General features: G+C 62.7%; 41 protein-coding genes and 5 tRNA genes. 23 read left to right on the top strand and 23 right to left on the bottom strand.

What is annotated here, in order from left to right:
* Positions 1-348 precede the first annotated feature (348 nt).
* From lon to FCK22_RS01715, 7 genes are all read left to right on the top strand, one after another.
* Positions 349-2,760: an endopeptidase La gene (gene lon / locus FCK22_RS01745; protein WP_067265032.1), complete on the top strand. Its 2,412-nt coding sequence runs from the start codon at positions 349-351 to the stop codon at positions 2,758-2,760.
* A 152-nt stretch (positions 2,761-2,912) separates the two neighbouring features.
* Positions 2,913-2,987 (top strand) — tRNA-Val (locus FCK22_RS01740).
* Positions 2,988-3,119: 132 nt separating this feature from the next.
* Positions 3,120-3,701, top strand: coding sequence for a histidine phosphatase family protein (locus FCK22_RS01735; RefSeq protein WP_067265035.1), 582 nt, complete (start codon positions 3,120-3,122; stop codon positions 3,699-3,701).
* Positions 3,698-4,267 carry a histidine phosphatase family protein gene (locus FCK22_RS01730; protein ID WP_136720159.1) on the top strand — a complete coding sequence of 190 codons (570 nt, stop codon included), beginning with the start codon at positions 3,698-3,700 and terminating at the stop codon, positions 4,265-4,267. Before FCK22_RS01735 ends, FCK22_RS01730 begins: the two co-directional genes overlap by 4 nt.
* Before the next feature lie 41 nt (positions 4,268-4,308).
* Positions 4,309-4,384 (top strand) — tRNA-Val (locus FCK22_RS01725).
* Positions 4,385-4,776: 392 nt separating this feature from the next.
* A tRNA-Asp gene (locus FCK22_RS01720) sits at positions 4,777-4,853 on the top strand.
* 151 nt (positions 4,854-5,004) lie between these two features.
* A tRNA-Asp gene (locus tag FCK22_RS01715) sits at positions 5,005-5,081 on the top strand.
* Between the two features lie 126 nt (positions 5,082-5,207).
* Here FCK22_RS01715 and FCK22_RS01710 read toward each other — a convergent pair.
* Together FCK22_RS01710 and FCK22_RS01705 are read right to left on the bottom strand one after the other, a co-directional pair.
* Entirely contained in the window at positions 5,208-6,578 is a 1,371-nt protein-coding gene (locus FCK22_RS01710; protein WP_067265040.1) for a M20/M25/M40 family metallo-hydrolase, read from the bottom strand.
* An 81-nt stretch (positions 6,579-6,659) separates the two neighbouring features.
* Positions 6,660-7,736 (bottom strand): histidine kinase dimerization/phosphoacceptor domain -containing protein, encoded by a 1,077-nt coding sequence (locus FCK22_RS01705; RefSeq protein ID WP_067265042.1) that lies wholly within the window; start codon positions 7,734-7,736, stop codon positions 6,660-6,662.
* 222 nt (positions 7,737-7,958) lie between these two features.
* On the opposite strand from FCK22_RS01705, the gene hemA reads away from it, so the two are divergent.
* From hemA to ispG, 3 genes are all read left to right on the top strand, one after another.
* On the top strand, positions 7,959-9,182 hold the full coding sequence (gene hemA, locus FCK22_RS01700; protein ID WP_067265045.1) for a 5-aminolevulinate synthase: 1,224 nt from the start codon (positions 7,959-7,961) through the stop codon (positions 9,180-9,182).
* A 120-nt stretch (positions 9,183-9,302) separates the two neighbouring features.
* Entirely contained in the window at positions 9,303-10,604 is a 1,302-nt protein-coding gene (locus FCK22_RS01695; protein ID WP_067265048.1) for a RodZ domain-containing protein, read from the top strand.
* Positions 10,605-10,691: 87 nt separating this feature from the next.
* The gene (gene ispG / locus FCK22_RS01690; protein ID WP_067265051.1) at positions 10,692-11,816 is read left to right on the top strand and encodes a flavodoxin-dependent (E)-4-hydroxy-3-methylbut-2-enyl-diphosphate synthase; all 1,125 of its coding nucleotides are present in this window, start codon (positions 10,692-10,694) and stop codon (positions 11,814-11,816) included.
* A 257-nt stretch (positions 11,817-12,073) separates the two neighbouring features.
* Here ispG and FCK22_RS01685 read toward each other — a convergent pair whose 3' ends face one another.
* Both FCK22_RS01685 and FCK22_RS01680 read right to left on the bottom strand, forming a co-directional pair.
* Positions 12,074-12,439: a hypothetical protein gene (locus tag FCK22_RS01685; RefSeq protein ID WP_136720157.1), complete on the bottom strand. Its 366-nt coding sequence runs from the start codon at positions 12,437-12,439 to the stop codon at positions 12,074-12,076.
* A 2-nt stretch (positions 12,440-12,441) separates the two neighbouring features.
* A complete protein-coding gene (locus FCK22_RS01680) occupies positions 12,442-13,191 on the bottom strand; it encodes a DsbA family protein (RefSeq protein WP_067268652.1) in 750 nt (249 codons plus the stop codon).
* 96 nt (positions 13,192-13,287) lie between these two features.
* Here FCK22_RS01680 and FCK22_RS01675 point away from each other — a divergent pair, with 96 nt between their 5' ends.
* The 5 genes from FCK22_RS01675 to FCK22_RS01655 all read left to right on the top strand — a co-directional run bounded on the left by FCK22_RS01675 (position 13,288) and on the right by FCK22_RS01655 (position 21,102).
* A complete protein-coding gene (locus FCK22_RS01675; RefSeq protein WP_067268653.1) occupies positions 13,288-14,430 on the top strand; it encodes an aminotransferase class I/II-fold pyridoxal phosphate-dependent enzyme in 1,143 nt (380 codons plus the stop codon).
* 59 nt (positions 14,431-14,489) lie between these two features.
* Positions 14,490-15,710 carry an N-acetylmuramoyl-L-alanine amidase gene (locus FCK22_RS01670; protein WP_067268655.1) on the top strand — a complete coding sequence of 407 codons (1,221 nt, stop codon included), beginning with the start codon at positions 14,490-14,492 and terminating at the stop codon, positions 15,708-15,710.
* Between the two features lie 128 nt (positions 15,711-15,838).
* Positions 15,839-18,394: a penicillin-binding protein 1A gene (locus FCK22_RS01665; RefSeq protein WP_067268680.1), complete on the top strand. Its 2,556-nt coding sequence runs from the start codon at positions 15,839-15,841 to the stop codon at positions 18,392-18,394.
* Positions 18,395-18,519: 125 nt separating this feature from the next.
* Positions 18,520-19,644 carry a peptide chain release factor 2 gene (prfB, locus tag FCK22_RS01660; RefSeq protein ID WP_067268656.1) on the top strand — a complete coding sequence of 375 codons (1,125 nt, stop codon included), beginning with the start codon at positions 18,520-18,522 and terminating at the stop codon, positions 19,642-19,644.
* A 48-nt stretch (positions 19,645-19,692) separates the two neighbouring features.
* Positions 19,693-21,102 carry an amidase gene (locus FCK22_RS01655; RefSeq protein WP_067268682.1) on the top strand — a complete coding sequence of 470 codons (1,410 nt, stop codon included), beginning with the start codon at positions 19,693-19,695 and terminating at the stop codon, positions 21,100-21,102.
* 6 nt (positions 21,103-21,108) lie between these two features.
* Here FCK22_RS01655 and FCK22_RS01650 read toward each other — a convergent pair whose 3' ends face one another.
* Positions 21,109-21,906, bottom strand: coding sequence for a helix-turn-helix transcriptional regulator (locus tag FCK22_RS01650; protein WP_169306045.1), 798 nt, complete (start codon positions 21,904-21,906; stop codon positions 21,109-21,111).
* Between the two features lie 217 nt (positions 21,907-22,123).
* Here FCK22_RS01650 and FCK22_RS01645 point away from each other — a divergent pair, with 217 nt between their 5' ends.
* On the top strand, positions 22,124-22,483 hold the full coding sequence (locus FCK22_RS01645) for a hypothetical protein (RefSeq protein WP_067268660.1): 360 nt from the start codon (positions 22,124-22,126) through the stop codon (positions 22,481-22,483).
* Between the two features lie 12 nt (positions 22,484-22,495).
* Here the strand turns inward: FCK22_RS01645 and ilvN are convergent, their stop codons facing one another.
* From ilvN to FCK22_RS01615, 6 genes are all read right to left on the bottom strand, one after another.
* The gene (gene ilvN, locus FCK22_RS01640) at positions 22,496-22,984 is read right to left on the bottom strand and encodes an acetolactate synthase small subunit (RefSeq protein ID WP_248646408.1); all 489 of its coding nucleotides are present in this window, start codon (positions 22,982-22,984) and stop codon (positions 22,496-22,498) included.
* Positions 22,985-23,128: 144 nt separating this feature from the next.
* Entirely contained in the window at positions 23,129-24,883 is a 1,755-nt protein-coding gene (locus tag FCK22_RS01635; RefSeq protein WP_067268663.1) for an acetolactate synthase 3 large subunit, read from the bottom strand.
* Positions 24,884-25,271: 388 nt separating this feature from the next.
* Positions 25,272-26,090: an arginyltransferase gene (locus FCK22_RS01630; RefSeq protein ID WP_067268665.1), complete on the bottom strand. Its 819-nt coding sequence runs from the start codon at positions 26,088-26,090 to the stop codon at positions 25,272-25,274.
* Positions 26,091-26,162: 72 nt separating this feature from the next.
* Entirely contained in the window at positions 26,163-26,600 is a 438-nt protein-coding gene (locus FCK22_RS01625; protein WP_067268666.1) for an RDD family protein, read from the bottom strand.
* A gap of 59 nt (positions 26,601-26,659) precedes the next feature.
* Positions 26,660-27,067 (bottom strand): DUF2852 domain-containing protein, encoded by a 408-nt coding sequence (locus tag FCK22_RS01620; RefSeq protein ID WP_067268668.1) that lies wholly within the window; start codon positions 27,065-27,067, stop codon positions 26,660-26,662.
* Between the two features lie 133 nt (positions 27,068-27,200).
* Complete coding sequence (locus FCK22_RS01615) at positions 27,201-27,674, bottom strand: YbaK/EbsC family protein (protein ID WP_067268669.1); 474 nt, start codon at positions 27,672-27,674, stop codon at positions 27,201-27,203.
* 95 nt (positions 27,675-27,769) lie between these two features.
* Between FCK22_RS01615 and FCK22_RS01610 the strand changes: the two genes are divergently transcribed.
* From FCK22_RS01610 to FCK22_RS01595, 4 genes are all read left to right on the top strand, one after another.
* The gene (locus tag FCK22_RS01610) at positions 27,770-30,571 is read left to right on the top strand and encodes a glutamine-synthetase adenylyltransferase (protein ID WP_067268670.1); all 2,802 of its coding nucleotides are present in this window, start codon (positions 27,770-27,772) and stop codon (positions 30,569-30,571) included.
* Positions 30,568-30,831, top strand: a complete 264-nt coding sequence (locus FCK22_RS01605; protein WP_067268671.1) for a hypothetical protein — start codon at positions 30,568-30,570, stop codon at positions 30,829-30,831. Before FCK22_RS01610 ends, FCK22_RS01605 begins: the two co-directional genes overlap by 4 nt.
* 62 nt (positions 30,832-30,893) lie before the next feature.
* Positions 30,894-32,120 (top strand): class I SAM-dependent rRNA methyltransferase, encoded by a 1,227-nt coding sequence (locus FCK22_RS01600; protein WP_067268673.1) that lies wholly within the window; start codon positions 30,894-30,896, stop codon positions 32,118-32,120.
* Positions 32,120-32,671 (top strand): PIN domain-containing protein, encoded by a 552-nt coding sequence (locus tag FCK22_RS01595; RefSeq protein WP_067268675.1) that lies wholly within the window; start codon positions 32,120-32,122, stop codon positions 32,669-32,671. The genes FCK22_RS01600 and FCK22_RS01595 overlap by 1 nt, the downstream gene beginning before the upstream one ends.
* Before the next feature lies 1 nt (position 32,672).
* Here the strand turns inward: FCK22_RS01595 and FCK22_RS01590 are convergent, their stop codons facing one another.
* From FCK22_RS01590 to FCK22_RS01565, 6 genes are all read right to left on the bottom strand, one after another.
* A complete protein-coding gene (locus FCK22_RS01590) occupies positions 32,673-33,356 on the bottom strand; it encodes a M48 family metalloprotease (protein ID WP_067268677.1) in 684 nt (227 codons plus the stop codon).
* Positions 33,357-33,428: 72 nt separating this feature from the next.
* A complete protein-coding gene (locus tag FCK22_RS01585; RefSeq protein ID WP_067268678.1) occupies positions 33,429-33,860 on the bottom strand; it encodes an OsmC family protein in 432 nt (143 codons plus the stop codon).
* A 71-nt stretch (positions 33,861-33,931) separates the two neighbouring features.
* Positions 33,932-35,119 carry a VWA domain-containing protein gene (locus tag FCK22_RS01580; RefSeq protein WP_136720155.1) on the bottom strand — a complete coding sequence of 396 codons (1,188 nt, stop codon included), beginning with the start codon at positions 35,117-35,119 and terminating at the stop codon, positions 33,932-33,934.
* Positions 35,119-35,289 (bottom strand): apolipoprotein acyltransferase, encoded by a 171-nt coding sequence (locus FCK22_RS01575; RefSeq protein ID WP_067262001.1) that lies wholly within the window; start codon positions 35,287-35,289, stop codon positions 35,119-35,121. Before FCK22_RS01575 ends, FCK22_RS01580 begins: the two co-directional genes overlap by 1 nt.
* 27 nt (positions 35,290-35,316) lie before the next feature.
* A complete protein-coding gene (locus FCK22_RS01570; protein ID WP_067262019.1) occupies positions 35,317-36,687 on the bottom strand; it encodes a DUF2927 domain-containing protein in 1,371 nt (456 codons plus the stop codon).
* 223 nt (positions 36,688-36,910) lie between these two features.
* Positions 36,911-37,750: a MoxR family ATPase gene (locus FCK22_RS01565; RefSeq protein ID WP_067262003.1), complete on the bottom strand. Its 840-nt coding sequence runs from the start codon at positions 37,748-37,750 to the stop codon at positions 36,911-36,913.
* A gap of 169 nt (positions 37,751-37,919) precedes the next feature.
* Between FCK22_RS01565 and dksA the strand changes: the two genes are divergently transcribed.
* Complete coding sequence (gene dksA / locus FCK22_RS01560; protein WP_067262021.1) at positions 37,920-38,342, top strand: RNA polymerase-binding protein DksA; 423 nt, start codon at positions 37,920-37,922, stop codon at positions 38,340-38,342.
* 59 nt (positions 38,343-38,401) lie between these two features.
* Entirely contained in the window at positions 38,402-39,568 is a 1,167-nt protein-coding gene (locus FCK22_RS01555) for an FAD-dependent monooxygenase (RefSeq protein ID WP_067262005.1), read from the top strand.
* 33 nt (positions 39,569-39,601) lie between these two features.
* Here FCK22_RS01555 and FCK22_RS01550 read toward each other — a convergent pair whose 3' ends face one another.
* The 4 genes from FCK22_RS01550 to FCK22_RS01535 all read right to left on the bottom strand — a co-directional run bounded on the left by FCK22_RS01550 (position 39,602) and on the right by FCK22_RS01535 (position 42,764).
* On the bottom strand, positions 39,602-40,651 hold the full coding sequence (locus tag FCK22_RS01550; protein ID WP_067262008.1) for an ornithine cyclodeaminase: 1,050 nt from the start codon (positions 40,649-40,651) through the stop codon (positions 39,602-39,604).
* A 14-nt stretch (positions 40,652-40,665) separates the two neighbouring features.
* A complete protein-coding gene (gene rocF / locus FCK22_RS01545; protein WP_067262009.1) occupies positions 40,666-41,589 on the bottom strand; it encodes an arginase in 924 nt (307 codons plus the stop codon).
* Between the two features lie 132 nt (positions 41,590-41,721).
* The gene (locus FCK22_RS01540; protein WP_067262011.1) at positions 41,722-42,189 is read right to left on the bottom strand and encodes a disulfide bond formation protein B; all 468 of its coding nucleotides are present in this window, start codon (positions 42,187-42,189) and stop codon (positions 41,722-41,724) included.
* Positions 42,186-42,764, bottom strand: a complete 579-nt coding sequence (locus FCK22_RS01535; RefSeq protein WP_067262013.1) for a YqaA family protein — start codon at positions 42,762-42,764, stop codon at positions 42,186-42,188. Before FCK22_RS01535 ends, FCK22_RS01540 begins: the two co-directional genes overlap by 4 nt.
* A gap of 126 nt (positions 42,765-42,890) precedes the next feature.
* On the opposite strand from FCK22_RS01535, the gene FCK22_RS01530 reads away from it, so the two are divergent.
* Positions 42,891-42,974 (top strand) — tRNA-Leu (locus FCK22_RS01530).
* A gap of 121 nt (positions 42,975-43,095) precedes the next feature.
* On the opposite strand, the gene FCK22_RS01525 is transcribed toward FCK22_RS01530, so the two are convergent.
* Positions 43,096-44,106, bottom strand: coding sequence for a tyrosine-type recombinase/integrase (locus FCK22_RS01525; protein WP_136720154.1), 1,011 nt, complete (start codon positions 44,104-44,106; stop codon positions 43,096-43,098).
* Between the two features lie 32 nt (positions 44,107-44,138).
* Positions 44,139-44,297, bottom strand: a complete 159-nt coding sequence (locus FCK22_RS18820; protein WP_169306044.1) for a hypothetical protein — start codon at positions 44,295-44,297, stop codon at positions 44,139-44,141.
* Positions 44,298-44,446 lie beyond the last annotated feature (149 nt).

The raw sequence follows: 44,446 nt of genomic DNA, 5'->3' as shown, positions 1-44,446 counted from the left end.
TCTGCCGCGCCGCTGGCAGATGAACGGGTCGCTGAACGAGGGCGATACCGATACCTACTATGGCGGTGGGCGTGAAGGCTTTACCGATTACCCGACGCTGGAACAGGCCGAAGCCTGACCGATCAGGCGCCCGTGCGGCGCCCCTGTCTTACGACGCGTGCAATTGGGGCGAATTCACCCCATCGCGCGCTTGCCTCCACCCCGCCGAAGCGCGATGATGGCGGCCGAATAGCCCGCAAGGGATTGAAACAGGCGGACGGGATGCACACATGTCCTGTCCAGAAGAGGGGATGTCAGAGGCCGCCTATGACAGGGGCCCGGATGTCTTGCTAAGATAAGGAATTGAGCATGTTAGAGCCACTGAACGCATCCTACCCGGTGCTTCCGCTGCGCGACATCGTCGTGTTTCCCCACATGATCGTGCCGCTTTTCGTTGGCCGCGAGAAATCCGTCCGCGCCCTTGAAGAGGTGATGGCGGACGATAAACAAATCCTGCTGTCGAGCCAGATCGACCCCGCCGAGGATGATCCCGACACATCCGGCATCTACAAGGCCGGTGTGCTGGCCAATGTGCTGCAACTGCTGAAACTGCCCGACGGTACCGTGAAAGTGCTGGTCGAAGGGCAGGCGCGGGTGCGCATCACCGAATACCTCGAGAACGACAACTTCTTTGAGGCCCGCGCCGAGTATCTGACCGAGATGCCGGGTGACGCGGCTACCACGCAAGCGCTGCTGCGCACCGTGGCCGATGAGTTCGAGCGCTACGCCAAGGTCAAGAAGAACGTCCCCGAGGAAGCGCTTGCCGCCGTTGGCGAAAGCGCCGAGCCCGCGCGTCTGGCCGATCTCGTGGCCGGTCACCTCGGTATCGAGGTCGAGCAGAAGCAGGACTTGCTGGAAACGCTGAGCATCTCCGAGCGGCTTGAGAAGGTTTACGGCCTGATGCAGGGCGAGATGTCCGTGCTGCAGGTCGAGAAGAAGATCAAGACCCGCGTGAAGTCCCAGATGGAGCGGACGCAGCGCGAATACTATTTGAACGAACAGATGAAGGCGATCCAGCAGGAGTTGGGCGACGGCGAAGACGGCAAGAACGAGGTTGCCGAGCTCGAAGCCAAGATCGCCGAAACCAAGTTGAGCAAGGAAGCCCGCGAAAAGGCCGAGGCCGAGCTGAAGAAGCTCAAGAACATGTCGCCCATGTCGGCCGAAGCCACCGTGGTGCGCAACTACCTCGACTGGATGCTGTCGATCCCGTGGGGCGTGAAATCCCGCGTGAAGAAAGACTTGGGCCGCGCGCAAAAGGTGCTGGATGACGATCACTATGGCCTCGAAAAGGTCAAGGAACGCATCGTCGAGTATCTCGCCGTGCAGCAACGCTCGACCAAGATGAAAGGCCCGATCATGTGCCTCGTCGGCCCTCCGGGCGTCGGCAAGACCTCACTTGGCAAATCGGTCGCCAAGGCTACGGGGCGCGAGTTCATCCGCATCTCGCTCGGCGGCGTGCGCGACGAATCCGAGATCCGCGGCCACCGTCGGACCTACATCGGCTCCATGCCCGGCAAGATCATCCAGGCGCTGAAGAAGGCCAAGACCACGAACCCGCTTATCCTGCTCGATGAAATCGACAAGATGGGTCAGGACTTCCGCGGCGACCCGGCTTCGGCCATGCTCGAAGTGCTCGACCCGGAACAGAACGGCACCTTCGTGGACCACTATCTCGAAGTGGAATACGACCTGTCGAACGTGATGTTCCTGACCACCTCGAACAGCTACAACATGCCCGGGCCGCTTCTGGACCGGATGGAGATCATTCCGCTCTCGGGCTACACCGAGGACGAAAAGCGCGAGATCGCCAAGCAGCATCTGGTGCAGAAGCAGATCAAGAACCACGGACTGAAGAAGAACGAGTTCGAGATCGAGGATTCGGCCCTCACCGGCATGATCCGCTACTACACCCGCGAGGCCGGCGTGCGGAATCTTGAGCGTGAGATCGCTAAGGTGGCGCGTAAGTCGCTGACCAAGATCGTCAAGAAGGAGGCTGAGAGCGTCACTGTCACTGGCGACAACCTCGAAGAGTTCCTCGGCGTGCGCAAGCACCGCTTCGGCTTGGCCGAGGAGAAGGACCAGATCGGCGTTGTGACCGGGCTGGCCTATACCTCCGTCGGCGGTGAGCTTCTGAGCATCGAAGCGCTGCGCCTGCCGGGCAAGGGCCGGATGAAGACCACCGGCAAGCTCGGCGACGTGATGAAGGAAAGCATCGACGCGGCGAGTTCCTACGTCCGGTCGATCTCTCCGCAGATCGGGATCAAACCGCCGAAGTTCGACACGTTGGACATCCACGTGCACGTGCCGGACGGCGCTACGCCAAAGGACGGCCCCTCGGCCGGTCTGGCGATGGTGACCTCGATCGTCTCGGTGCTGACGCAGATCCCGGTGCGGCGTGACATCGCCATGACCGGCGAGGTCAGCTTGCGCGGTAACGCCATGCCGATCGGCGGATTGAAGGAGAAACTTCTCGCGGCCCTGCGCGGCGGCATCACCACGGTGCTGATCCCCAAGGAGAACGAGAAGGACCTGCCGGACATCCCCGACAACGTCAAAGAGGGGCTGACCATCATCCCGGTGGGCCATGTCTCGGAAGTCTTGGAGCATGCGCTGGTGAGCAAGCCGAAGGCGATCGATTGGGACGAAGCCGCCCAAGAGGCCGCCGAAGCCGCCGCGATGAAGGCCCGTGCCGCAGGCGTGGACGCCACGACCACGCATTAAGGCGAGCAGCCTGTCAAAATGTCATGAACGCGCGCCTTCCGGGGCGCGCGTTTTTCGTATCCACTGTGGGGCAGGGCCCGCCGCATCTCGCGACAGTTTTTGCGCCGAACCCTCTTGCAAGCCGCGCCGCAATTGGCTACTTCGCCCCGCAAGGGTGATTAGCTCAGTGGTAGAGCGCTTCGTTCACATCGAAGATGTCAGGAGTTCAAATCTCTTATCACCCACCATTTTCCCCTAATTCGCGTTAGATGAGTTGGCTGCCTCGAGCCTGCGCTCATGTCCCATGGCTTGCCTTCTCTGCGTCGGAGTGATCCTTATCCCCATCGGCCCATACCACGGGCACCACGGGCGGAGAGAACATGTCGGCACATCCTAAAATCTGGTTCCTACGCCACGGGCAGACCGAGTGGAATCGCGCGTTTCGTCTGCAAGGGCATCTCGATTCACCGCTGACCGATCAGGGCATCGCCGAGGCCGAGCGGCAAGCGCAGATCATGCCCTCGATCCTTGCACAAAAGCCGGATATCCTCGTCTCTCCGCTTGGCCGGGCGCAACAGACGGCGCGGACTGCGTTGAATGGGGCCGCTTTCCAGACGGATGCGCGATTGATGGAGATACACGCGGGCGATTGGCAGGGGGCAACCCGGGATGAGATATTCGCCGCGTACCCCGACCTCGCGGCCCGCGACCCGGCCCCCTTGGAGATCTACGCCGCCGCGCCGGGCGGGGAGGGGCTGGCGGCCTTTCGCGCGCGGATTCGGGCGGTGCTCGACAGTTTGATCGCGCCCACGGTGCTGGTCGCCCACAGGCTCTGGGGGCAGGTGCTTCGGGCAGAGGTCTGCGGCGTCGCTCCGGCAGAGGCCGGTCGGCTCAGCAACCGGCAAGGCTGCGTCTATCTGTTGGAGAACGGAAGCGAGCGCATCTTGGAAGCCCCCGCATGAGTCGTTACCCGACGCTCTATATCCTGCGCCATGGGGAGACGGAGTGGAACCTCGCCAATCGGCTCCAAGGGCATTTCGATTCCCCGCTGACCGAGCGGGGGCGGGAACAGGCCGCGGCGCAGAATGCGATTCTGAAACGCTGCGATCTGACGGGGTTCTCGGCGCTCAGCAGCCCGCAGGGGCGAGCGGTGGTCACAGCCGAAATCGCGCTGGCGGGGACGGGGCTAAAGGCTGCGCCTGATCCCCGTTTGGGGGAGATCGGCATCGGCGCTTGGGCCGGAATGTCGCGCGAGACGTTGCTGCGCCAAACCCCCGCCGCGCGTGATTCCTACGATCTTTACGAACACGCCCCCGAGGGCGAGGGATTCGCGGCGCTGCACAAGCGCTGCCAGCGCTTTCTGGACGGCCTGACCGGCCCCCATGTGCTGATCACCCACGGCATCACATCGCGCATGTTGCGCCTTATTTTACTGGGTCGCACGCCCGCCGCGCTGCGGGAGATGCAAGGCGGGCAGGGGGTGGTTTTCCGTCTTAAGAACGGCCAGCAAGAAAGGCTGACATTATAGGCTTGAAGCCCGCCCCCACCTTGGGCTATCAGGTCCAAGTCGGGTCGTTAGCTCAGTTGGTAGAGCGCTTCGTTTACACCGAAGATGTCGGGAGTTCGAGCCTCTCACGACCCACCATCCCTCCAACCTATTTATTTGGATCAACCGGCTGCCCCAGTGGTGAGCCCGACCGACGCCCGTCCGCTGCGCGGTCAGTCTGGGTCGGGAGTTCGAGGCTGTCGCGACCGTCCCGTTTAGAGATTGATATTGGGCCATCTCCCGGATTTCCCACGCAGCGTCACAGTATTCCAGACTGCGGCCTTCGTCAGTCCCGACCATGGGGCGGCCAAGTAGAAGCGGCCCGATCCCTCCGGGAAAACCACCCGATTTTCGGCCTCAAACCCAGCCCATCAAGCGCCCCCAGAACAACTTACAAAAATCTCACATTTTCGCGCAAACCGCGCTTGACGGCGGCGCGCCCTCACCATAGAACACGCAAACGCTCCGGGGCGACCTGGAGAGTGCAGCGGGCGGTTGTAGCTCAGTTGGTTAGAGTACCGGCCTGTCACGCCGGGGGTCGCGGGTTCGAGCCCCGTCAACCGCGCCACCGCTGCCTGAAAAGGGGACCTCTCTGAGGTCCCTTTTTTCATTTCCAATCCCCTTAAAATGCCGCGCAAAAACTTCTTTTGAGAAAGCGCATTTTCTCGCGCGAATGCGCTTGACGCCCCGCGCCCCGTGGCCTATTCCGCCCACATCGCGCGGTTGTAGCTCAGTTGGTTAGAGTACCGGCCTGTCACGCCGGGGGTCGCGGGTTCGAGCCCCGTCAACCGCGCCACTTTCCCCCTCTATTTCGTAACGTGCAGGCGCTAAGCCCTAGTTCGCGCAGGCTTATTCAGCCCTGCCTCTTGAGGCTCAACCAATGGAATAGGTGGCGACCGGGCAGGCCCGATCGCCAATCTGCTCAGGTCAGCGCATCAATGATGCGCGCCCAGGAGCGGATGCCTTTGTGAAAACTCTCCATGTCGTATTTCTCGTTCGGGGAGTGGATTTGATCGTCATCCTTGCCGAAACCGATCAGCATCGGCTCGGTCCCGAGAATCTTCTGAAAATGCCCGGCAATCGGAATCGAGCCACCACAGCCGATATAGGCCGCAGGCACCTGCCATTCGTCGCTCAGCGCTTGGCGGGCGGGTTCGAACATCGCATGGCCAATGTCCACCCCCGAGGCTTGGCTGGCGCCGTGGCCTGAGAATTCGACCGTGCAGTCTTCGGGCAGCATCTCAGCCACCATCTTGCGGAAGTTCTCACGGATGGCGAGCGGGTCCTGCGTGCCGACGAGGCGGAAGCTGATCTTGGCATGCGCCTCGGAGGGCAGCACCGTTTTAAAGCCATCGCCGGTATAGCCGCCCCAGATGCCGTTGACCTCACAAGTCGGGCGCGACCAGATCATCTCAAGCGGGGTGCGGTCCTGCTCGCCCGCCGGTTTGCTGAGACCCACGTCGCCGAGGAAGGCGCTATGGTCAAAGGCGAGGCCCTGCCACTGCGCTTCCAGATCCTCGGGCAGGTCCGGCACGCCGTCATAGAAGTCGGGGATGGTGATGCGGCCTTCGTCGTCATGCAGCGCGGCGATCACCTTGCTTAGCGCGCGGATCGGGTTCATCGAAATGCCGCCATACATGCCCGAATGCAGGTCTTTCGACGGCGCAGTGACGGTCAGCTCTTCGCCCAAAAGCCCACGCAGCATGGTGACGATGGCGGGGGTCTTGCTTTCGAACAGCCCGGTGTCGCAGATCATCGCCACATCGGCTTTCAATTCCTCCGCGTTCTCCTCCATAAATGGGACGAGGGAGGGGGAGCCGGATTCCTCTTCGCCTTCGAGGAAGAAGGTGATGCGGCAGGGCCAATCGCCTTTCACCTCTTTCCACGCGCGCAGGGCTTCGATGATGGTCATCAACTGGCCCTTGTCGTCGGCGGCCCCGCGGCCCCGGATCACGCGGCCCTTCTCCGTCTCCTCAACCGCCGGATCGAAGGGATCGCGGTCCCAAAGGTTCAGCGGGTCGACCGGCTGCACGTCATAGTGGCCATAGAACAGCAGATGCGGCTTGCCTTCGCCCACATGGCCCACGACCATCGGATGCCCCGGTGTGGCGCGTTTTTCGGCGTCGACGCCCATGGATGTAAGGTCGGCCACCAGCCAATCGGCGGCGCGGTCGCAATCGGCCTTATAGGCCGGATCGGTCGAGATTGACGGGATGCGCAGCAGGTCCAACAGACGGTCGGTGGCGGCGGGCAGATCGTTGTCGATCCGGGCGAGAACATCGTCGAGGGACATGGGTATAATTCCTTGCGCTTGTGAATTTGGCGCGAAGGTATCAGGCGGGGAGGGCGTGTCCAGTGGCCGCAGGTCCAGCGTTCAGAAGGTAAGCGAGAGGCGGCTGCCCTCGGGGGTAAGCTGGCTGTCGACCTGCGCATTCAACTGCGACGCCGCCGCCGCCATCAAGGTCTGCCCAATGCTGTCGGCCCGCCCTTTGCCCTCGTTCGCGGCCCCGATGCCATCGTCTTTGCACTCAAGGTGGAAATGCCCGTCCCGCAGGCTGAGGTCGATTTCGATATGGCCGGGCGTGCCATCCGGGAAGGCGTGTTTGATGGAATTGGCGGCAAACTCGCTAATGATCAGCCCCAAGGACGAAGCCGTGCTGGATCGTAGGGTCACAGGGTCCGACCGGTAGCTGATTTTGACATGCCCCGGTGCGGTTTCCTGCAAAAGCTCCAGGACCCTGTCGAGGTATTTGCCCGCATCGACCTCATCGCGCCCCTGTCCGGTTTGCAGCTCCCCATGCAGGGTTGCCATGGCGTTGACCCGGCGCTGAATGCCGTTCAGCACATTGACCGTGGTCGTGTCCTCCAATTGCCGGGTGTGCAGCCGAACCATGGCCGACAGTGTCTGGAGCGAATTTTTGACCCGGTGGTCGGCCTCGCTCATCAGAACGGCTTGGCTGCGCAGGGAAAGGCGCAGGTCGAGCTGTTTCATCACCTGACGGGATAAGACAGAGATCGCCTTACGTTGCAGCGCGGTCAGCCTGCGGGGTTTGGTGTCGAGGATGCACAGCGTGCCAAGCGGCAGCCCGTTGGACGCAATCAGCAGGGCACCTGCATAAAACCGCAGCCCGTCGCCTGCGGTGCAGAGCGGGTTGTCGGCCATGCGCGGGTCTTTCAGCGTGTCGGGAATTTCGACAAAGAGCTCTTCCAGAATCGCATGAGAGCAGAGCGAGGTTTCGAGCGGCGTCTCTCGCGCACCCAGACCCACTTCGGCCTTGAACCACTGGCGGTCCTTGTCGATCAGGTTGATCACTGAAATCGGCGCGTCACAGATCTCAGCCGCAAGCTCGACGATCTCGTCGAACTCCTCCTCGCGCGGGGTGTCGAGAATCTCGTAATTATACAGCGTCCGCAGGCGCTGGTCCTGCTGGGGATGTGGATTGGCGCGCAAAACAAACTGCCCTTTCTGGGTTGGTCCTTTGGAAACATGAAAGCGGCTGGCAATACAAGCGAACAATCTTAAATCGAGCGTAGAACGCGCAGCGCCTGCGACAGTTCGCCCCGCAAAGGGGCCGGGATAAGAGATTGAAGCTTCGGCTTTGGATCTGTAATCATTCTAAAAGCTGAATATGGAGGGGCCTCCTCCTGTTCGCGCCAAAAGATGGAGACGCGCATGGACTATAACGAGAAGCTCGACGCGGCGATTGCGCGCCTGCATGACGAAGGACGCTACCGGACCTTCATCGACATCGAGCGTCGCAATGGTCAGTTCCCCCATGCCGTCTGGACCAAACCCGACGGGTCGCAGCAGGATATCACCGTTTGGTGCGGCAACGACTATCTGGGCATGGGGCAGAACCCCGTGGTGATCGAAGCCATGGAAGAAGCGCTGCGCGCCACTGGCGCAGGCTCTGGCGGGACGCGCAACATCTCGGGCACGACGGTCTATCACAAGCAGCTAGAGGCCGAACTGGCCGATTTGCATGGCAAGGAAGCGGCGCTGCTGTTCACCTCGGCCTATATCGCCAATGATGCCACGCTCTCGACCCTGCCCAAGCTGTTTCCGGGGCTGATCATCTATTCCGACGCGCTGAACCATGCCTCCATGATCGAAGGCGTGCGCCGCAATGGCGGGGCCAAGCGTATTTTCCGCCACAACGATGTCGCCCATCTGCGCGAATTGATGGAAGCGGATGACCCTGCCGCGCCCAAGCTGATCGCCTTTGAATCGATCTATTCGATGGACGGCGATTTCGGCCCCATCGAAGAGATCTGCGATCTGGCGGATGAATTCGGCGCGCTCACCTATATCGACGAGGTGCACGCGGTTGGCATGTACGGCCCGCGCGGGGCAGGGGTCGCCGAGCGTGACCGGCTGATGCACCGGCTCGACATCATCAACGGCACGCTGGCCAAAGCCTACGGCGTGATGGGCGGCTATATCGCCGCCTCGGCCAAGATGTGCGACGCGATCCGCTCCTATGCGCCGGGGTTCATCTTTACCACCTCGCTGCCGCCTGCCGTGGCTGCCGGGGCTGCGGCCTCGGTCGCCTATCTCAAACGCGCGCCCGAGCTGCGAGAGAAACACCAGCAGCAGGCCAAGGCGTTGAAGCTGCGGCTGAAGGGGCTGGGCCTGCCGATCATCGATCATGGCAGCCACATCGTGCCCGTCATGGTGGGCAACCCGGTGCACACCAAGCTTCTGTCGGACATGCTGCTCGAAGATCACGGCATCTATGTTCAGCCCATCAACTTCCCCACCGTGCCGCGCGGCACGGAGCGGTTGCGCTTCACGCCTTCGCCAGTCCATGGGCCCAAAGAGATGGACGCGCTTGTCCGGGGGATGGACGTGCTTTGGTCGCATTGTGCGCTGAATCGTGCCGAAGCTGCGGGCTAACGCAGCGCTATTCGTGTTTTCCGTTGTCTTGTGGTAGCCTTTTGTCAAGAAAAGGCTACATCCGAATCGTTGGGGCGTGTTTGGATCAAAGCTACAGGCTAACAGGGACAGGGCATATTGATGATCGGGCGATGGGCCTCCAGAACCGCTGAGGACGAAACAGTCGAACCCAAAGGGTTCGATGCATTCGAATTGCGGTTGGGGGATGTCATGCGCGGCGAACGGGCCACGCTTGGTAAATCCCTGCTCGACGTGCAGCGCGAATTGCGCATCAAAGCCTCCTATATCGCCGCTATCGAAAACTGTGATCCCGGCGCATTTGACACCCCCGGCTTCATCGCGGGCTATGTGCGCTCCTACGCGCGCTACCTCAATATGGACCCCGATCAGGCCTTTGCCGCCTTCTGCAAGGAATCCGGTTTCGCCGTGGCCCATGGCATGTCCGCCGAAGCCTCCGTCGTCAAAAAGCCGAGCTTTGAGGAACGCCGCAAGTCCCCGAAGGAAGACGATCTTTTCGCCCGGCCCAACACGCCCTTCGTGCCCACGGGAGACGGGTTGCTCAGCCGGATTGAGCCGGGGGCGGTTGGCTCTTCGCTGGTGCTGATCGCGTTGATCTCGGCCATTGGTTTTGGCGGCTGGACCGTGCTGAAAGAGGTGCAGCGCGTGCAGGTGGCCCCGGTGGATCAGACCCCGATCGTGCTTTCCGATCTCGATCCGCTGGATGGGGCGCTGGCCAGCGCGCCTGACGCAGAAGACGATTCCGCCGCGCCGAAAAGCGTGGAAAGCCCCCGGGCCGAGGCGCTGGACCGGCTTTATCGCCCACAAGCGCTTGACGTGCCGGTGCTGGTGGCGCGTGACGCGCCGATTGCTTCCATCGACCCGCGCTCTGTCAGCAATTTCCCGACGCCGGACCGCCCCGATACCGCCGCGCAAGGCACCGTGGTCGCCGAGGCGGCGGAGGGTGATGACAGCATCACCAGCGCCATCGACGAGGCGGTGATGCTCGCCAATGCCGATACGGACTTGCCCAAACCACAGGTTGTGGAGCCTTTGGGAGAGAAAGTGCGCATGGTCGCCGCTTACCCCTCATGGGTGCGGGTGCGGGCGGCTGACGGTACAGTGATTTTCGAAGGCGTGATGAACAAGGGCGACACATGGGATGTCCCCGTTACCGAAGAGCCGCCCTCCCTTCGGACGGGCGAATCCGGTGCGCTTTATTTCGCCATGGCGGATGGCTGTTTCGGCCCCGTGGGGCCGCGTGGGGCGGTGACCTCCAACGTGCCGCTCCACGCGCAGGCGCTGGCCGAGCTTTATGAGCCGGTCGATCCGACGGCGGAGCAATCGCTCAGCCGGATGTTTGCCGATCTCGAAGACTCGCTCGACCCCTCCGCTCTGGCGGCGATGCCCTGTCAGGGCAGCTAAACCCGCGGGCCGCCGCTTCCCATTGCACATGAGGCCCCGGCTGAATAGGTAGGGGCCATAGCCCCTGATCCCGCGAAAGGTGTCTTCATGTCGCTTCATTCCATTCGCCCTTGGCGCGATATTCCGCGTCGCAAGTCCCGGCAGATCATGGTGGGCAATGTGCCGGTGGGCGGTGATGCGCCGATCACCGTGCAGACCATGACGAATACGCTGACCACCGATGTCGCCGCCACCATCGCACAGGTCCAAGCCGCCGCCGACGCGGGCGCCGATATCGTGCGCGTCTCGGTCCCGGATGAGGACTCCTCCAAAGCCCTGCGTGAGATCGTTCCCGAAGTATCGGTGCCCATCGTTGCGGACATCCACTTTCACTACAAGCGCGGGATTGAAGCCGCCGAGGCCGGTGCCGCTTGTCTGCGCATCAACCCGGGCAACATCGGCGATGAAAAGCGGGTGCGCGAGGTCATCAAAGCCGCCCGGGACCACAATTGCTCAATCCGCATCGGCGTGAACGCGGGCTCGCTGGAGCGGCATTTGCTGGAGAAATACGGCGAGCCATGCCCCGATGCGATGGTCGAAAGCGGGCTGGATCACATCAAAATCCTGCAAGACAACGATTTCCACGAGTTCAAGATTTCCTGCAAAGCCTCGGACGTCTTCATGGCCGCGGCGGCCTACCAACAGCTCGCCGATGCCACCGACGCGCCCATCCACCTTGGCATCACCGAGGCGGGCGGGCTGATGTCGGGCACGATCAAATCGGCCATCGGTCTGGGCAACCTTTTGTGGAGCGGTATCGGTGATACGATCCGCGTTTCCCTCTCCGCCGATCCGGTGGAAGAGGTGAAGGTCGGTTATGAGATTCTCAAATCCCTCGGGCTGCGGCACCGTGGGGTGAACATCATCTCCTGCCCCTCCTGCGCACGGCAGGGGTTCGACGTGATCAAAACCGTTGAGACCTTGGAGAAACGGCTGGAGCATATCAAGACGCCGATGAGCCTGTCGATCATCGGCTGCGTGGTGAACGGCCCCGGCGAGGCGCTGATGACCGATGTGGGCTTTACCGGTGGCGGGGCCGGGTCTGGCATGGTCTATCTGGCGGGCAAACAAAGCCATAAGCTCGGCAATGAAGGTATGATTGATCATATTGTCGAGCAGGTTGAGGAACGCGCGGCGCAGATTGAGGCTGAGGCGGTGAAGGCGGCTGAGTAGGTTGGGGGCTGGTCCGCTTGGGCTGCGTTGGTTGAGAGGCTGCGCAGAGGTATTTTTAAAAGGATGAAGATGAGGGGGAAGCGCGTGAGCCGGGAGGTTGGCGCGCTTTGTCTTTTGGAGGAAGTTTTTATTAATCAGTGGGTTGGGGGGGGGCGTCTTCACCTTGTTTGGGGTGAGATGTTTTTCGAGGACGATGGGGGGCATGTGGCCGTTGAGGATCATTTCGGGCAGCACGTAGAAGGGGGCGTCGGTGAGCCCTAGGGCGGCGGCCAGCGGGCGGGCTGGGGGTGGCTGAGATCGTGTTGGATGAAGGTGATGTCGTAACGCTTTGTGATTGCGGTCAATTCTTTGGCGGCGGCAGCGCAGGTCTCGCAGTCTACTGCGGTGGAAAGCGCGATGGGGTGGCCTGCCAGAAGGTCAGGAGCGAGCTGTTCGAGCAGAGACAGGTCGTTTTGGATATGCCGTTGCATCTGCGTTGGGCCGGCCAGCGCTTTGGCGATGACATCGCCATTGGCGACGATCGCGGCGCGGAGTTCGGTTTCAAACGCATCACGCGCGGTCGGTTCATCGGCCCCGGCGGGCTGGGCCAGCGCGAGCGCGGCCAAGACTGCCGGGGCGCGCATTTTTAGCCGCGCTTTTCTTCCACCAGTGCCATCATTTGATCATAGGGCAGGTAGCCGCGCAGCATTTCGTCTTGCATGACGAAGGTGGGGGTGCCGGTGATTTGCAGCTTTTGGGCCAGCGCGCGGGTTTGGGCGATCTCTTGCGTGACCGCGTCGCTGTCCATCTCGGCCTCGATCGCTGCGACATCCAGATCGAAGCTTTCGCCCAAGCGGCGCAGGGCGGGGAGGGTGACCGCTCCGTTGAAGGCCATCAGCGCATCGTTCAGTTGTTTGTAAGCGTCATCGCCCGCGACCTGTTTGGTCGCCACGGCAAAGCGCGAGGCCAGCAGCGATTGCTCGCCAAGGATCGGGAACTCTTTGACGATCAGTTTGATGTTGCCGTCCGTTTCCAGCAGTTTGGCCACTTCGCCATGGGCGCGTTTGCAGTAGCCGCAGCGGTAGTCGAGGAATTCGACCAGCGTGATGTCCCCCTCCGGGTTGCCGCCGACCCAAGAGTAGCCATCGTCGAAAATCTCATCGGCATTGGCCGAGACCAGATCGAAATCCGCCTGCATCTGCGCTTGGGCCTGACGGTTTTGCATCTGCTCCACCGCTTGCAGGATGACTTCGGGGTTTTCCATCAGATAGGCGCGGACCTCGGCCCGGAACTGCGCGCGTTCGGCGTCCGTAAGCTCGGTCAGGTCCATCGCCCCGGCGGGAGCGGCAAGGGTGACTGCGCTGGCAAGGGCGGGGGCGAGGAGGCGGGCGAACATGGGCGGTCCTTTCGGTAAAGCTGCGAAATAGGGGCCAAGGGTTGACGCCCGGCATCAGGCGCGGTGAAAGCACATGCCGACAGTAGGAGCAAGCCCATGCGCAATTCAACCAGGTCCGCCGTTGATCCCTTTATCGTGATGGACGTGATGCAGGCCGCCAGCGCCGCCGAGGAGGCGGGCCGTCACATCATTCATATGGAAGTTGGCCAGCCCGGCACAGGCGCGCCGAAGGGGGCGGCTCAGGCGCTGACCAAGGCGATGAGTGAGGGGGCTTTGGGCTATACCGTGGCGCTTGGCCTGCCTGCTTTGCGCGCGCGGATCGCGCAGATGTATGGCGAATGGTATAACGTCGATCTCGATCCGGCGCGGGTGGTGATTACCCCCGGATCCTCGGGCGGGTTTTTGCTGGCTTTTACTGCGCTCTTCGATTCCGGGGATCGGGTGGGCATCGGGGCGCCGGGCTATCCCAGCTACCGTCAGATCCTGCGCGCCTTGGGGATGCAGCCCGTCGATCTGCCCGCCGCGCCGGAGAACAGATATCAGCCAGTCGCGGCGGATTTCGCAGGGCAAGACCTGCGCGGTTTGCTCGTGGCCTCCCCTGCCAATCCTTCGGGCACGATGCTCGACCGACCCGCCTTGACGGCGCTGACGGAGGCTTGTGCGGCCAATGACATGTCCTTCATTTCGGATGAGATTTATCACGGCATCGAATATGACAAGAAGGCCGTAACCGCGCTGGAGGTCACCGATGACTGCTATGTGATCAACTCCTTCTCGAAGTATTTCTCGATGACCGGCTGGCGCGTGGGTTGGATGGTGGTGCCCGAGGATCAGGTGCGCGTGGTCGAGCGGATCGCGCAGAACATGTTCATCTGCGCGCCCCATGCCAGCCAGATCGCCGCGCTGGCGGCGATGGACTGTGACGACGAATTGCAGGCCAATCTCGCGGCCTACCGCCGCAATCGCGACCTGATGATCACCGGTTTGCAAGAGGCGGGGTTTACCGACATCGCGCCGCCCGATGGGGCGTTTTACGTCTATGCCGATGTTTCGCGCTTTACCGATGACAGCCGCGCCTTTGCGGCGGAAATTCTGGAGAAGGCTGGCGTCGCCGTGACCCCCGGGCTCGATTTCGACCCGGCGCGGGGGCATAAGACGCTGCGCTTTTCCTATGCGCGCAGCACGGCGGATATGGAGGAGGGCATCGCCCGGCTCAAAGCCTTCATGGCGGCGCGCTGAGCGCTGGTTTGGCCGCGCGGCAGGTGATAGAAGGGCGAAAACGGGCAGGGTGATCGATCATGCGGGCAATCTTTAGGGGACTGGCAGTCTTGTTGGCCTGTGCGGGGCCGGTCACCGTCGCGGCGCAGGAGTTGACGGCGCTGGCACGGGTCGATCCGGTTGAGAGCGCGGTGAGTGATCGCTGGTTCGGCAAGACCGATTTGACCGTGGCGCTGAGCCAGGGCGTGCCTTTCCGGGTTTTTCTGCTGGATGATCCCGCCCGCCTGATCGTCGATTTCCGCGAGGCGGATTGGTCGAATGTCGCCCGGGGGGATCTGTTGGTAAAACCGGGCCGTATCTCGGCTCTCCGGTTTGGTGCGTTTCAACCCGGTTGGTCGCGTCTGGTGGCGGATCTGGCCGAGCCGATGGTTCCAGCTGAGATTGGCATGCCTGTGGATGCAAGCAGCGCCAAGGCGCGGCTTGAGATTACCTTGGAGACGGTTGAACCTGCGACCTTTGCCAAGGCCGCAGGCGCGCCGGTGGACCCTGATTGGACCACCGCGCTCACCGCGCCGCCGAAACCTGAGGCGGCAGACAAGGACAGTTTCACCGTCGTTCTGGACCCCGGCCACGGCGGCATTGACCCCGGTGCGCAGCGCGAGGGGTTGGACGAGAAAGACCTGATGCTCAACTTCGCCCGCGACCTGCGCGATGCGCTGCGGCGCAAGGGCGTGGATGTCTTGCTGACCCGGGATGAGGATATTTTCGTCGCCTTAGAGCACCGGGTCGCCATCGCCCATCAGGCCGAAGCGGATCTTTTCATCTCGCTCCATGCCGACAGCCTGTCGCAGGGCGGGGCCAGCGGGGCGACGGTCTATACCCTTTCCGACGATGCCAGCGATGTGGCGACCGAACATCTCGCGGCGCGGCATGACCGGTCTGACATCATCGCGGGGGCGGATTTGACCGGCTCGGATGATCAGGTGGCGGGCATCCTGCTGGATCTTGCCCGGCAAGAGACCGAGCCGCGCTCGGATGCGCTGGCCGAGATTCTGGTCGATGGCATGGGCGCAGCGGGCGGGCCGTTGAACAGCCGGCCCCTGCGGCGGGCGGGTTTCTCGGTCTTGAAGTCCGCCGATATTCCTTCAGTTTTGGTCGAAGTGGGGTTCCTGAGTTCCAAGCGCGATCTGACCAATCTGCGTGATCCGGTGTGGCGGGCATCGATGGTGAGCGCGATGGCGGATGCGATCGTGACGTGGCGTGATCAGGATGCGGCGCTCAAGTCATTGATCAGAAAGTAAAATAAAAAGATGTGGCTGCTTTCGCGATGGGCGAAGATTCGCCCCCGCTGGCGGCCATGTGTTTTGACCCGCGCCAGCGCATCCTGTATAGGCTCGGAACTGTCCTTAGCCAATGGTGGTCCGCGCGCGTGTTTCGATTTGTTCTGTCCTTTTTCGGGGGGATCTTTACCACCCTGACCCTGAGCGTCGGCATGGTGGCGTTGACCATCGGGGCGGTGTTCTGGATGTATGGCCGGGATTTGCCCAGCCACGAGTCGCTGGCGCAATACACGCCGCCAACGATCAGCCGGATTTACTCGGGCCAAGGCCGTTTGATCGACGAATTCGCCAAGGAACGCCGCCTTTTCGCCCCGGCCAATACCATTCCGGATCTGGTGAAACAGGCCTTCATCTCGGCAGAGGACAAGAACTTCTACACCCATGAGGGCTATGACCTGCGCGGCATCGGTGCGGCGGCGGTGGATGCGGTCAAATCGCGCGGGCGCGACGTGCGCGGGGCCTCGACGATCACCCAGCAGGTGATGAAGAACTTCCTGTTGTCGGGCGACCGCCGGGCCGAGCGTAAGATCAAGGAGATCATCCTTGCCTCGCGCCTTGAGGAGACCTTGAGCAAAGAGAAAATCCTCGAGCTCTATCTGAACGAGATTTTCCTCGGCCAGAACTCCTATGGCGTGGCTGCGGCGAGCCAGACGTATTTCAACAAGACGCTGAGCGAGCTGGCCCCGCATGAGGCGGCCTTCCTCGCCTCGCTGCCCAAGGCGCCCTCGGATTACCACCCGGTGCGTCGCAAGGACCGGCTGCTGGCGCGGCGGAACTTCGTGCTGCGGGAGATGAAAGAGAACGGCTATATCTCGGAAGCGGTCTATGAAACCGAAGTGGCGCAGCCGCTGCGCTCGGTCCAGAACGGCGATTTCGAAAGCTTCAAGGCCGAACTGCCGCCGCGGGATTACTTCACCGACGAAATTCGCCGCCAGTTGAGCGAAGATTTCGGCGAGGGGGAGTTCTTTACCGGTGGTCTGACCGTGCGCGCGACCATCGACAACGAGATGCAGCCTATCGCCGCCAACGCCCTGCGCCGTCAGCTGGAGCAATATGACCGCGGGCGGGGCATCTGGCGCGGGACGCGTTTTGAGATCCCCGCCGATCAACTGGACAGTGAAGAGGAATGGCGCGCCGCGCTGGCGGACTTGCGGGTGCCGCGTGACATCGATCTGGAGAACCAGTGGTATCCGGCGGTGGTGCTTGAAGTCGGCAGCAATGACGCCCGCATCGGGATCGAAGGCGTCGAGGATGACGAAGACGGCCACTGGATCCCGGCCAAAGACGTGCAATGGGCGCGCAAGCGGCTGGACGACGGATCCCTCGGGCGCAAGGCTCAGGTGGCGGGCGACCTGCTTGAGGTGGGTGAGGTCGTCTTGGTCCGTCGCATGACATCGGACAGCGACGGCTCTTTCATCCGCTGGACATTGCGGCAGGTGCCGGAAGTGCAGGGCGGTTTCGTCGCGATGGACGTGCACACGGGCCGCGTGATCGCGATGCAGGGCGGCTTTTCCTATCAGGCGAGCGTGTTCAACCGGGCCACACAGGCCAAGCGCCAGCCGGGGTCGAGCTTCAAGCCCTTTGTCTATGCCTCCGCGCTCGACAGCGGCTATAGCCCCGCGACCATCGTGGTCGACGCCCCGATTGAGATCAACACGCCGCAGGGCGTTTGGCGCCCGCAGAACGCGTCCCATAAGTTTTACGGGCCGACGCCTTTGCGCACCGGGATCGAACAGTCGCGCAACCTGATGACCATCCGTCTGGCTCAGGAAGTCGGCATGGATGTGGTCGGCAGCTATGCGGAGCGTTTCGGGGTTTACGACGACCTTGCGCCCTTGCTGTCAAACGCGCTCGGCAGTCAGGAAACCACGCTGTATCAAATGGTTTCGGCCTATGCGATGTTCGCCAATGGCGGTGAGCGGGTGCAGCCCACTTTGGTCGACCGGGTGCAAGACCGTTATGGCCGCACCGTCTACAAACATGATGAGCGCAAATGCTACGACTGTGAGCAGATCAACCTCGCCCCCGGCGAGGCGCCGCGGATCATTTCCAACCGCGAGCGGGTGATGGACCCGGTGACCGCCTATCAGCTGACCTCCATGATGCGGGGCGTGGTTGAGCGTGGCACGGCGCGCAATGCGGTGAACCTGCCGGTGCCGATCGCGGGCAAGACAGGCACCACCAACGATGAGAAAGACGCGTGGTTCGTGGGCTTTTCCTCCAACGTGGTGGCGGGCTGCTACATCGGTTTCGACACCCCGCGCCCGATGGGCCGGGGCGCGGGGGGCGGGCGGCTCTGCGCGCCCGTGTTCCAACGCTTCATGAGCCAAGCGATCAAGAAATACGGCGGCGGTGACTTCGCAGTCCCCGACCAGTGCCGCTTTATCAAGATCGACCGTTTCACCGGCGCGCGGCTGAGCGACAGCGCCACCGGCGCCAATGTCGTGTCGGAATGTTTCCGCGATGGCGAAGAGCCGCTCTTTGGCATCTCTTTCGATGGCGGCTTTGCGATGGGGGCGGACCTGCCGCTCGTCGAAGAACTGGGCGGCTCCTCTTCGCGTGAGGTCACCACATCGACCGGCAAGAAAGCCACCGTCGGCCCCAAGGCGAGCTTTGGCACGCTGAGCTCCGGCGGTCTTTACTAATCAGGCCGAATGGGGCGGGGCAAAGCTGCGCTTTGCCGCCCCCACTTGCCGCCGCTGGCGGGCTGGTCTATCTCTCGTGCGGCTCCGGTTTTCGGGGCCGCATTACTTATCAAAGGCAGGCACACATGCGCGCAGAGGCACAGAATACCGCGGACCAGATCAGCAAATCGCTGGAATTGCTGGCCCAGCGACTGGATGTGGAGACCGCGCCCTACCGGCTGGAAGAATTCAACGCCCGCGTCGAAGACCCGAACCTTTGGGACAACCCCGATGCGGCGCAAAAGCTGATGCGCGAGCGTCAGTCGCTGGTCGATGCCATCGACACCTATGAGGGCATCAAACAGGAGTTGGCCGACAATCTCGAACTGATCGAACTGGGCGAGATGGAAGAGGACGAAGAGGTCATCTCTGACGCCGAAGCCGCGTTAAAGGCGCTGGCCGAAAAGGCCGCGCAGAAAGAACTCGAAGCGCTGCTGAACGGTGAGGCCGACAGCAACGACACCTTCCTTGAGATCAATGCAGGCGCAGGCGGCACGGAAAGCTGCGATTGGGCCAGCATGCTGGCGCGGATGTATGTCCGCTGGGCCGAGAAGAAGGGCTATAAGGTCGATCTTCAGGCCGAAAGCCCCGGTGACGAGGCTGGCATCAAATCCGCGACCTATAAGATTGAAGGCCATAACGCCTATGGCTGGCTGAAGTCCGAAAGCGGCGTGCACCGTCTGGTGCGCATTTCGCCCTTCGACTCGGCAGCCAAGCGGCACACCTCCTTCACCTCCGTGAAGGTCTACCCGGTGGTCGACGACAATATCGAGATCGAGGTGAACCCCTCCGATATTCGCATCGATACCTACCGGTCCTCCGGCGCGGGCGGTCAGCACGTCAACACCACCGACTCGGCGGTGCGGATCACCCACCACCCCACGGGCATTGTCGTGACCTCTTCGGAGAAGTCGCAGCACCAGAACCGCGACATCGCCATGAAAGCGCTGAAATCGCGGCTCTATCAGATGGAGTTGGACAAGCGCTCGGCGCTGGTGAACGAGGCGCATGAGAACGCAGGTGACGCGGGCTGGGGCAACCAGATCCGCTCCTACGTTCTGCAGCCCTATCAGATGGTCAAAGACCTGCGCACCAATTACGAGACCTCGGACACCAAAGGCGTGCTCGACGGCGATCTCGACGGGCTGATGGGGGCGACGCTGGCGCTGGCGGTCTCGGGCAAAAGCCGGGCCGAGGCGCAGGGCGACTGAGCCCATGACGTCCCCTTCATGGAATGACAGTGATCAATAGGGGGCATGATGGAATTGCTAAATTGGGACGCCTCAGAACTGTCTGAGGCACTGGCCGCGCGAAAGATCTCCGCGGTCGAGTTGATGCAGGCGACATTGGCCCGGATCGAGGCGGTGAACGGCAGGGTGAATGCCGTCGTCTCCCTCCGCGACAGCGACGCTTTGCTGGCCGAGGCTGAGGCCGCCGACGCGGCCCCGCGCAAGGGCTGGCTGCACGGCATTCCCATGGCGATCAAGGATTTGGCGGATGCAGAGGGGCTGCCCACCTCGCAGGGCTCGCCGCTGTTCGGCGCGGCCCCGGCCACGCGGGATCACCCGGCGGTCGCGCGGCTTCGCGCCGCCGGTGCGATTGTGTTCGGCAAGACCAACACCCCGGAATTCGGCCTTGGCAGCCATACGTTCAACCCGGTGCATGGGGCGACCTGCAACCCCTATGACCTTGGCCGCTCGGCTGGCGGCTCCTCTGGCGGCGCGGCGGCGGCGCTGGCGGCGCGGATGGTGGCCGTGGCCGATGGCTCCGACATGATGGGCTCCCTGCGCAATCCGGCGGGGTGGAACAACGTCTACGGCATGCGGCCCAGCTGGGGCACGGTGCCTTCGGGCAATGACGGCGATCTGTTTCTGCACCAGCTTTCGACCTTAGGCCCGATGGCGCGCAGCCCGCGCGACCTTGCCGCCCTGCTGGACGTGATGACGGGCTATGATCCGCGCGAACCGCTGACCCGCACCACCCCCGATGCAGCACCGCAGATCGACGCGGCGCTGGCCCCCCAGCGGATCGGCTGGCTGGGCGACTGGGGCGGTGCCTTTCCCTGTGCGCCGGGGATCATCGACCATAGCGAAGCGGCGCTGAAGCGCTTGGCCGACCTTGGCCATACGGTCACGCCCTTGGCGGCACCCTTTGATGCGGAGGCCATGTGGGAAAGCTGGATCACCCTGCGGTCCTTTGCCGTGGCGGCGTCTCTCGGGGCGATCTATGACGACCCCGCTCGGCGCGAGGGGCTGAAACCTGCCGCGCAGTGGGAGGTCGCGCGGGGGCAGGGGTTCTCGGCCACCGATATCCAACGCGCCAGTAGCATCCGCTCCGATTGGTTCCGGGCGGCGGATGCTCTTTTTGAGGACGTCGATGTGCTGGTGCTGCCCTCGGCGCAGGTCTGGCCCTTTGCGGTCGAACAGGTGCACCCGACTGAGATCGACGGCCAGCCGTTGGACACCTATCACCGTTGGATGCAGGTGGTAGTCCCGGCCAGCCTGATCGGCCTGCCGGTGGTCAACATCCCCGCGGGTTTTGATGCGCGCGGTCTGCCCTTGGGGCTGCAACTGATCGGCAGGCGCGGCAGGGACGCGCGTCTGTTGCAATTGGCCCAAGGTTGGCATGAGGCGACGGGCTATCCGCAGGCGCAGCCGCCCCAGCTTTAGCGGGGCTCAGTTAAACGGCGCGTCGGGCTGAAGCAGGCGGCGGTGGTAGGGCATCAGCGCGTCGATGTCGGTGAACCCCGCCTGCCGCGCGGCGGGCAGCACGGTTTTGGGGTCTCTGCCGATATACTCATAGGTCAGCCGGGTCACCCGCGTGCCCGCGGCGCTTTCGGGGGCGGTGCGGGTGACGTACCCAACCCAAAAGTTGTTCTCGAACGAGGCGACGCGGTTGAGGTAGTTGAACGATCCCGTCAGCGTCCGGCGCCGGGACACGACGATGGAAACGCCATTCTCTTGCCGTGAGACGATGCCGCGATATTCCCGCGCCATCGGGTTGGTCGGCAGCTCTTGTGCGCGCAGCGATGGCGCGCTCTCATAGCCGCGCAGGAAGGTGTTGCTGCCATGGCGCGTGATAAAAACCACGCCGGTCACGAACCTGTCCTGATCCAGAAAAGACCGCCGCGCGAAACGGTAAAAACCGCTTGGGAAATCCGCCTCGGGCACGTTCTGAACCCCGGTGCCCAAAAAGTCGCGCAGGAAGCTGTTGTTGATCGGATCTTGGTTCAGGGAAATCTCGGTCACGGGCTCCAGCAGCACCCGCGCGTCGATCTCGAAAAAGCGGCAGATCCGGGCCAGCACATCGGGCCGGGGGAAGCTTTCGCCCGAGAGGTAGCGGTTGAACTGCGTGCGATTGATGCCAAGCTGCCGGGCAAGGTCAGAGATCGAGGGGTAATCCGCTGCCAACTGGCGCAGATTGGCGCCGAACATGCTACGAAGTTCAGAGGGGGAGCGGTTGGGAGCGGACATGCAGCCTCGTTCTGATTTACGTCGCGGCCTTAGAATAAAAGCCGTTATGGCCAGATGGTTAATAGACTGACGCGAAGGCGCGTCAAAGCTGACGCTGATTTGTAGCTGACCCTACTGGAACCGACACAAAATGCAAGCGGACGTTGCATTTTAACCTATGTTGCACCCCTTTCGATTGTCGCAGAATGGAGAACAAACATCGAAAGCGGGGTGTACTATGATTGGTGTAGTTCTGTGGAGCGATAATAGCGCCGGAAAAGCAGTTTTCTGGTGCGAAGATCAAGGCGATCTTGCCTATTACGAAGAGCCGGCGATCCGTGTCGGGCAGGGGGCGGGGTTTGACACGGGTGATATGGTGCAGTTCGACGTCTCAGTGCATCGCAAGCTGCGTATCGCAGACAACCCCCGGCTGGTTCAGGAGAAAGCGGCTTCGCATCTGCCCGAGGCGCTGCGTCACGATAGCCCTTTGGCGGCAGAGTCGGAGACAGAGGGAAAGCGCCAGCAAGGCGCCCAGATCATTCCCTTTACCGCCAAGCCCGGACCGCGCCAATTCCGCGCGGCCCAACTGAAAGCCTAAACGCCCCGCGTGTCAGACACCACGGGCGAGGGCGGCCACGCCCGTGCGGGCGACATCAGCCAGCCCCAGCGGGCGCATCAACTCGGCGAAAGCGTCAATTTTGTCCGGCGCGCCAGTGATCTCGAACACAAAGCTTTCGAGCGTGCTGTCGACCACATTGGCGCGGAAGATATCCGCCAGCCGCAATGCTTCGACCCGATGCTCGCCCTTGCCGACGACTTTGAAAATCGCCAGTTCCCGTTCCACGCTCGGCCCTTCGACGGTGAGGTCATGCACCTCATGCACCGGCACGATGCGACCAACCTGCGCCTTGATCTGCTCGATCACCTGCGGCGTGCCGCTGGTGACGATGGTGATGCGCGACAGATGCCCGGTGTGGTCCACCTCGGCCACAGTCAGACTGTCGATGTTATACCCCCGGCCCGAGAACAGGCCAATCACCCGCGCCAGCGCGCCGGGCTCGTTCTCGACCAGCACGGCCAGCGTGTGTTTTTCAACCACATCCGAGAAGTTGGGCCGTAGGTTATAGGCGGAATGCGAGGTCGCACCTTTTTTTGATTTTTAGGGCAGCCATGTCTTCGTCCTTCTTCATCTTCGCCGGAAATTTGAAAAATTTCCGGGACGTTTTCTTTTAAAGAAAACGGGTTACACCAACACCGAGCCTTTTGCGTCGATCACACCTTGGGTCTCATGATCACCCGGCAACAGCATTTCGTTATGCGCCTTGCCGCTTGGGATCATCGGGAAGCAGTTCTCATGCTTCTCGACCAGACAGTCAAAGATCACCGGCCCGTCGTGGTTGATCATCTCCATGATCGCATCATCAAGGTCATCCGGGTCCGAGCAGATGATCCCCTTGGCGCCAAAGGCTTCGGCCAGTTTGACGAAATCGGGCAGGGCTTCGGACCAGCTTTGCGAATAGCGCTCACCATGCAGCAGTTCCTGCCACTGGCGCACCATGCCGAGGCGTTCGTTGTTGAGGATGAACTGTTTCACCGGCAGGCCAAATTGCATCGCCGTGCCCATCTCTTGCATGTTCATCAGCCACGATGCTTCGCCCGCCACATTGATCACCAGCGCCTCGGGGTGGGCCATCTGCACGCCGATGGAGGCGGGGAAACCATAGCCCATGGTGCCAAGGCCGCCCGAGGTCATCCAGCGGTTCGGCTCCTCAAAGCCGAGGTATTGCGCGGCCCACATCTGGTGCTGGCCCACTTCGGTGGTGATATAGCGGTCGTGATCCTTGGTCAGCGCTTCAAGCCGTGCCAGCGCGTGCTGGGGTTTGATCACCTTGCCGGATTGGTTGAACTTGAGGCAGTCGATGCTGCGCCATTCTTCGATCTGCTGCCACCATTTCGCCACCGCCTCGCTATTGGTTTTGCGGCCGCGCGATTTCCAGACCTTCAGCAGGTCTTCGAGCACATGGGCCACATCGCCGACGATGGGGATGTCGATGCGGATCACCTTGTTGATCGACGAAGGGTCGATGTCGATATGCGCCTTGGTGGATTTTGGGCTGAAACTGTCGATCACGCCGGTGATCCGGTCATCGAACCGAGCGCCGATGTTGATCATCAGATCACAGTCATGCATTGCCATATTGGCCTCATAAAGCCCGTGCATCCCGAGCATCCCAAGCCATTTGTCACCCGACGCCGGGTAGGCGCCGAGGCCCATCAGGGTGGAGGTGATGGGAAAGCCGGTGGCATCAACCAATTCGCGCAGCAACTGGCTCGCCGCCGGGCCGGAGTTGATGACCCCGCCGCCGGTGTAGAAAATCGGACGCTTCGCCGTCTCCATCGCCGCGACCAGTTCGGTGATCTCGGCCATGTCGCCCTTGACCTGAGGCTGATAGCGCGAGGTCGAGGGTTTGGGGGACTCGTAGTGGCCGGTGGCGAATTGCACGTCCTTGGGGATGTCGATCAGCACCGGGCCAGGGCGGCCATGGGTGGCGACATGGAAGGCTTCGTGCAGGGTGGCGCCAAGGGTGTCGGTCTCTTTCACCAGCCAGTTGTGCTTGGTGCAGGGGCGGGTGATGCCCACGGTGTCGGCCTCTTGAAAGGCGTCCGAGCCGATCATGAAGGTCGGCACCTGACCGGTCAGCACCACCAGCGGAATGGAGTCGAGCAGCGCATCCGTAAGGCCCGTGACCGCATTCGTGGCCCCGGGGCCGGAGGTGACCAGCACAACACCCGGCTTCCCGGTGGAACGGGCATAGCCTTCGGCGGCGTGGACCGCCCCTTGCTCATGGCGCACCAGAACGTGCTTGATCGAATTCTGCTGAAAGACCTCGTCATAGATCGGTAGCACCGCGCCACCGGGATATCCAAAGACGGTGTCCACACCCTGGTCAATCAGGGCTTGGACGATCATTTTCGCTCCGGTCATCTGGCGTTTCATCTTGGGTGCTCCGTAAGGCAGGTTATTGCGATTGGCATAAAAAAACCCCCGGTCTGACGGGGCGCATGGGAAGGATTATGGTCTACCGTTACCGGCCCATGCGCGTGTGTCTTACAATAATGACTAGGTCGGTCATCTTAAGGGTCCTCTAAGCGTGGCGTGAGATTAGGAGGGGGAAAGAGGGGCGTCAACAGCGAAATGGCGAAAATCTTGTGCGTCGGGCGGGATTATTTGTAGGTTTATTTCGCATCCCGCCTCATATACGTTATTTTTGGAAAGATTTAACCGGCGCGGCGTACTTTCCTGCATTTCCGGCGCGGTATCGCACACAAGAAAACGGGCAGCCCAAGGGGCCGCCCGGTAATAATGCCAAAATCAATAGGTTTCCTCAGCGCGGGCTGACATCCGGCAGGGTGATATTGGCCACCTGTTCGGCGATGGGATCGTTGCTGAGCGGATGCCGGTCGGGCACGAAACCCTCAGGATCGCGCATCTTTTGCCACTGCCCGCCTATATAGACCTCTAGCCCCGAGAATTTGGCCTTATATCCCATCTTCTGGCTGCCGGGCACCCAATAGCCAAGATAGACATAAGGCAGCCCCGCCGCGCGGGCGATTTCGATATGGTCGAGGATGATGTAATTGCCCAGCCCGTTGCGGGGCCGGTCGGGGGTGTAGAAGGAATAGACCATGCTCACCCCGTCGCTCAGCACATCGGTCAGGCAGACGCCGACGAGTGCATTGTCGGCCTCGGGGTCGGTATACTCGATCACCCGGCTGCGGATCGGGGTTTCCTCGATCATGGCAGCGAATTCGAACACGTCCATATCCGCCATGCCCCCATCCGCGTGGCGGCTGTCGAGGTAGCTGCGGAAGAGATCATATTGCTCTTCCGTGGCCCAAGGCGATGTCGCGCGGCGCTCAAGGCCTGCGTTGCGCTTCAGGATGCGGCGCTGGCTTTTGCTGGGGCGAAAGGCGGCCACGTCGATCCGCGCGGAAAGACAAGCGGCGCAATCGGCGCAGGAGGGGCGGTACAGAACATTCTGTGAGCGGCGGAAGCCTTGGCTCGACAGGCTGTCATTCAGGCGAGCGGCATTATCGCCCTGAAGGGCGGTGAACAGCTTGCGCTCCATCCGGCCCTCTAGATAGGGGCAGGGTTGCGGCGCTGTGACATAGAATTGCGGTGTCAAAGGCAGTGTATGTCGCATGGGCTTCCAGCATTTATCGGGGGATGCTATCAACCACCCCCCGCTCCGCCAAGGGCAAATTTGCCTGCGTCCCTAGCGGCTGAGCCGCCGGTTCACCGGCACGGTGCCAAGCGCCATGTCCGTAAGGCTTTGACGGCGGGCCGTGGTGCAGATGAGAACGGCCGAGACGACCTGAATGATGGTGACCGTCATCGACAGCGAATAGCCGATGGTATGCAAAAGCGCGGTCATGAAATCAAAGGGCCGGTCGCGATGGTCGCGCAGCTCCATCGCCATCAGGCGCATCCCCCAAGTGGCCGAGCCGCTGGTCAGCGTGGCCACCCGGTAGGCAAAGCCCACCACCAGCGTCAGGAAGGGGAAAAAGAACAGCCCCGTAAAGGCCGTGAACGGCAAGATCAGCACGCAAAAGAGCAGGACAAGGGTCACATCGATGACCCAAGCCAGCAGCCGTTTGCCAGCGATGCCGTCATAGAATTGCGGGTGTAGGTCAGGGTCTGGGGTCTGGGTCATGTCTTGTCCTGCGAAAGGCCCCCCGGCGCGCGGGCCGGGAGGCGGGGGTCAGGGTGCGATCAGGCGTTTGTGGCCGTCTCGTCCCGCTTGGCGCGTTCGTCCATGAATTGGTCGAACTCGGCCTTGTCCTTGGCCTCACGCAGACGCTCAAGGAAGGCTTCGAAGTTGTCCTGCTCTTCCTCCAAACGGCGCAGCGTGTCGGCCTTATAGGCGTCAAAGGCGCGGTTGCCGGTGCTGCGCGACATCATCGCGCGGCTGGATTTGCGGTTGCAGGATTTCGAAGAGAACATGCGTTTGCTCCAAGTCATATAGGCAAGAAGGGCGAGGCCGAGGGGCCAAAAGAAGATGAAGCCGAGCACCATGGCGGCGATCCATGCACCTTTGCCGCGTGCGTCCATCCAGGCTTCTGTCCGGGCCAGCCAGCTGGGGCGGGGGGAGTAGGTCGGGTCGGTGGTCACTGTCGTCATTGTTGAGCCTTTCGGTCGTGACGGGCCTGTCGCCGGCCCGGGCGTTTCGGATAATGTGAATGTCTTTCACATTGAATAGATCGGAACGCCGAACCCGTTTCGCAAGGGGCTATGTGAATGTTTTTTACATTATTTAGGAAGCGACAGTGAAATCAGCGACTTGCGCGCCCGAAAGCTGCGCCATTTTCTGTGGTTCAAGACTGAAAACGTGATGCGGTGTGCCCGCAGCGGCCCAGACCAGCGGGAATTGCAGCAGATTGCGGTCAAACCAAGCGCGCGGCGGTGTGATATGCCCCAAAGGCGCAACGCCGCCGATGGCAAAGCCGGTCTGCGCCCGGATCAGCGCGGCATCGGCCTTGCCCAAAGGCTCTCCCGCCAGCGCCGCGGCCTGTTCGAGATCGACCTGCTGCGCGCCCGCGGTGATGAAGAGCAGCGCCGCCCCGCTGTTTTCACCGCGCAGAACGATTGATTTCGCGATCTGGTCAACCGCGCAATCAAGCGCCGTGGCCGCATCCACAGCCGTCCGTGCCAAAGCCGTCTCGCGGATTTCCGGTGTCACCCCTGCGGCCTCCAGCGTGGCGCGGACCCGTTTCAAACTTTTGCTCATCTTCTTTCCTTTGCTAGACGGCAAAGTCGTAGCAAGCCCGCGTCCTGCCGCAACCCCCATTGACGCCGCTTGGATCAGCCCGCAAAGCTGGCGCCATGACAGACCCATCTCTCGCCGCCCGGATCACCCGTTCCCCCCGTGTCTATCACCGCGAACGCGCGCAGGATGCGGCGGCGCTGCTGCCCGATCTCGCGCCGGAGTTGCGCGAAATGATCTCGGCTGCGGCCTCGACCGCGCCCTATCTGATGGCGCTTTTGGAGAAAGAGGCGGGCTGGCTGAGCGCGGCGGTGGCCAATCCCGAAGCCGCTCTGGCCGAGAATTGCGCGGCAGCGGCCGAACTGGCCCCCGACCGGCTTGCCGATGGGCTGCGGCAGGGCAAGCGGCGTATGGCGTTGCTGACCGCGTTGGCCGATCTGGGCGGGGCATGGTCGCTGGAGGAGGTGACAGGTGCGCTGACGGATTACGCCGATGCCGCCTGCGGCGCGGCCCTGCGCGCGGGGCTGGCGGCACAGATCAAACGCGGCAAGCTGCCGGGCATGACGATGGACGATCTTTCCGATTGCGCCGGCATGGTCGTCTTTGCCATGGGCAAGATGGGCGCGGGGGAGCTGAACTATTCCTCCGACATCGACCTGATCTGCCTTTTCGACGAAAGCCGTTTTGCGCCGGATGATTTCCACACCGCCCGCAGCGCCTTCGTCAAAGCCACGCGTGCCATGTCTGCCACGCTGAGCGAGAATACTGCCCAAGGCTATGTCTTCCGCACCGACCTACGCCTGCGCCCCGACCCGGCGGTCACCCCCGTCTGCATCGCGATGGAGGCGGCGGAACGCTACTACGAAAGCCTTGGCCGTACGTGGGAGCGCGCGGCCTATATCAAGGCCCGCCCGGCAGTGGGCGACATCGCGGCAGGCGAGGCGTTTTTGCAAGCGCTGCGCCCTTTCGTCTGGCGCCGCCATCTGGATTTCGCCGCGATCCAAGACGCCCACGACATGCGGCTGGCGATCCGTGAGCACAAGGGCTTGGGCGGCCCAATCACCCTGCCGGGCCATGACATGAAACTGGGCCGGGGCGGCATCCGCGAGATCGAGTTTTTCACCCAGACCCGGCAGCTCATCGCCGGGGGCCGGGATGCGGACCTGCGGCCCCGCGGGACGCTGGCAGGTTTGCAGGTGCTGGCCGACAAAGGTTGGGTGCCCGAGGAGGTGGCCGAGACGCTTGGCAACCACTACCGCGCGCATCGCACGGTCGAGCACCGGTTGCAGATGGTGCAAGACGCCCAGACCCACACGCTGCCCCGCAATGACGCAGACTTTGATCGGCTGGCGGCCATGATGGATATGGATGTCAAAGACTTACAGGCCGATCTTCATGAACGTCTGCAAGCCGTACACGACCTGATCGAAAGCTTTTTCGCCGCCACGAGGGAAGAGCCCGAAGCCGCCCGCCCGGCGCATCAATTCGACACGTCGGTGCTGGACCGTTGGCCCAGTTATCCCGCGCTGCGCTCGGAACGGGGGGCGGATATTTTCGGGCGGTTGAAGCCACTGCTGCTCGACCGTCTGGCGCAATCCGCCAAGCCGGACGAGGGGCTCTTGGCCTTTGACGGATTTCTCGCCGGGTTGCCCGCCGGGGTGCAGCTCTTCTCGCTTTTGCGGGCCAATCCGCAACTGGGCGATCTCTTGGTGGATATCGTTGCCACATCGCCCGCGCTGGCCACGCATCTGTCGCGCAACTCCGGCGTTTTCGACGCGGTGATCGGCGGGGATTTCTTTTCGGACTGGCCGGGGCAGACCAAGCTGACCGAGATGCTGGCGCAGCATCTGGCGGGGGAGGCGGATTATGAATTGCGCCTTGACGGCACCCGCCGTTGGGCGCGCGAATGGCATTTTCGGATCGGCGTGCATCTGCTGCGCGGGCTGATCGACGCGGCCACCGCCGGGCGGCAATATGCCGAGCTTGCCCAAGCCGTCTTGCAGGCGCTTTGGCCCGTGGTCGTCGATCAATTCGCCACCCGCCATGGCCCGCCGCCGGGGCGCGGGGCGGTGATCCTTGGCATGGGCTCGCTCGGGGCCGGGCGGCTCACGCCGACTTCGGACCTCGATATGCTGGTGATCTATGACGCCGATGGGGTGGAGAGTTCCGATGGCCCCAAACCCCTCGCCACGCGCAGCTATTATGCGCGGCTGACCCAAGCGATGATCACCGCGATGACCGCGCCGATGGCCCAAGGCAAGCTTTACGACATCGACATGCGCCTGCGCCCTTCGGGCAATCAGGGGCCGGTGGCGACCAGCCTTGCCAGTTTCGAGAGCTATCAGAAAGAGCAAGCATGGGTGTGGGAGCATCTGGCCCTTACCCGTGCCCGGGTAATCGCGGGGGCAGAGGATCTGGGCCGCGATGTTGACGCGCTGTGCAAAGACATCCTCAGCCGTGCCGCCCCGCGTGACAAGGTGCTGGGAGAGGTGGCTGATATGCGCCGCCGCATCGCCGCCGCCCGCAGCCCCGCAGGCGCGCTCGACGCCAAGACCGGCGCGGGACGATTGCAGGATATTGAACTTTTCGCGCAGGCGGGGGCGCTCATCGGCGGCACTGGCGCGCGTGAGATCGACGCAGGCCTTGCCGCCGCCCGCGACGAAGGGATGATCGACACCGAAGGGGAGGCGACCCTCTCCGCCGCCTATACCGACGCTTGGACCCTGAACTGCGCCGCGCGGCTGCTCTCGGCCAATCCGATTGAGGTGGGGGCGATGGGGCAGGCGGGGGCGAGTTTCCTCTGCCGGGTGCTGGAATGTGACGACCTTTCTGCCCTGGAAAGCAAGATGCAGACCGACTACGACAGCGCCGCGCAGATCATCAACGCGGCGCTGCCAGTGCCGGGGCGGGAGGGCGCATGAGCGATCCCGATGACCCCAAGGGCCTGATCCGCGAATCCTACCGCATGGAGGGGATCGGGCCCGCCGAATGCCGCAGCATCTTCCTCGATTGGGCCCTGAGCTTGCCCGAAGGGCAGGACAGCGCCGCCGCCATCACCCGATTGCTGGAACGGCACCGCGCCGCCGCCGATCACCCGATGACCCAAGTGCTGCGCGAGGGGCAGACGACGCTGACCACCCCGCGCCGTCGGGGCGGCTGGCGGGGCAGGGCGCGCAACTGACCGCCGATCGGGGCTCGCGAAACCTCTTTCCCCAGCCGCGCGAACGCAGTACGAGGGGCGCTATGACAACGCCCCAAACCCCCTCCGCCCCGCAGCCTGCCACACGTCCCGTGGTGCGCCTATTGCCCAAGGCCAACGCCCGCGCCATCCGCCACGGCTTTCCTTGGGTCTACGCCAATGAACTGGTCACCGACCGCCGCACGCGCGGGCTCGCCCCCGGCACGCTGGCGCTGTTGGAGGATGCCGAGCGCAAGCCCATGGGGCTGGTCGCGGTCAATTCGAATTCCAAGATCATTGCCCGGATGATCGACCAAGACGCTGAGGCGCAGATCGATCAGGCGTGGTTCGAAGCCCGCCTAAATCGCGCCCTTCAACTGCGCAGCCAGCTTTACGATCAGCCCTATTACCGCCTGATCCATGCCGAGGCCGATGGCCTGCCGGGTGTCATCATCGACCGTTTTGGCGATACCTGCGTGATCCAACCCAATGCTGCTTGGGCCGACGCGCTGATTGAGCCGCTCGTCGCCGCGCTGCAATCCGTGACGGGCGTGCACAACGTGCTGAAAAACGCCTCTGGCCGGACCCGCAAGCTCGAAGGGCTCGACGATGCCTCTTCCACGCTGGCGGGCGAAGTGCCCGAGGGGCCGCTGCCGGTGCCGATGAATGGCGCGACCTATATGGCCGACCTCACCGGCGGGCAGAAAACCGGCCTGTTCTACGACCAACGCCCGAACCACGCCTTTGCCGCTAACCTCGCGCGGAATGGCGCACGGGTGCTCGATGTCTTCTCCCACGTCGGCGGCTTCTCCCTCGCAGCACTTGCGGGCGGCGCATCCTCGGCGCTGGCGGTGGACGGCTCCGCCCCCGCGCTGGAACTGGCCGAGGCCGGGGCCACGGCGATGGGCATGCAAGACCGTTTCGCCACCCGCCAAGGCGATGCTTTCGATGTGCTCACCGCCCTGCGGGACGAGGGCGAGACTTTCGACGTGGTGATCTGCGACCCGCCCGCCTTTGCCCCCTCGCGCCAAGCGGTCGACGCAGGGCTGCGTGCCTATGAGCGTGTCGCGCGGCTCTCGGCGCAGCTGGTGGCAGAGAATGGCATTCTGGGGCTCTGCTCCTGCTCACATGCCGCTGATCTGAACCAATTCCGCACCGCCTCCGTCCGCGGCATCGGTCGGGCCGGACGCCGCGCCATGCTGCTGCACACCGGTTTCGCCGGGGCGGACCACCCGCAACTGCCGCAGCTTGCGGAAAGCGGCTACCTCAAATCGCTGTTCTTCCGCCTGTGATGGAAACGCGCCCCCGCGTGCTGATCGACACTTGCGTGCTTTACCCCACGGTGATGCGCGAAATGGTGCTCGGCGTGGCCGCAGGGGGCGCGTTCGAGCCGATTTGGTCGGCGCGTATCTTAGAGGAATGGGCCCGCGCGGCAGTCAAACTTGGCCCCGCGGGCGAAGCGCAGGCGCGGGCCGAGATCGCGCTGTTGCGTGGCAATTGGCCGGGGGCCGAGCGCGAGGCTTCCCCCGGTCTGCAAGCGCGGCTCTGGCTGCCGGATGCCAATGACATCCATGTGCTGGCCGTCGCCGTGGCCAGCAGCGCCGATATGATCCTGACGCTGAACGCTAAGGACTTCCCGCGCCAAATCCTCGCCGAAGAGGGGCTGAGCCGGGCCGATCCCGACAGCTACCTGCATGGCATCTGGCAGGCGACGCCGGAGATGGTCGCCCCCGTGGCAGCAGCCGTCCTGCAAGAGGCGCGGCGGCTTTCGGGGGAGCCATGGGAGATGCGGGCGCTGCTGAAAAAGGCGCGGCTGCCTCGGCTGGCAAAGGCTTTGGGTTAGGTCAGCCGTCCCACCGCAACTGCATTTGCCGCAGCTTGTCGATCCGCTCTTCCGTTTTTGGATGGCTCAACAACCACGCGGGCGGACGGTTGCCGCCGGATTGGCTGAGCGCGTCGAGCTTTTCAAACAGGGAGATTTGCGGGCCAATGCCGATCCCGGCCTTGGTGAGCAGGGCGGCGGCATAGGCGTCGGCCTCATATTCGTCATTGCGCGACAGCCTAGCGGCAAGCAGGCTGGTTAGCCCGCTGGCGATCCAGACGCCGATGCCGGGAATGAGCCGCCCCAGCACCATCGCAAGGGCCGTGCGCAGGGCGTTCTGGCCCGAGAAATCAATCATCCGGCGGCGCGAATGGCCAAGGGCGACATGGCCCAATTCATGCGCGATAACGCTTGCCAATTCTTCAGCCGTTACGGCACCTTGGCGGAATTTGTTGTAGAAACCGCGGGTAATGAAAATCCGCCCATCGGGGGCGGCCAGCCCGTTGACGGGTTCGATCTCATAAAGATGCACTTTGATGCGCGGCAGGTCGAGCGCGCGGGCCATGCGGTTGCTGATCTCGTTCAACTTCGGATCGACCAGCGGCGTCGATTTTGCATCCAACTCCCGCGCCGTGCGCCAAGCCGAGAAACGGTACATCGCCAGCGCATAGAGGACGGCGAGAAGGATGGGGATAACGCGGATCATGCGCCCAATATGGGGAGCGGGGGGACCGGGGGCAAGCGGCCATGGCCTGCGCCCCGGTGGTATTCTTGGCGATCAGACGAGTTTCGCGTCCACCGTGATCTCTGCCGTCAGCAGCTTAGAGATCGGGCAGTTCTCCTTGGCGGTTTTCGCGGCCTTGTCGAAGTCCTCTTGGCTCGCGCCGGGAATGCTGGCCTCAACCGTCAGATGCACCTTGGGCACATGAAAGCCGCCGTCTTTCTCTTCCAGATGAACCTCGGCTTTGGTCTCGATACTGTCGGGCGTCAGGTCGCTTTGCCCAAGGATCATCGACAGGGCCATGGAAAAGCAGGAGGCATGGGCCGCACCGATCAACTCTTCGGGGTTGGTGCCTTGCTTGCCCTCGAAACGGGTGTTGAAACCATAGGGCTGGTCGGACAGCACGCCGCTTTCGGTCGAGACATGGCCATTGCCCTCTTTGAGCGAGCCTTCCCATTTCGCGCTGCCGGATTTGATGATCGGGGACATTCTATTTCCTTCCACATTGCTTGCCTTCGCCCCCTGAGGTGGCGCGGCGCGGCAGGCTGTCAAGGAAGGGGTTAGCGCGTCATGGTCTTGATGCCCCGGCTCAACCCTTCGAGCGTCATGGGCACCATGGCCTCGGGGCCGAAAATCTCTTGGATCATCGCGATGGATTGGGTGTAGCCCCACTGCCGTTCGGGGACGGGATTGATCCACAGGTGGTTTGGCCATTGGTCGCGTGCGCGTGCCAGCCAAGTCGCCCCGGCCTCGGCGTTCCAATGTTCATTCGCGCCGCCCGGATAGGCGATCTCATAGGGTGACATGCTGGCGTCGCCCACGAAAATGCATTTGTAGTCAGACCCATAGCTGCGCAGCACCTCATGGGTGGGGATCTGCGCATCCCAACGGCGGCGGTTGTCGCGCCACACGCCTTCGTAGAGGCAGTTGTGGAAGTAGAAATGTTCGAGATGTTTGAATTCGCCCTTTGCGGCGCTGAAGAGTTCCTCGACCACTTTCACATGCGGATCCATCGAACCGCCGATGTCGAGAAACAGCAGCACTTTCACCGCGTTGCGCCGCTCGGGCCGGGTTTTAACGTCGAGATAGCCATGTTCCGCCGTGGCGCGGATCGTGCCGTTGAGGTCAAACTCCTCTGCCGCGCCATCGCGCGCCCAACGGCGCAGGCGTTTCAGTGCCAGTTTGATATTGCGGGTGCCGATCTCGACATTGTCGTCTAGGTTGCGGAATTCGCGCTTGTCCCAGACCTTGACCGCGCGTTGGTGGCGGCTTTCCTTCTGGCCGATCCGCACGCCCTCGGGATTGTAGCCATAGGCGCCGAAGGGCGAGGTGCCCGCCGTGCCGACCCATTTGGAGCCGCCCTGATGCCGGCCCTTCTGCTCTTCCAGCCGCTTTTTCAGCGTCTCCATCAGCTTGTCGAAGCCGCCCATGGCTTCGATCTCGGCCTTTTCTTCTTCGCTCAGGTGCTTTTCGGCCATCTTGCGCAACCAGTCTTCGGGCAGGTCCACGGCGTCGAGCACATCGTCGAGGCTGATCTTCTCCAACCCTTTGAAGGCGGCGGCGAAAGCGCGGTCGAACTTGTCGATGTTGCGCTCATCTTTGACCATCGACACGCGGGCGAGGTAGTAAAACGCCTCAACGTCATAGGTCGCAAGCCCCGCTTTCATACCTTCGAGAAAGGCCAGAAACTCCCGCAGGGAGACCGGAACATTGTGGCGGCGCAGCTGATCGAAGAAGGGCAGAAACATCAGACGCTCAATGCGCGGTCCAGCAGAACCGTGGCGATCATGCCGACGATGAGAAAGGCCATGCCATAGCCCGCGGCATATTGCGCGATGTCCTTGCGGTTCCCGCCGCGTTTGCGTGCGGTCAGCCCGCCGATAATCGCGCCGATCAATGCCAATCCGAGTGCTATCATAACCTATTGCCCGTTTGTTTCGCGGGCCTATCCATTGCGCGGGTTCAGGCTTGCGATCTCGCGCAGCTTGGCCCGCACGGCCCAGTCAGGGCCAAAGCCGTATCGCGCCCAGCCGATGCTGTCCAGCCTGACGCGGCGCGCCTCAATGCCGCGGCCTTCGATCTCCAGCGCTTCGGCTTTGAGCAGCATGAGCGTGGCCAGAAGGGCGGCGTTTTCGCTGGCTTCGGCCACGGGCAGATGCGGCGCGATCAAGGCCAGCGCGCCTGCGCCGTCGCCGATGGTCACCGCATAGCCTGCCCGCTGGGTGGCGACATAGGCGCGGTGCAGCGTGGTGCCGGGGGTGCGGGCATAGAGGGCGTCAGCCGTTTGGTAATGCGCCTGTGCGGCGGCGGGTTCGGTCATCTGGATGACCCGGCCCATGGCGTAATGCGAAAAGGCGTGGCGGTTGTCCTGCCAGCCCTGCGTCTCGGCAATGCGCAGCGCGTCACGGGCGGCCTTCAGCCGGGCGTTGCGGCCCACGTCGCGGCCAAGGGCCGTTTGGATCGCGCGGCTCCAGACCTGCGGCGTGGCGCGGGCGGGGCGGGGGGCGACGGTGCCGCCTGCGGGGTTCACCCGGGCCAGAATGCCCGGCAGACGGGCGGCGACCTCTTCGCGGTTCATGCCCGAGCGCAGCGCGGGATCATAATAGATGCGCAGCACCAGCATGTCGAAACCGGTCAGCACCGTATGTACATTGTCGTCGTTAAAGACCGAATCCGGCAGGCGGTAGAGATCGTTCAGCGGCCCAAGCGCTTGGGCCAGTTCCTCATGCAGACAGTCGCGGCTTTCTTGCGGACTCACGTCATTGGGCAGAAAAATCGCCAGCTTGCGCCGTTCGGTCAGGCGGGTCCAATCGGTGGCGGGCGAGCGCCGCGTGCGGCGGTATTCCTCAAGCGTGCTGACGTTTGGCACCACGAAACAGGCCGCCTGCGGCAAGAGCCGCCGGATTTGGGCGCGCTGCACCGCTTGAATGGTGATGCTGGCCTCTCCGCCCGTGACCTCACGCAGTTCGATCCCGGCCTCGCGGCGCAGACGGGCCAGCAGACGCGCAAGGTCCGGCCCCAACGTGGCGGGCGGCTGGCCCAGCACGTGCAGGGTGATCGGCCCCTCGAAACGGGTCAGAACGGGCAGGGCGCGGCCACTTTCCATCCGGAAGGACAGGTCGAGGAAATCCTCCGCCAGCGCGGCATTCGACACATGCGGCTGAGCGGGGCGGGCTTGGGTGAACTGTTTCATCGGGGGCAGGGTGCTGTCGGCGATGACCGCGCGGGTTGCCACCTCGGAATGCGAGGCGGGCACGCAGGCGTTCAGCAGCAGCATCAGCGGCAGGATCAGCCGCGCCTTCACGCTGCGTCTCATGCGCCGGGGCATCATACGCGGGGGCCTCTCTGCTTCCCTGCGTGGGCTGCTCTATCCCAATATGCGCGTGGCGCGGTTGCTGAGTGTCCTTGCATCTGCCTGCCCCATCGGTCGTTTGAACCCGGGTCTTTGCGCCCGTGATTGACCTCAGCCTAGGCAGGCGAAAAATCAAAAGCGAGGAAAATACCCGCTTTTGACGTAAAGTCGCATTTGTGTTGCCGCCCTACCGCTGGCGACGCGCCATAAAGGCCAGCCGCTCAAACAGATGCACGTCCTGCTCGTTCTTCAGCAGCGCGCCATGCAGCTTGGGCAGGGCGTTGGGACCGTCCTTGGCCAGATCTTCGGCGTCCATATCCTCGGCCAGCAGCAGTTTCAGCCAGTCCAACACCTCGGAGGTTGAGGGCTTCTTCTTCAGCCCCTGCTGTTCGCGGATCTCGTAGAACTGCGTCAGCGCGGTGGTCAGAAGCTGTTGCTTGATGCCCGGATGGTGCACTTCGACGATCTGTTTCAGCGTCTCCATGTCGGGAAATTGGATGTAGTGAAAGAAACAGCGGCGCAGGAAGGCGTCGGGCAGTTCCTTTTCGTTGTTCGAGGTGATGATGACGATGGGGCGCTGGCCCGCGCGGATCGTCTCGCCCGTCTCGTAGACGAAGAATTCCATCTTATCGAGTTCCTGCAACAGATCGTTGGGAAACTCGATGTCGGCCTTGTCGATCTCGTCGATCAAGAGCACGACCTTCTCATCCGCCTCGAAAGCCTGCCAGAGCTTGCCCTTGCGGATGTAGTTCTTCACGTCATGCACACGCTCATCGCCCAACTGGCTGTCGCGCAGGCGGTTCACGGCGTCATATTCGTAAAGTCCCTGTTGCGCCCGGGTGGTCGATTTGATGTTCCATTCGATCATCCGCAGGCCCAACGCGTCGCTCACCTGCCGCGCAAGCTCGGTCTTGCCGGTGCCCGGCTCGCCCTTCACCAGCAAAGGCCGCTCCAGCGTCACCGCCGCATTGACGGCAATTTTCAGGTCCTCGGTGGCGACGTAGTCTTTGGTGCCTTGGAATTTCATCTTGTTTTCAACCTCGTGTGACGGGCGCTTGATCCTTGGCCTTTAACCAAAAATCAAAGGGATTGTGTAGTGACAATTGTTACCCGCTCAGATAGACGCTGCGGCAGGGGACGATGTCGGGAGACAGGCCTTTTTAATGTCTGAATTGAAAAACGCCGGGGAAAAACAAATGAAGCAGGAAATCTTCCTGCCGGACGACTATCGTCCGGCCGAGGACGAGCCATTCATGAATGACCGTCAGCTTGAGTACTTTCGGCGCAAGCTGATCAACTGGAAAGCGGAACTGTTGGCAGGCAGCCGCGACACCATCGAAACACTGCAAGACGGCACCCGGAACATCCCGGATGTGACCGACCGCGCCTCGGAAGAGACTGACCGCGCCTTGGAACTGCGCACCCGGGATCGGGCGCGTAAACTGGTCGGCAAGATCGACGCGGCGCTGCGGCGGATCGACGAGGGAGAGTTCGGTTACTGCATGGTCACCGGCGATCCGATCTCGCTCAAACGGCTGGATGCACGGCCCATCGCCACCATGACCCTTGAGGCGCAAGAGCGTCACGAGCGGCGCGAGAAAGTCCACCGCGACGACTGACATCACCTGAAACACCACACGCCGGGGCAAATGCTTCGGCGTTTGTGGTTGGGGCGCGAATGAAACCTTCCAATGCGATTGTCGTGGGCGGCGGGATCGGCGGGCTGGCGCTGGCCACAGCGCTGGCGCGGCGTGGCGTGGCCGTGACCCTGTTGGAACAGGCCGCGCGCTTTTCCGAGATCGGTGCCGGGCTTCAGATCAGCCCCAATGGCCTCGCCGTCCTACGCGGGCTGGGGCTTGAGCGCGGGCTGGCGGCGCGCGGTGCGGTGCGCGGGCAGGCGGTACGGCTTTGCGACTATGCCAAGGGCGGCCAAGTGGCGCGGCTGGATCTGACCCGCCTGCCGCAGGACCAGCGTTATTACTTTCTCCACCGTGCCGATCTGATCGACCTTCTGCGCGAGGCCGCACAGCGGGCCAATGTCAGTTTCGAGACCGATGCGCAGGTCGCCTCCATCCATCCCGGCGCGCTGCCGCAGGTGCAGATGGCCCGCGGCGGGCGGCGGCGGGCAGAGCTGGTAGTGGCTGCCGATGGCATCCATTCGGTCGGGCGGGTGCAGTTGAACGGGGCGGATCAGGCCCGTTTTTCGGGGCAGGTCGCATGGCGGGCGCTTATTCCCAACGTGGTCGATCATCCGCCCGAGGCGCGGGTCACCATGGGGCCGGGGAAACATCTTGTCAGCTACCCGGTGCGCGAGGGGCGCATGGTCAACCTCGTGGCCGTGGAAGAGCGTGAAGATTGGGCCGCCGAAGGCTGGCACCATCGCGACGATCCCGCCAACCTGCGCCGCGCCTTTGCCGGTTTCGGGGCACAGGCCGCGCAGATGTTGGAGGCGGTGGAGGAGGTCACCCTCTGGGGGCTGCACCACCACCCCGTTGCCGCCAATTGGCAGGCCGATGGCGTCGCGCTTTTGGGCGACGCGGCCCATCCGACACTGCCCTTTCTGGCGCAGGGCGCCAATATGGCGTTGGAGGATGCATGGGTTTTGGCAGATTGCCTAAGCCGCCATCCGCGCGACGCGGCGCTCACCGCCTATCAGGCCGCGCGTATCGACCGAGCACGGCGCATCGTGAAAACTTCCGAAGGCAATGCCACCCGCTATCACCTGCGCTCAGGTCCGATCCGCTTTGCCGCCCATACCGGCCTGCGCATCGCCTCAACGCTGGCCCCCGGCGCGATGCTGCGGGCCTTCGATTGGCTCTACGCCCATGACGTGACGAAAGGGTAGAGGCCGCCGTTTAACGACGGCGGCCCCGAACACTCAGCCCGCGCGTTGCAGCATGCCAAACAGGTCGCGCGGATCATCCGGATCGGCCAGCAGGTCGAGCGGTTGGAACAGCCCGGTCTCAGCAATCTGGTCGCGGACATAGCGCAGGGCCGAGAAATCCTCGATCGCGAAGCCCACGGAATCAAACAGCGTGATCTGTTGCGCATCGCGGCGGCCCTCTGCCTGACCGGTCAGCACCTGCCAAATCTCGGTCACCGGATGGTCAGGCTCAAGCTGCTGGATTTCGCCCTCGATGCGGGTCTGCTCGGGGTATTCCACGAAGATCCCCGAGCGGTGCAGGATCGCGGGCGCGAGTTCCGTTTTGCCCGGACAGTCGCCGCCGATCGCGTTGATATGCACGCCGGAGCCGACCATATTGTCGGTCAGGATCGTGGCATATTGCTTGTCCGCGGTGCAGGTGGTGATGATCTGCGCGCCCATGATCGCGTCTTCGGCGGTGTCGCATTCCACGACCTTCAGCCCCGAGCCCGCCAGATTGCGCGCGCATTTCGCGGTCGCCGCGCGGTCGATGTCGTAAAGCCGCACCTCGTCCACGCCGCAGATCGCCTTCATGGCAAGGCTCTGGAACTCGGACTGCGCGCCGTTGCCGATCATCGCCATGACACGGCTGCCCTTGGGCGCCAGCAGCCGCGCCACCACCGCCGAGGTCGCCGCCGTGCGCAGCGCGGTAAGGATCGTCATCTCGGTCAGCAGCACCGGGTAGCCGTTGGCCACATTGGCCAAAAGGCCGAATGCAGTGACGGTCTGAAAGCCGGTCTTGGTGTTGTCGGGATGGCCGTTGACGTATTTGAAGCCGTAGACGTCGCCGTCGGAGGTCGGCATCAACTCGATCACGCCCTTCTCGGAGTGGCTCGCCACGCGCGGGGTCTTGTCGAAAAGCTCCCAACGTTTGAAATCGGCTTCGATGTAGTCGGCCAGCCCGCGCAGCATCTCTTCGACGCCAACATGGTGGATCAGCTTCATCATCTGGTCGACGGAAACGAAGGGCACCAGCGCCTTGTCGGAGGGTTTGAGGTTGGTCATCTTGGGGTCTCCAATCAATATGCGCGTGTGGGGCGGTCAAAGACGCGGCGGCCAAAGGCCGAGGCGGTGAGGTCGACCATCAGCTGCGCGGTGCGGCCGCGTTCATCGAGGAAGGGGTTCAGCTCCACCAGATCGAGCGAGGTCATCAGCCCGCTGTCCGAGAGCATCTCCATCACCAGATGGCCCTCGCGCACGGTGGCACCGCCCGGCACGGTGGTGCCCACGGCGGGCGCGACGGAAGGGTCGAGGAAATCGACGTCGAGCGAGACATGCAGCATGCCGCCCGCGGCCTCGACCTTGTCGAGGAAACGCTGCAGCGGCTTGGCGATGCCGCTCTCGTCGATCTCGCGCATGTCGACGTAGGTGACGGTGGTTTCCTGCAGCGCGGCGCGTTCGGCGGCATCGACGGAGCGCAGCCCGATCATGGCGATATTGTCATGGGGCAGGGGGCTGTCGATCTTCGGAAAGCCGTCAAACCCCTCGCGCCCAGTGACATAGCCCAAAGGCGTGCCGTGCAGATTGCCGCTGTCGCTGGTCTGGGGCGTGTGGAAATCCGTATGCGCATCGAGCCAGAGCACGAAGAGCGGGCGGCCTGCCTTTTCGGCGTGGCGCATCGCGCCCAGCACGGTGCCAAGGGCCAGCGCATGGTCGCCGCCCATGAAAATCGGCAGCCCGTCGTCCATCGCCGCATCGGCGGCGGCGGCGAGGCTCTCGGTCCAGGCGATGGTCTCTTCTAGCGCGTGCAGCTTCTCATGCTCTTTGGCGTGAAAGGGGGCAGGGGCCACATTGCCGCGGTCGGTCACGCTATGGCCGAGGTCACGTAGCGCGCGCTCCAGCCCCGCGGTGCGATAGGCGTCCGGCCCCATCAGGCAGCCGCGACGGCGTTTGCCGCTGTCCAGCGGAACGCCCAGCAAAATACAGTTCTGTTGGTTCGACATGGGGGACTCCTGAGATGTTTGATCTCAGATAATCCGCGCATCTGTCGAACGACAAGCCGTCAAACTGTCCGTTTCGGGGGTGTTTTTGACAAAATGTAAGGTTGCCTGTCCGGTTTGTCGGGTTCTCGTGTTTCAGGTCGCCTTCCGCGCGGCGGCGACCCAAAGGCCGACCAGGATGAAAGAGAAAATCGCGTTCCACCCGGCCATCGACAGGCCCAGAAACTGCCAGACGATCTCATCGCACATGACCAAGCCACTCGGGCCTTCGGTCGACAGCAGCGACCCGCCATCGAGGCTGCCCAAATCCATGCCGCCGCCGGTGCAGGAGCTTGGCCCCGGCCACCAGCCCCATTCCACACCGGCATGAAAGACGCCGATCAGCGCGGTCACCGCCGCCGCCAAGGCGCCGAGCCAGGCCATCACGCGCGGCCCGCCGAGCAGCACGATTGCCCCGATCAGCACCGCCGCCGCATGGGGCCAGCGCTGCCAAAGGCACATCTGACAGGGCGCGTAGCCGCCCAGATGTTGAAACCCGAAAGCTCCCAGCAACAGCGCGGCCGAACCGAGCGTCGCCAGCGAAGTCAATGTCTTACCCGTCATAGAACCTTCACCACCATGAAGCCGCCGATCAGCAGGGCGACGGCCAATGTGAACATCAAACCCAAGCGTCGTTCAATGAAGTCTCGGATCGGTGCGCCAAAGCGCCACAGCAGCCCCGCCACGACAAAGAACCGCAGCCCGCGGGCGAGGATCGAGGTCATGATAAAGGTACCAAGCGGCATACCCGTCCAGCCCGACATGATCGTGATGACCTTGTAAGGGAAGGGGGTGACTCCGGCGACCAGCACCGCCCAAAAGCCCATGTCATTGAACCGGGTCGAGAATTCCGCCATCGCATCGGACTTGCCCAGACTTGCAAGGATCGGCTGGCCAAGGTTCTCAAAGGCCAGCGCGCCGATGGCATAGCCCAAAAGCCCGCCCAAGACCGACGCGAGCAGCGCCACCCCGGCGATCAGCCAAGCGCGATTTGGCCGCGCGATGATCATCGGGATCATCAGGATGTCAGGAGGGATTGGAAAGAAGGAGCTTTCGACAAATGCGACAACGGCAAGCGCCCAGAGGGCATGGCGATGTTGGGCCAGGCCCAGGGTCCAGTCATAAAGGCGGCGGATCATTATCGGGGGCTCCGGCTGTTTTGAATGCCTCACCATGTCGCGCGTCCAAGGTCAAGCAACTGTGCGCGCGGCATGGGTGAAAATCCACTTGCTCCTGCCGCTTTTGCAGGCTACATCGCCCTACGTGCCCAAGTGGCGGAATGGTAGACGCAGGGGATTCAAAATCCCCCGCCGCGAGGCGTGCCGGTTCGAGTCCGGCCTTGGGTACCAATATACAAATACCTGATTTTCTTACGGAAAATCAGGTATTTTGTTTTCTGATGGCTTGTGTTTTTAGATTCTGACGACGTGACTCACACAAATGACTCACACTCGGTTGTTCCAGAGCCGTTCATCCACGCCTTTCTTGGGCAGCGCGGCTGAGCTTCTTTCTGCTGGCGTCCTTCCGATAGTATGCGACCATCTCAGCACTTTGACCTGTGACCGCTTGGATCTCAGCATCGCTCGCTCCGGCTTCGGCAAGCTCGACAATGGCAAGTTTGCGTAGACCATGGAGCACGTAAGGTGAGGCCCGTCTACCGAGCGACCCCCGCCACGCGCGGAAAGTTTTCTCGACCGAGTTATATCCTAAGGGTTCGCGTAGGTTTTTAGAAAGGACGTGCTCACCACTTCTCTCAAAGGTCTCCAGCGCAGCTTGTAGTGATTGCGGGCAATAGACTTCTAGTTCCTCATCTGCCTTGTCGTCGACTACCGTCATCCATTCCCCTTGAAACTGGTCCCAACGCATTGCGATCGCGGCACCTGGTCGTTGGCCGGTCCCGATGATCAGAGCGGCTGCCACCCGGACGCGCTCCGGTGCATCGGAAAGAGCTGCAACCATCCACTTTGGCCAAGGCTTGTATTGTTTGCTAGGTTTATGTTTGCCAAGGCCTGCGGCCGGGTTCCCGCCAAGCGGCCAATCAAGTTCCCGGAGAGCGTAGTTCCAGAGCAAGCTGATGGTCTGACCGAACCGAGAGGCTTTGCGTGGAGTGTCCTGCATCTGTGTGAGCGCCGCCTTCACTATTTTGCGCTCGGTCTTACGCATGTCCATGCTGCCGTTCTTTTCCATGACCCGGTCCATCGGCGCGCGGTAGCTTTTAGCCGTACTTGCTGCAACCTTTCCAGCTCCGTGTGTTAGGTCACTGCGCCATGCCTCGATGCATTCACGCCAAGTGTAATTCTGCGGCCTGGCCTGCTGATCCAATTTTCCGCCTTGAGCTTTCCAGTACAGCTCATCCAGCTTTTTGAAGTCGCCGCCCCAGTCGAGCTTAATTTCTCGAGATTTCTGTTTTTCGCCATCGCGCCAGACCACGCGATGATACGGATCCCACGTCTCGCGTCGCGCGTTCCACTTCCAGTTCAAGCGTGGCTTGGACACGCGGGGTTTTGCAGGTTTCAAAGGGTAAACTCTTCTTCTGAACGCGCGGCCTCTGCGTCAAATACGGCGTGCAGAAGGTCGACACGCCAGCGTTTTAAGTTCCCAATCTTCACCGGACTGGGGAGCGCGCCTTGCGCGACAAGCTCGCGAAATTCGGTTGTGGTCATGTCGAACATAGCCGCCGCCGTATTTTCCTTCTGACCTGCCCCCCGCGAAATCCCTCACCATGATGTAGAGTCTGCCCAACCCTGAAGGAGCAGACGAATGCGGAAAAGCCGTTTTACCGAGGCGCAGATTATTGGGATGATCAAGGAGCAAGAGGCAG

The sequence above is a fragment of the Sulfitobacter sp. 15WGC genome, from assembly GCF_005068605.1.
GTDB lineage: Bacteria > Pseudomonadota > Alphaproteobacteria > Rhodobacterales > Rhodobacteraceae > Sulfitobacter > Sulfitobacter faviae.
Note: the sequence above shows the minus strand (reverse complement) of the source record. Positions and strands in the feature narration are given on the sequence as shown.

Coding starts and splice junctions, on each gene's coding strand:
- FCK22_RS01575 (WP_067262001.1), bottom strand. CDS start 35,289: ATGATAGCACTCGGATTGGCATTGATCGGCGCGATTATCGGCGGGCTG.
- FCK22_RS01685 (WP_136720157.1), bottom strand. CDS start 12,439: ATGCGCGCCCCGGCAGTCTTGGCCGCGCTCGCGCTGGCCCAGCCCGCC.
- FCK22_RS01655 (WP_067268682.1), top strand. CDS start 19,693: ATGGAATTGCTAAATTGGGACGCCTCAGAACTGTCTGAGGCACTGGCC.
- FCK22_RS01625 (WP_067268666.1), bottom strand. CDS start 26,600: ATGACCCAGACCCCAGACCCTGACCTACACCCGCAATTCTATGACGGC.
- dksA (WP_067262021.1), top strand. CDS start 37,920: ATGAAGCAGGAAATCTTCCTGCCGGACGACTATCGTCCGGCCGAGGAC.
- FCK22_RS01735 (WP_067265035.1), top strand. CDS start 3,120: ATGTCGGCACATCCTAAAATCTGGTTCCTACGCCACGGGCAGACCGAG.
- FCK22_RS01620 (WP_067268668.1), bottom strand. CDS start 27,067: ATGACGACAGTGACCACCGACCCGACCTACTCCCCCCGCCCCAGCTGG.
- FCK22_RS01550 (WP_067262008.1), bottom strand. CDS start 40,651: ATGACCAACCTCAAACCCTCCGACAAGGCGCTGGTGCCCTTCGTTTCC.
- prfB (WP_067268656.1), top strand. CDS start 18,520: ATGCGCGCAGAGGCACAGAATACCGCGGACCAGATCAGCAAATCGCTG.
- FCK22_RS18820 (WP_169306044.1), bottom strand. CDS start 44,297: ATGTTCGACATGACCACAACCGAATTTCGCGAGCTTGTCGCGCAAGGC.
- hemA (WP_067265045.1), top strand. CDS start 7,959: ATGGACTATAACGAGAAGCTCGACGCGGCGATTGCGCGCCTGCATGAC.
- lon (WP_067265032.1), top strand. CDS start 349: ATGTTAGAGCCACTGAACGCATCCTACCCGGTGCTTCCGCTGCGCGAC.
- FCK22_RS01615 (WP_067268669.1), bottom strand. CDS start 27,674: ATGAGCAAAAGTTTGAAACGGGTCCGCGCCACGCTGGAGGCCGCAGGG.
- FCK22_RS01555 (WP_067262005.1), top strand. CDS start 38,402: ATGAAACCTTCCAATGCGATTGTCGTGGGCGGCGGGATCGGCGGGCTG.
- FCK22_RS01610 (WP_067268670.1), top strand. CDS start 27,770: ATGACAGACCCATCTCTCGCCGCCCGGATCACCCGTTCCCCCCGTGTC.
- FCK22_RS01580 (WP_136720155.1), bottom strand. CDS start 35,119: ATGTTTCTGCCCTTCTTCGATCAGCTGCGCCGCCACAATGTTCCGGTC.
- FCK22_RS01680 (WP_067268652.1), bottom strand. CDS start 13,191: ATGTTCGCCCGCCTCCTCGCCCCCGCCCTTGCCAGCGCAGTCACCCTT.
- FCK22_RS01670 (WP_067268655.1), top strand. CDS start 14,490: ATGCGGGCAATCTTTAGGGGACTGGCAGTCTTGTTGGCCTGTGCGGGG.
- FCK22_RS01590 (WP_067268677.1), bottom strand. CDS start 33,356: ATGATCCGCGTTATCCCCATCCTTCTCGCCGTCCTCTATGCGCTGGCG.
- FCK22_RS01605 (WP_067268671.1), top strand. CDS start 30,568: ATGAGCGATCCCGATGACCCCAAGGGCCTGATCCGCGAATCCTACCGC.
- FCK22_RS01540 (WP_067262011.1), bottom strand. CDS start 42,189: ATGACGGGTAAGACATTGACTTCGCTGGCGACGCTCGGTTCGGCCGCG.
- FCK22_RS01695 (WP_067265048.1), top strand. CDS start 9,303: ATGATCGGGCGATGGGCCTCCAGAACCGCTGAGGACGAAACAGTCGAA.
- FCK22_RS01570 (WP_067262019.1), bottom strand. CDS start 36,687: ATGAGACGCAGCGTGAAGGCGCGGCTGATCCTGCCGCTGATGCTGCTG.
- FCK22_RS01635 (WP_067268663.1), bottom strand. CDS start 24,883: ATGAAACGCCAGATGACCGGAGCGAAAATGATCGTCCAAGCCCTGATT.
- FCK22_RS01535 (WP_067262013.1), bottom strand. CDS start 42,764: ATGATCCGCCGCCTTTATGACTGGACCCTGGGCCTGGCCCAACATCGC.
- FCK22_RS01565 (WP_067262003.1), bottom strand. CDS start 37,750: ATGAAATTCCAAGGCACCAAAGACTACGTCGCCACCGAGGACCTGAAA.
- FCK22_RS01730 (WP_136720159.1), top strand. CDS start 3,698: ATGAGTCGTTACCCGACGCTCTATATCCTGCGCCATGGGGAGACGGAG.
- ispG (WP_067265051.1), top strand. CDS start 10,692: ATGTCGCTTCATTCCATTCGCCCTTGGCGCGATATTCCGCGTCGCAAG.
- FCK22_RS01645 (WP_067268660.1), top strand. CDS start 22,124: ATGATTGGTGTAGTTCTGTGGAGCGATAATAGCGCCGGAAAAGCAGTT.
- FCK22_RS01675 (WP_067268653.1), top strand. CDS start 13,288: ATGCGCAATTCAACCAGGTCCGCCGTTGATCCCTTTATCGTGATGGAC.
- FCK22_RS01600 (WP_067268673.1), top strand. CDS start 30,894: ATGACAACGCCCCAAACCCCCTCCGCCCCGCAGCCTGCCACACGTCCC.
- FCK22_RS01595 (WP_067268675.1), top strand. CDS start 32,120: ATGGAAACGCGCCCCCGCGTGCTGATCGACACTTGCGTGCTTTACCCC.
- FCK22_RS01650 (WP_169306045.1), bottom strand. CDS start 21,906: ATGTCCGCTCCCAACCGCTCCCCCTCTGAACTTCGTAGCATGTTCGGC.
- FCK22_RS01585 (WP_067268678.1), bottom strand. CDS start 33,860: ATGTCCCCGATCATCAAATCCGGCAGCGCGAAATGGGAAGGCTCGCTC.
- FCK22_RS01630 (WP_067268665.1), bottom strand. CDS start 26,090: ATGCGACATACACTGCCTTTGACACCGCAATTCTATGTCACAGCGCCG.
- FCK22_RS01710 (WP_067265040.1), bottom strand. CDS start 6,578: ATGTCCCTCGACGATGTTCTCGCCCGGATCGACAACGATCTGCCCGCC.
- rocF (WP_067262009.1), bottom strand. CDS start 41,589: ATGTCGAACCAACAGAACTGTATTTTGCTGGGCGTTCCGCTGGACAGC.